This window comes from Rhizobium sp. UBA1881 (assembly GCF_002338015.1).
Taxonomy (GTDB): Bacteria; Pseudomonadota; Alphaproteobacteria; order Rhizobiales; family Rhizobiaceae; genus Rhizobium.
This window is the reverse complement of record NZ_DDHH01000044.1, coordinates 1-56,762: the sequence shown is the minus strand read 5'-3', so window position 1 is coordinate 56,762 and position 56,762 is coordinate 1. Positions and strand designations below refer to the sequence as shown.

The window sequence follows — 56,762 nt, the reverse complement described above, 5'->3', positions numbered from 1 at the left end:
TAGGTCCTGTTGACAAAGTACGGCAGCCATATCTTTGCAGCAGCCAGGGCAAGGAATGCGGAGAAGGATTTTCGGGTTTTGTCGTATCGGGTCGCAACGCGACGGAACTGCTTGAGGCGGTTGAACATCCGCTCGATACGGTTCCGGTCCTTGTAAGCCTGGAAGTCGCAGGCAGGGGGATTCTTTCGGTTGGCCTTTGGCGGAATGATCGGGCCTGATGCCGTGGATTAGGAGTTCTTCAACGCACGAAGTCACCGTCATAGCCTTTGTCGGCGAGAAACAGCCTCGGCTTGCCGACAGGTATCGCCAGCAGGTCCGGAACGGCGTTGTAGTCCGAAGCCTCTCCGCCCGTCAGGACGAAGCCAAGAGGGCGTCCTTGACCGTCTGCTCGGGCGTGGATTTTTGTCGTAAAGCCGCCGCGTGATCGACCAAAAGCCTCCTGATAAGTCCCCCTTTAGCGCCCGCAGCCTGCGAATGGCCGCGAACCGTGGTGCTATCGATCATGTGCTGCCAGTCATCCGTCAGCCCCAGTTCAACCAGGGTCTCAAGCATAGCGTCCCACACGCCCTGTTCGGCCCAACGGCGAAAGCGCACATAGACCGAATTCCACTTTCCGTTTCGTGGGATGGCCGAGACTTCCTGCCACGTTCGCTGGGCAAAAGCCCTTCGATGATCCGCCATTCCATATCCGTCAGGTCGCCACGAGCCAAAGCTGCCTCCTAAAAAGCAGTCTTGAATCACGCTTCCGCTGATTTGGGAATCCACTTTGTCAACATGGCCTAGTGTGGCTTGTAATTGCCTAACAATGTCGATCGCCGCCCCTTCAGAATTCCGAGCTTGTATCGCGATAGGTCAGATTCGAAAGGGGCCAACGGCAGGCCTAATGGGCAGATCGGTTGTGTTACCACTCCACGAGAGGAGTTTTCCGCTTCTAAGCCGCGAAATTCTTGGAGCTGCTGTCTTCAAGGATGAAGTTCTTCCGATCTTTTGACGGGCGCATTCTGCCCTTCAACGTCGATATCGCTCAATTCTGCTCGGAGCTGATGGCTGGCGACCGAACATCTGGAAGGGCGATTGGGAACGCTGATGGATACAATGCCGATACGGCAGCAGAAAACAATCTCGTCGTCGAGACGCGAGATTCAAGCCCATTTGAGGCAGCCTGAAGGTTATCAATCCTTGCTTTGCCTACGCCCTCATTGCGGGTTGCCGGTTCCAGTCTCGTCAGTAGATCGAGAGTTAAAACTGTGAAACGAAACGGCGGGAACGTTTTCCGCCCCGCCGCCACTTTGAACTATGTGACCCGTGTCAGAATTCTTCCCAGGTATCGTTTGCGGTAGCAGCTGCGGCGCCGCCACGACCACCAAAGGCTCGGACGATTTTACCCACCATACCGCGGGCGGGCGAGGACGAAAATGTCGAACTGTGCGACACAGTCATTGCGGATGCCGTGCTACGCAGCGCTGCAGCCTGATAGGTGTCGCCCATGGCGGTTTGGCCGAGCTGAAACTGGCTGATCAGTTCGCGCAGGCGGCTGGCTTCGGCGGCGAGTGTGGCGCCGGCGGCATTTGCCTCTTCGACCATGGCGGCGTTCTGCTGTGTCACTTGGTCCATCTGGTTGATCGCGGTGTTGACCTCGGAAAGGCCGACAGATTGTTCACGCGCCGATGTGGCGATGGAGTCCATGTGCTGGTTAATGGTGATGATATGGGATTCGATGGTGCGAAGTGCCTCACCTGTATCCTTAACAAGCTTAACCCCGGTGCCTACTTCGATTGAGGACTTGCCTATGAGATCTTTGATCTCCTTGGCAGCCTTGGCTGAACGTTGCGCCAATTCGCGGACTTCTTGCGCAACCACGGCGAAACCCTTACCGGCCTCGCCCGCGCGCGCCGCTTCGACACCGGCGTTCAACGCCAAAAGGTTGGTCTGGAAAGCGATGTCGTCGATGACGCCAATGATGTTCGAGATCTGGCCTGACGATTCCTCAATACGGCTCATCGCCGCCACGGCATTTGCAACGACAGCACCGGAATGGCGAGCGCTCTCGTTTGCCTGAATGGCCACACTGCGTGCCTCTTCGGCGCGCTTCGAGGAGTTTGTGACGTTGACAGTGATCTCATCCAGTGCTGCTGCAGTCTCCTCCAGTGAGGCGGCCTGCTGTTCTGTGCGCTTGGACAGATCGTCCGCACTGTTGCTGACCTCGCGCGAACCGCTATCGATCGAGCTAGTGGATTGGGAAACAGAGCCGAGCGTGCCGCGCAGTTGTTCGACGGCCGCGTTAAAGTCGGCGCGCAGGCTTTCGAAATCAGGTGCAAATGGGCGGCTTAGCTCGAACGTCAGATCTCCCGACGAAAGGTGCTTTAGGCCAGTGGCAAGACCGTTTGTCGCCTCGGCCATCGCTTCGGCGCGGACACGCTCTTCCTCGGCGTTCAGCCGCCGCTGTTCCTCCGTCATCTCGCGCTGCTCGGCAGCTTGGCGTTCCAGTTCCTGAGTTTTTAAGGCATTTTCCTTGAATACCTGCACGGCGCGCGCCATGGCGCCTGTTTCGTCGGCACGCTCCTCACCCTCGATCTTGGCAGAAAGGTCTCCCGCCGCAAGGCGCGACATCGTTCCTGCTAGGCCGCCAATAACGTTGCCAAGTGACTTTGCGAATAGGAAGAAGGCGACCATTGCGATCAGGGAAGTAAGTGCGGTGGCGCCGATCATCGTCAACAGCGCTTTGTGCGCCTCGGCAATAATCGCGGTAGCATCTGTCCCTATCTCAAACACTCCAATTTTGTCGCCCGAGAAAGAATTGAAGGGCACTGCCTTGATGAGCATGTTGCGTCCGTCGAGAACCGAAGCCTCAAACACCGGCTTTCCATCGAAAGCAGCTTGGATCGTCTCCGCAGGCAGAAGCGGCATGCCGTTTTCGGTTGAGGACTGGTTCACAAGCTTGCCATCGGAAAGCACGTTCACGGCGATCTCGGCGCCGAGCCGCTCTGCAAGAGGTGCGAAATAGGCGTTAGAGAGCTCAGTGCCGACATCGACGACGCCAACGACCTTGCCGTCCATGACTACTGGCGCGACTGCGTAGACACCAATTCCCGTGCGACCGGGCTCAATTCCGGCCGCTACCTTGCCCGTCGAGACGGCTGAAGCGACAGTCTTGCGGCGATTTAGGTAGTTGTCGCCAAATTTTTCCGGCGCGTGCGCTCGAGCAATCACGTTGCCTTGCGCATCGGCAATAGTGATGTTCTGCAACCCGCCGGTCTTAGCTACTGCCTCGATATTGGCAGAAAACTCTTTAAGGAGATGCTGGCGATCGTTGCTGAGGATGTATCCTGCAACATCGGGTTCACCGGCAAAAGCCAAAGCAAGCGCTGATGCGGAACGCTGAACAGCATCCATGTCGGTTTGGATGACGCTGAGGTCGCTTGCCGCTATGGTCCGGAGCGCTCTGTCATTCATTTCGGACTGGCGGTGCCAAGCCAACCCGCCAATCACCGCGCTCGCGAAAAGGACGGCAGCGAAACCATATCCCGTGATCCTGATCCAAAGTGGTTTTCTCACGGCGTCTGCAATCATCTGAATCCCCTTCGCGAAATGCGTCCCGTGCAGGGACAATCGGGGAAAAACCTCAATTTTTCATAAAATTATCTAACTTCCGGTGGCTGTTTGACAAGCCGACGTCAAGGAGCAGGGTCAGCGCGTGTTGCATGGGTATCACCGGACGAGGCAGCACGCCGGGTGGAAATCAGCTGGCATGCGTATCCACCGCCAGAGCATTGAAGAACTTCCGCGTGCGCACCATGCCGTATTCTTTGACGGCACGGGTGAGGGCGGTACGATTGCCTTGCCGGGCACGTTCCCTCACGCGGGCCAGTATCGGATCTCGGTCCTCGGCCAGATTGTCGAAATTGTTGACCAAGTCGACCAACAGGAATTCTTTGGTCATTGATCGTTTCGAAGCTCATAAGCTCTTAGCAATCGCTTAACAACTGCGGCGGCCTCCGTCTCCGCTTTGAGAATTCCTTCCGAGCTTCAAGTCACTCGCTGACATCGTAGGGTGCCTGGACGCGGCCGGGGGCGTTGATCCGCTTGCCGCGGTGGCTGCCTGATGTGCTTTCCACTGATCGACGAAACCGGCATGCCGTTGGCAATGGCGCGCGCGCGGCCGTTCAATGTCCGGATCCCGCAGTCGCGACTACTCATCACCCAAACTCGCGCGACCGAGAAAAACGAGTTGACGCTCAAAATAATTGTCGCTACTGTACCAAACAGTACAGAGTTTACCGAATAGTACAAATAAGAGTTTTGAAAAGGAAACCCAACATGTCACGTCCTCCGCTCCCCCCGTTCACATACGAAACTGCTGTCGAAAAGGTCCGGTTGGCCGAAGACGGCTGGAACAGCCGCGACGCTGCCAAGGTCGCGCTGGCCTACACCGCTGACACCCGCTGGCGAAACCGCGTCGAATTCGCCACCAACCGCGAGGAGGCCCAGGCTTTTCTGGAGCGCAAGTGGAACAAGGAGCACGAATATCGCCTCATCAAGGAACTCTGGGCATTCACCGGCAACCGCATTGCGGTGCGTTACGCCTACGAATATCGCGATGACAGTGGCCAGTGGTTCCGTGCTTATGGTAACGAGAACTGGGAATTCGCAGAGGACGGCCTGATGGCGCACCGCCACGCATGCATCAACGAAATGCCGATTGCTGAAAGTGATCGCCTGTACCATTGGCCGCTGGGCCGTCGTCCGGACGACCACCCCAGTCTCAGCGATCTGGGCCTCTGATCATGGCCCGCATGGTCGCTGAGAGATCCGACGCCATCGCCTCCCTGGCCGAAGTGTTTCGCGAGCATGGATACGAAGGTGCGAGCCTTGCCTTGATCGGCAAGGCCACGGGCCTAGGCAAGGGCAGCCTGTACCACTTCTTCCCGAACGGGAAGGAGGAGATGGTCCGGGCTGTGCTTGCCGAGATCGAGCAATGGTTTGAAGATTCCGTCTACGCTCCCCTGCGGGACGGAGACGATGCCGACGCCGCAATCGCGGCGATGCTCGAGGAAACTGCGAAATACTTCAGGTCGGGCAGGCGTGTCTGTCTTGTCGGTGCCTTGGCTGTCGCCAACACCCGAGACCTCTTCGCCCAAGCCATCCGGGGCTACTTCGTCGCCTGGGTAGACGCTCTGCAGGCAGCGCTTGTCCGGCAGGGCCGTGACGCCGAGCAGGCGCGCCTCCTCTCGGAAGACGCCGTTCTCGCCATCCAGGGCGCGATCGTGCTCTCCCGGGCATTCGACGATCCTGCCGTCTTCGAGCGTGCAATCGATCAGCTCCACGCTCGGTTGGCGTTCAATGGAAAGTCGCTCGACGACAGTGCCTCCGGTAACAGGTTGCTTTGATCCCTTGCTGCTTCCTAACCTGAAATACTGCATCCGCAGGCTCGCCGCCGGGGAGGGTACGGGGAGTTCTAGGGCAAGATCGGGATCCTACAGCGGCAAATCATAGCATTGACATTTAAATATACTTACCTGGCTTGAAAAGTTGGCGGACAGAGCCTGCCCTTCCCAAAGGAGAAGCGACGCTGACACCAGCAGCGTTCCGACGGTTAAGTACCAAAGGGTTTATAAATCGATCTGCATTGCTCTGCCTGCCTTATGTCATAGGCTACAGGGTGCTCTTTATAAGATCCTTTACGTCACCTCTCATATCGCGGACATGGTGGCGTAACGTTAAGCGTGCTTTTGAGTACGGGCATTAAGTCTCGGGGCATAGGCTCAGCGGGAACCGGAGATGCAGCCAGACCGCATGGGCGATTATCTGCGGCGGAAAAAGATGGTCCTTGTAGCTGACGTTCGGCGTGGTCATAGAGATCACCTAGTCTTCGACCGTTAAGCTACCAACAACGTGACAACGCCGGTGCGCGCCCTCATGGGCGGCGACAGAAGCCAAGCTCTGCATAATAACCCAGCCTTGCCTCACCGATATATAATTCCATATAGGAGAGTTCGGCGATACGGTTTTGTATATCAAAGTTGCGCAACTTCACAGTACTACGTATATATTATCCTGTATAATCGCCATCACACGATATAGGATAATGATCGTGGCATATAAAACCCAGCACTTAACGCAGCAGTTACGCGCTGCGAGAGAAGCACAAAGGCTAAGCCAGCGTGAGCTGAGCGCACGCTCGGGGCTGACCCAGAGCCATATTTCCCAGATTGAACGTGGGACAATGGAGCCAGGTCTTGGCAGCCTTGTAGATGTGGCGCGCGCACTTGACCTCGAAATCGTGCTGGCACCGAAAAAACTGATGCCAGCGATCCGCAACATCCTTGATAGCAACTCGGCGTCGATTGATGTCCTGACGTCCGGCCAGCGTAAGTTGGTGGCGCGTCTCGAACGCTGGACTTCGGAATTTAGTCAGGAGATCGGGACGAATTCATACACATTCGCCCTTAAGGACAGCTTGGTTCTGCTGCGGCATTTACCTCTGACACTAGATGAACTGGACATTCTCAAACGGACCGCAGAGCGGCTCGAACACTACCAGGCCGGAAAAATGCCGCGACAGGAAATGAGAGAGATCGCTCAGGAGATAAGACGGCTACGCAACGCCGCAGCGCATCGCGATCGTGATGGCGCTGTCCCGCGCTCGGCCTATGCCCTGGATGAGGAGGACGATGATGCCTAAAGTAACTGTACTTGATGTCAAGCTGTACGGACAACCGGTCGCAACCCTGACGAACCTACAGGACGGCCGCACCATTTTTGCGTTTAACGACGACTATGTTGAAAACGAAAAGAGGCCGACGCTCGGGCTGTCCTTCAAGGACCCGTTTGGCGCCCTAATCACCAAATTCCGGCCATACAGCATCGTCGTCCCGCCATTCTTTTCGAACCTCTTGCCCGAAGGACGGCTGCGCAAATACCTCGCCGAACGTGCCGGTGTAAAACAAACCCGGGAGTTCTTCCTGCTGTGGATGCTTGGCCGAGACCTGCCTGGCGCTGTGACCGTCCACCCCTCGGAAGGGGATGTCCTACCGCCGCACGACGAGCAATCGATTATTGAAGCGCGATCGAATGCGTTGCGCTTTTCGTTGGCCGGGGTGCAGCTGAAATTCTCCGCCTTCGAGAACGCCACCAAGGGCGGCGGCCTGACTATTCCAGCCGAGGGGACAGGTGGATCATGGATCGTGAAACTGCCCTCCCAGCAGTATAGTGGCATGCCGGAGAACGAATTCTCCATGATGACCATCGCCGGAATGATGGGCATGGACATACCGGAGATCCAGCTGGTCGAGCTGGATGCGGTGAACGGCCTGCCACAGGAGGTGGGAGAACTGCACGGGCAGGCGCTAGCCATCAGGCGTTTCGACCGTACGCCGGAGGGGCCGGTGCATATCGAGGATTTCGCGCAGGTGTTCGGCGTGAAGCCCGATGACAAGTACAGTAAGGGCAATTACCGGATGATCGCCCGCGTCCTCGGCATAGAGACGAGCACGGCCGACGTGGCGGAGTTCATCCGCCGGTTAGTCTTCAGCACACTGATCGGCAATGGCGACATGCATCTGAAGAACTGGTCGCTGATCTACCCCGATCGCCGCACTCCTGCGCTCTCGCCGGCTTACGACCTTCTGTCGACCATCCCCTATATCGAGGGAGAGGATACGGCCGCACTTAACTTTTCACGCACGAAAAGAATGGCGGAGCTGTCGACGGACGAGCTTGCACATCTGGCGGCCAAGTCGGCCCTGTCCGAAAAGTTGGTCCTCGACACCGCTCGCGAAACTATCGGGCGCTTCACGGATGTGTGGGAAGCGGAGAAGAAGAACTTGCCGATGGCCGCGAGTGTTCGCGAGACTATCGATGCACATCTGCCTACGATCGAGTTATATCGGGAACTGACTGAAGCGACCTAGAAAAGGTCATTATCGGAAGAGAATGCCCCATCACGGAGGCTGAAATCATAGATCTATACAAGTCGCATCTTCCGAATATTTTACTACTTGAACAATGTTAATCTCGGCCTATGCCGCGAAAAGGTATTTAACTCAGCCACTTAAGAATTCGAGAAAAGGAGCGCGACTTCGATCCCTTTCAAGAACCAAGATATGTCTTAAGCGAGTCAACGCGCTTTGTCGGGTTTCGGCCGATACAGTTGATCATCGATGTTACTCGCCGAACACGGCGGCGCCGTAGTCGGTGGCCCTATGTAAGATATGAATGATGATTACCTTTCCGGTTTCGACACGGTAGAAGATCAGGTAGTTTCCATGAGCGCGGCGACGAATATGATGGTGCTCGTAGCGCGGAACGAGGGCGAAGCTGTTCGGGCGATCAATGAGACCCTCACATTTGCTCCGCAGCTCCCGAATAAATGACAGGGCGCGCAACGGATTGTGCTCAGCAACATAATCAGCGATCTGCTCAAGATCGCTTTCCGCCTCGCTGGAGAACTCCAGGATCATGCTGATTTTTCAGCTTTGTCAGCCATCGCACGATATTTAGCCTCGAGACGGTCGAAGACATCGCTTGCGGGCTTCGCTCGGCCGGCGTCCGCATCGGAAATGCCGCGCATGATGGAAGCATCCAGCGCGGTGAGGCGTGTCTCGCGATCCTGGACCAGTCTCACACCTTCACGCAGGACTTCGCTTTTTGATCCATAGCGGCCCGTGTCGACGAGTTGCTGGATATAGTTTTCAAGCTGTTTTCCTAGATCGGCACTGATCATGTGGTCCTCCACCTAATCCATTGAAGACAAGATAGGTCTTTTATCAACTATTATCAAGAACGATAAGTTTGGTCTCCCGCCAGCGCCGGCCAACCCCGCGTCAGCAATCTGCCTGAGTACAGGCGTCCGATCCGCTACAGGTCGGAATCCCGTACCCTGGAGCTCATGGGCCTGGACAAATCATCGCCTATCCCTATCTCTGGGCTTGGCAGAACGACCGCGGAGAGACAGAGGGACGCAAGTCGCGCCCGACCTGCGTATTCACGGCTCATCGCCATAACCTTCGCCGCGCGCCAGACGACCGATTTCCGCCTCAAACAGGTCTGTATGTTCTGCGGGCATTTCCGCCGCACGATGTACTTTGCGAGTATCGCCGCCCATGCGCAGACGCTCGTAATGATCGTAGCTCATTAGAACAAAGCGCGGTTTCCTATGCTTTGTCAGGACGACCGGCTCCCGGCTGGCAGCATCTGTGACGTCACCGACCTGTTTATTGAGGTCACCCGTCGTGAAATGGCGCATGAAACGAACTCCGATTGAAGTTTCCAGAATATCCAGATTTTCTGCATTTGCAAGAAAAGGTCGTTCGTCGCGGGTTTGCCATCGCGACGCAGGCGACCGCATGACGGTCGTAGCGGGGCTTCTTCGTCCGTCGAGCACGAATGTCAGCAACTGCGTGATCAGAAGCGAAATAAGCAATCGGGAGAGCAACCGGCGTGCATGCGCTTAGCTTGCTAGTTAGCGTGCGTCGAACATCGTCGCCCACTTGGCAGCCCACGGACCATCAAGGTATCTCCACAGACAAGCCCTGTGATGTTGATGCCGTGCATCTGGAAACCCGCCGAGAGCTCACGATAAAGCTTGTCCGCCTGCGCCGGTGCTACATGAAGAGCTCGTCGAAAGCTCTTGGAACCTCGGTCGAATGTCTTGAAGCAGGTATGTCATCGATCAGCAGCCGCACGCTTTCCATCCGCGATTTCGGGATCAGCACGGGGACGAGATCAAGCGTATCGCAAAGTTCGGCAAACAGCGTCAGACGGTCCCTGCCCAAGCGATTGTTGGCAAGGTCACGTTCCAGTTCCGATATCCGGGCACGATTTCGACCAAGTCGCTCGGCCACCGTCGGTTGGCTTAGGTCACGCTTTTTCCGGGCTGCAAGCAGTTGTTCACCGAGTGACTGAAAAACAGTTGTGATCATGCGGAATTCCGCTTTTATTGTGAGAGCAATGCGGAAAGCCGCGCATATTTCCTTTATACAGGCAAGCGGAATTCCACAGCATTTTTTAAAAGTGTGCGGAAATCCGCTGGAATCCGGATCTGCTACGCTGCAAGCTCCTAATCCGACACAGTTTAGCGGCCGCCCGAGGTGTTCCAACGACAGTCGATCAGAAACCGGCAATCACCACCCAGTTGTGATAGTTCGAATTAAGATGAGGCGTCAGGCGAGAGCGGAACGCCGCCCATTGTCTATATCCACTCTCTGGCCAGTCTGCGTCAGATGTCACAGAGTTTCAGATGCTTCGGCCAAAGCGCCGGAATGGGTTTTAGGATCGATTCCGCTCAAGAACTTCGTCCAGTAGTATCAAAACGAACTTAGGCGGGAACCGAAATATGTGGCTGATGGCCATTCCCTGACAACCAGGCAATTCTCTCAAACTGTCCTATACCGCAACTGAGATTCAAGCTGGGATGGTAAGCGGGCTCACCCGACGAGATCCTTGATCGTTGCAATAGTCATGAACATCCGCATCGGCATAGAGGGAAAAGGCTGAAACCCGTATCCGATGTAGAGGTCCTTGCGCTGCTGTGTTTTTCGGGGGTCTCCGCAATCGAGTACATCCAGGACGACGACGGCCGTGCCGATCTGCTCGGCAATCCGGGCAATCCGTTGGAGGCAATCGGCAAGGAGAATGCCGCCGTATCCACCGCCTCTAAATCGTTCGTCGCGACCGATCATGGAGATGTAGGCGGCAGGGATCGCGCCGTGCCCCGGACGATTGCGGGCGAATTTTTCCGGTAGTTCGTCGTAATTGATCGAATGAGCGTTGATCGCGTAGAAGCCGATGATCGACTTCTCGTCCTTCGCAGTCAGCACCCAAACACGAAGGTTATCTCCCTTCGTGAGCTTGTTGGCCGTCTTCTTGATAAAGTTATCGACTTGGCTAACGCCACACAAAAAAGCCGCCCGATCGTGTTTGGAAGGATCGAGCGGCTCGATGAGGAGTTTCGGCTTTATGTCTTCTGCCATTATTTGGAAACGACACTCTCTCGATGACGCTTGAAAGCGTCCTTCAGGCTGTTCGTCGGCGCAGGCGGATTATCGAGAGCCTCGAAAAATGCCGTGTGATCGACAGCCTTAAGACCGGTCGCTTCGTGGGCCGCGATCGTTTCGATTGCAGACTTGTAGGCTGCATTGATCGTAAAGGCGGAATCGTCCATGCCAGAAAGTGTTGCCGCCCGGTGAATGGCATCCTTGATACGAGGCTTCGTACGGAAATTCATCCGCGCATTGCTCGGCTCGTCGATATCGACAGTGATGTCTTTGAAAGCAAGCATAGTCGCCTCCTGCCTTAGAAATTAGACCGCTTTGTACGCCTCATCGACGTACATGTCAACTTTCATCGCATGCGTACGCCCTTACGACGTACATCTGACATGCTGGTCGGGGCCGAAATCTTGATTTCTAAGGACCGCCAGGTGGCTGCCGCGGTGGAAACCACGAGGTGCGACGAGAAGACCTTATAAAACTAAGGGACGTCCCCGGGGCATTTGAAACACCAAGCTTTCCTAACAGGTGGGTCAATGGTTCGATTCCTTTCAAGAATCACAATGCTCAGCCATTCCCGTCCGGAAAGAACCAGCAGGCGTCGGATTGTCTACAAGAGCAGATCGGGGAAACGAAGTTCGGCGGGCAGTAGCGTGTCTCGAAGCAGTCGGGAGCCAAGACGGGATAGCCACGCCGAATAGCCCGTTAGACGTCTCTGACACCTTGTGCGATCAAAGCCTTTGGGATCATTGTATGGACGCCTTTCTTGACGTTGACGACCTGCGTGATGCGTACATCGGCAGCCATGCTGCAAAGGCTATAGGCTTGCACGGATGTCAGATGGGTTCTTTCAACAATCATCTGGATCGCCAGGCGGAGCGCCTCCTGCATCGCCTCCTGCAGGTCCGCATCGAACGCCATGGTGATCAGGTGATTTGCTGTCTCAGCGTAGGGCATCGCAAGCTGTGCGCCACTGATAACATCAATCTTGAGTGTCCCGCTCAATCCCGTTTCGACAGCGGTCAAGCAGACTTCGCCATCTCCCTGTGACGCGTGGCCATCGCCGGCCGAGAACAAAGCACCTTCGACGGAGACGGGCAGGTAGAGGATCGAGCCGGCCGTCAGTTCGCGGTTATCCATATTGCCACCGAAATAGCCCGGAATGATCGAGGTCAGGCGGCCATGTTCTAGCTTCGGCGCGGTTGCCATGATCCCGAAAAACGGTCGCGCCGGCATCACCATGCCCCAAGGCGTGGTAATGGTGCCGGCCTTGCGATCGATGGTCAGATGCAGGGTTTCGTCTCGCGTGAAATCATGCAGCAGCGCGCCCTTGCCCGTTCTGATGATGTTGAAACCCCAATCATCCCGAAGCCTGACGTCCAGGATCTCGACACGCAAGGCGTCACCAGGCTTGGCGCCACGGACATGGATTGGGCCGGTCAGTATGTGAGGGCCGGGCAAAGGCGCGAGCGCCGCGTGGATCGCCTGTAATTCGGGCCGGATCGAATGGGCCGGGTTACGCGAGGTCTCGGAAGGCGACCCGCTGACGCTATGGATCGTCACGGTGTCGCCAGGATCGATCTCGATCACTGGCCGGCGGCGTGCATCGAGGTGGCCCCAATGCACGGTGTCCGGTGTGGGGAAGACGTCGTGATGGGGCATGCTAGATCAAGCCAGTTCGAAGCGGATGGGTTGAGCACCTTCCCAAAGCGTCAGGTTGCCGAGTGTCTTCAGGTTCCCGAGGCCCGACGTGAGGGTGATGAAGTGATTGCCGGCAAGCTGGCCCATTTTTGAGGAGAAGTCCACGCCGCCATAGGCAAGCAGGATCTCCGTTTCGCTAATGCCACCGGGATAGAGGATGATGTGGCCGGGGGCCGGATGGCTTGTGTGGTTCTCATACCCGACGCCGAAGTCCTCGTCGCCGAGCGGTACCCACACGCCTTCGCCGCTCCAGCGGACATGGACGATCTTGCTTTCGTAGGGCAGGCGCTTGAGGAAGGCAGCGCAGGTCTTCGGCGCATCCTCCGCCTCCAGGCGGGCGTCGAAGGTGAAGGGGCCGGCGGTGATCTTGAGCTTGGTCATTGCTGTTCCTGTTAATGCGAATAGAGGAGAGCGGGCGGGCTTATCAGCCGCCAGCGGAAAAATTGTCACCGCGTCTGGCCCAGCCGGTAACGCGCGCTTCGATCACCGAGAAGATCACGTAGAGCGCGACACCGAGCGCTGCCAGAATGAACAGGCCAGAAAAGACCAGCGGCACATCGAAGCTGGAGCTGGCGATCATCATCACATTGCCGATCCCACGGTTGGAAGCGACGGTTTCGGAGATGACGGTGCCGACGAAGGCGAGCGTGGCCGCGACCTTCAGCGATGCGAAGAAATACGGCATGGTGCGCGGCAGGCCGATATTCCAGAGGATCTCGAGTTTCGTCGCCTTCAATGTCCGCATGACGTCTTGCAGTTCCGGCTCGGTCGAGGCGAGACCGGCGGCGACATTGACGACAATTGGGAAGACGCACATCACCATGGCGGTCAGTACGGCGGGAACGGTACCTGAGCCGAACCAGAGCACGAGGATCGGCACGATCGCGACCTTCGGGATGGACGAAAAGCCGACGAGCAGTGGATAGGCGACATCATAGGCAAGCCGCGACGAGCCGATCAGCATGCCGAGCGCCAGTCCAAAAATGATGCCGAGGCCGAGACCAAGCAGCGTCGTGTAGACCGTCTGGACTGTATGCGGCCAAATGGCCGGGAACTGCGTCCAGAGCGTTACGATGACTTGGCTCGGGCGCGGCAAGACAAGATCCGAAACGTTGAAGGCGAGGCATATGATCTCCCAGAGCACGAAGAAGCCGACAATGCAGGTGGTGGACAGGATCTGGCGTTTAGCGGCGGCTGTCATGACTGCACCTCGTTGACGGCGCGTGCGGCGACGATGCGTTCACGCAGCCTTTGCGTCAGGGACACGAATTCGGGCTGGAAGGAGACGTCGATGGTCCGTGGACGGGCAAAGGGAACGGTGCTGTCCTCGATGATGCGGCCAGGTCGTGCCTGCATCACGCAGATGCGGGTGGCGAGATAGGCGGCTTCCTTCAGGTCGTGGGTGACGAGTACGACGGTTGGGCGTCGTTCGATCCAGAGCGTCTGCATGATCTCCCACAGTTCCTCGCGGGTGAACTGGTCGAGCGCGCCAAACGGTTCGTCCAAAAGCAGAAGCGTCGGATCATGGATCAGCGCGCGGCAGAGCGAGGCGCGCTGCTGCATGCCGCCGGAGAGCTGCCAGGGAAACTTATCGCCGAAACCTGAAAGCCCCACCTTGGCGAGCAGCGCTTCGGCGCGATCGCGGTATTCGCCCTTCTTTTTTCTGGCATAGCCGTGCTTGAACGGCGGAACGATCTTCAGCGGCATCATCACATTGTCGCGGATGTTGAGCCAGGGCAGCAGGGTTGGGTTCTGGAAGGCCATGCCGATTCTGACCTCGTTCGCGCCGATCTCCCGACCGGTGACGAAAATATTGCCCTGCGATGGCGAAAGCGTGCCGGCAACGAGTTTCAAAATCGTCGACTTGCCGCAGCCGGACGGGCCGACGAGGGCGACGAACTCACCGTTTTCAATACTGAGCGACGTCTCGGCCAGCGCCACCGTCTTGTTCTTCTCGCCACCGAAAGTGACGTTCACTCTTTCCAGATCGATCACGGGATTGCCGGGGACCACCCCGGTTGCGAGAAGTTGGTTCATGGCGATTAGCCCTTCCTGGGCGCTGTCACGGCGGCCATGGTCTGGTCGGCGTTGCGAACGTCCGGTGCCGGCATTTGCTGGATCGCATGAACAGAGCGGCCCCACCCCTTGGCGCTGTCCTGCAGCGTACGGTTCTTCATCGCGAAGCGGCCGCGCACGATGGTGTGGATCGGAAGCGCTGTAGCCTTCATCCCGTGCCAGGGTGAGATTTTCGCCGTCGACTGGATCTGCGCGTCGTCGATCGTCCACTCGTGGTTCGTATCGACGATCGCGAGATCGGCGTCCGAACCCACCATCAGCGCACCCTTCGTCGGGTAAAGGCCCCAGCACTTGGCGGGTTTTTCGGCGCTCCAGCGCACATAGTCGGACAGGCTTGCTCCGCGACGATCAAGCTCCGTCAGCATGAGCGGCATCTGTGTTTCGACGCCAGGGAAGCCGCAATCGACGGTCCAGATGTCGTCGCGGGTCTTTTCCTCGATCGAATGGGGGGCGTGGTCGGTGGCGATCATGTCGATCGTGCCGTCGGCAAGCGCCTGCCAGATCGGATCCTGGTTTTCGGTCTCGCGCACCGGCGGGTTGACGCGGATGACGCCACGCTTCGCCTCGTAATCATCGGCGGACAGAAGGAGATATTGCGGGCAGGTCTCGCCAGTAATATCGACACCGCGTACCTTGGCTTCTGCCAGCGGCCGAAGCTCGGCGGCAGACGAAATGTGGAGGATGTGGATGCGCGCGCCCGTCCATTCTGCAAGGATGGCGGCGCGGGCAACGGCTTCGGTCGCCACAACGGCCGGGCGGGCGGCGAGGTGAGCCAGCGGATCGGCGCGGCCCATGGCGCGCAATCGTGCTTCGCGGCGCTCCATGATCGAATTCGTCTCGGCGTGCAGCGAAATGCGCTTGCCGGTCGGCGCAACGATTTCGAAGAGCTCGAGCATGGCGCCCGTCGTCGGTGACGGGATACGGCCGAACGTGTTGCCCATGTAGCATTTGAAGCCAATGACGCCTCCCTCGATCAGTTCGCCTATATTCGGCAAGCTGTCTTCGCCGAGCACGGCATAGAGGCCATAGTCGACATGGGCTTTGGCGCCGGCGATTGCGTGCTTTTCGGCAAGCGATGCGGCATCGGAGATCGCCGGCAACGTGTTCGGCATGTCGAAGACGGTCGTGACGCCGCCGAAGGCCGCCGCCGCCGTGCCGCTCGCAAAATCCTCCTTCTGCGGATAGCCGGGATCACGGAAGTGTACATGGACGTCGATCGCGCCGGGCAGGATATGGAGCCCGGTCGCATCCAGCCTGTCCTTGGCCTCGGGCATCGCATCCTTCTCGCCGATCGCGAGGATCTTGCCATCCCTGATGGCGATGCTCGCCAGATACTGGGTGTCGGAGGTGACGATCGTGCCGCCGTAGACGACAAGGTCCGCAATGATGTCGGTGGTCATCTCATATCTCCTTAAAGGGCAGCCCAGCCGCCATCGACGGGCAGGTCGACGCCTGTGATCTGGCGCGAGACGTCGCTGGCGAGGAACAGGCAGGCATTGGCGACGTCGTCGTCGACGGTGATGCGCTTCAGCGCGTAGGCTTCCGCGTGGCGGTTTGCTGCCTCTTCTTCCGTGATGCCGAGCTTCAGAGCCATGGTCTTGCAGACCTTGTCGCGGAAACGGGGTCCATCGACCATGCCGGGGGCGACGCAGTTGACGTTGATGTTGTGTTGGCCGACCTCAAGCGCGAAGCTTTTGGTGATCCCACGCAGACCCCATTTGGAGGCGGAATAGGCAAGGCGGCCGGCACGTCCCTTCATGCCGAAGGTGCCCCCGACATTGACGACCTTGCCGTAGCTGTTCTCGATCATCGACGGCAGAACCGCGCGGATCGTGTGGAAACAGCCGTTCATGTTGAGCGTGACGATATCGTCGAATTCTTCCGGTGTGGTCTCGACGCCGGTCTTGCCCATCGGCCCGGAGCCGCCGGCGACATTGACGAGGACATCGATACGGCCGAAGGCTTCGACAGTCTTCAGGGCGGCCGCGTCACATTGTCCGGCGTCCGTGAGGTCGCATCCGATCACGACAACGGAACAGCCTTTGGACCGGGCTTCCTCGGCGACAGGCTCGATCGCTGCCGTATCACGGCCGACGAGAGCGAGCTTGGCGCCTTCATTGGCAAAGGCGAGCGTGATGGCCGCGCCCATCCCCTTGGCGGGGCCTGTGATGAACACGACTTTATCCTTCAGCATCAGGTCCATGATGTTGTTTCCGTTATTTCAGCTGTGATGGGAGGGGCGGCGCGCTGGCGCCGCCGTCACTGGGTGGCTCAGTTCATGACCGTGAGACGGTCGTCCTTGGCGGGGAGGAAGCTGCGATCGAAAACTTCGGTGAGCGCCGGTGTGCGCGGCAATTCCTTTGCCTTGACGATGATGTCGATAGACTTGCTGAGACGGGCGTCATCGACGTCACCGAAGCCGATCTTGGCGATTTCGTCGTGGTTCATCTCGTTGGCGATGGTTGCGTCGAAGCGTTCGCGCTCGATGACCGGCTTGATCAGCGGTTCGCGCTTCTGAACGGCAGCGATCGCTGCATCCGGATCCTTGATGGCGTCCTTGATGCTCTTGTTGATGGCGCGCAGGAAGCCCTTCACCGCGTCGGGATTGTCCTTGACCAGCTTCTTCGAGGCAATGATGGCGTTCGAATAGAGATCCATTCCGTAGTCGCCGTAGCGGATGAAGCGCAGCTCCTTGTCGGGATCGACGCCGATGAGCTTGGAGCTGAAGCGGATCGTGTTGACGTAGCCGAAGACGCCTTCGACCTGGCCCTTCATCAGCATCTGCTCGCGAAGGTTCGGCTGCATGTTGGTGATGTTCACCTTGGTGCAGTCGATCTCGGTGATGGAGCACAGGGCCGGGAAGAGCTTGAGCGCGCCATCATTGGCCGCGCCACCCAGCGTGTGGCCGGGAAAATCCGCCGGCGACTTGATCGGGCTGTCCGCCTTGACGGCGACAGTGAAGGGCGGCTGGCTGTACATCATGAAGACGCCAACGGGCGCGTCTTCCGGCTTCTTGGCTGCCAGTTCGATCAAGGCGTTGATGTCGCCGAACGCCATATCGTAGGCGCCGTTGGCAACCAGCGGAACGCCTGCACCGGAGCCGTTGCCCTGGTCAAACGTCACGTCGAGGCCTTCCTCCTTGAAGTAGCCCTTGTCCTCGGCGAGGAAAAGCAGACCTTGTGGCCCCTCATACTTCCAGTTCAGGACCATGTTGATGCTGGTTTCGGCATGGGCCGCGGTGCCGGCGAATGCGGAAAATGCGATGGCGGCGACAAGCGCCAGCATACGGGCGCGCGTCTTCATCTGGTGATTAGCCATTGTTGTTCCCCTTGTCTGGTCGTTGGAGGCCGCCTTTGTCGCGGCTTGTTCTTTGATGTTGCAATGCGAGAGTACACGGTCCAGTGTGTATCTCAACCGCAATTTTTGTGCGTGAACGGTGCTAAAAAGGCCTCACTCGGAGCAAGCGATGCGTCACCTGAAATTGCTGCAACAAGTCTCTGAAATCGCCAAAGCGGGCTCGATCCGCCAGGCGGCGGAGCGGATGAATATCACGGCATCGGCAATGAACCGCAAGATCCAGGATCTGGAGTTGGAGATAGGAACGCCGATATTCGAACGGCGTGCGCGTGGCGTGAAATTGACCACGGCGGGCGAATTGTTTGTCCGCTATGCCAGAAGTCAGATCGCCGATGCGGAGCGGCTGAGTTCACAAGTCGAAGACCTGCGGGGCCTGAGGCGCGGACCGGTGAAGATCGCCTGCAGCCAGGCGCTTGCTCTCGATTTTCTGCCGTTCCAGATCGGAGAGTTCCGCAAGGACAACCCTCGGCTCGTTTTCGATCTCAAGGTGATGGACCATAACGCGGCGATCAACGCGCTCGTCGAATACGATGTCGATCTCGCCCTGGTCTACCGAGCTTACATGCGGCCGGGCATACGCATTTTGACGTCGCTGCCGCAGCGATTGGTCGCGATCATGCGGGAAGATCACCCGCTGGCGTCCAAGCAGGTGGTTCGGCTTTCCGACTGTGTCGGACAGCCGCTCGCATTGCCGGATCAGAGCCTCGGGGGGAGACAGGTTCTCGACGAGGTCATCGCCCGTCGCGACTTCCGGTTCGACATCATGGCGGAATCGAATTCGTTCGAGATGCTGAGAGGGCTGGTTCTTCGCGGAAACATGATCTCGTTCCAGATCGAGGCCGGGGCGCCTCGACAGGATTTCGGCATGGGGCTTGTCGGTCGGCCGATCGACGAGCGCGACATACCACACTCCGACCTCGTGCTATGCCAACTCAGGGGACGCGTCCTACCGATCGCCGCTTCCAGCTTCGCGGACCGGCTGGTCAAGGCGATGACGTAGGTCGAGCCGTTGCCGCATTCCTAATTCCGTCGCGGACGCTGCGCCCTAGCAGCAACCGCGATAATGCTCGCCGATCAGAGGTTCGAGAGCCGCGAACGCCTCCTGGATATGCTGCGTCGAACCAATCGCTGCGCGATATTGCTGGCGAAGCGCCGTTTCAACGGATTCGAGATCGATCCCAAGTACCTTGCCGTCGCGCACGATCGTGCTTCCGCCACGGATGACCTCTACGACATCCCTTTGTGTTGCTCGCGCGAAGAGATAGTGGCGGGGATCGACCTCCATCACGCGGTCCCGGTCCAGCCGGTCGAGATCGAGCAGCAAGAGGTCGGCGGGCATGCCGACCTCTATGCGTCCGCCGGCAGGAAGACCGACCATCTCGCGTCCGGTTGCACAGGCCGCAGTCAGCGCATCAGCGGGCGTGATTTCCTCGTCGAAAGCCACGCCAGCATTGAGCATGCGAAACAGGCGCAGTTCCCGCAGCGCGTCATCGTCCTCGTCGAACGCGCATCCATCAAGGCCGATGCCGTAGCGAAGCCCCGACGCTTTCATCCGTCCCGCGCGCGCGATGCCGGATTTCAGGTGTAAATTCGAGGAGGGGTTGACGGCGATCTTCACGCCATGGCTGGCCAGGACGAACAGTTCTTCCGGCCTTGCCCAAACACAATGCGCGACCGTCAGGCGAGGGGACAGCAGGCCGATCTCACGCAGACGTTCGATGATGCCACCAGGATAAGTGCGGTCGGCCCACCCGCGCTGTTCACGCGTTTCCAGAAGGTGGATGTGGACGCGACGACCGCTCTCTGCCGATGCGCGGGCGATCGCTTCCAACAGGCCATCGGAGCACCATTGCACGCCGGTAGGTCCGAACTGGACATCCACATGCAGCTCATTTTCCAGTTCCAAGGCAACGTCGGAAACGCGCTTGGTCTGTTCCTGGGGCGACATCGTCTCCGCTCGCCAGATATCGTCGATCTTGTATCGATCGGCGAGCTTTGCGGCGATGTCGGTATGGTCACCGTAGACGATCGGGTTCCGGTCCCGCATGGCGATCGCAAAGCCGATCGACACGCCGACATCCGACGCGGCGCGGGCATAGTCGTGCGCTTCTTTCGTCAACGGCTCATGGCCCATGGGACGGATCAGGTGCACCATGACGGCAACACAGCCGCCGCGCGCGGATCGCCCGAATGACGCGGCCGCTGCGAGGTAGGGATCAACGGCCGGCATGACGGCAAGCGAAGGCAGCCAGGTCTCCAGCGGCTTCATGCCGGCGCCGAACGACGTTGGCGACAGTGGTCTTGCGTGATTGTGCCCATCGACCAATGCGGGCATGGCCAGGATACGCGGCGTCGCTGCGTCGTCGGTTGCTGATCGGATGGCGATGATACGGCCCGATTCCACCCGGATTTCGACTGGTCCAACCGGCTCATAGCTCTCTCCGATGAGGGCCTTGGCCACAGTGATTTGACGGTCACTCATAAGCATTCTCATTCATGATGGGCGAACTCCGATGAAATCCGGAGCTCGCCTATTTGAGATCAGTTGATGGTTCTCTCAGCAAGAGGCGGCAGATATTCGGCTGTGAATACCTTGTCTGGCGTCACGTCGCCCTTAAGCTCGTAGGCAGCCGTGATGCTGGAGATCGATCTCGCCAGGCGCGAGACATCCACATCACCGACGCCAACCTTGCCGGTTTCTTCCGATACGATCAGGTTCTTTATCGCGAACTCGATCCGGCGCTTTTCCAGCTGTTCGTTTATCAGCGGCTCGACTGCTTTGACTGTCGCGGCGCCGAGCGCGGGGTCATGCATGATCTCGATCATGGCCCTGTTCACGGCCTTCACCAGTCCCCGAACGGCTTCCGGATGTTCGTTAATCAATTTGCGGGAGACCATCAGGCCGTTGGAATAGATGTCCACGCCGTGATCACCATAATTGTACCAAGTGAAATCCTTGTCGGGGTCCAGACCAAGACCGATCAGGTTCAGATAGCTCGTGACGTTGAAGACCAGGCTTGCATCCACGTTTCCACGGATCAGCATCTGCTCCTGGATGTTCGGTGCGACATTGACCATTTCCACGCTGTTTGGATCGATGCCGACATTCGAGGTCAACGCGGGGAAGAGGCGGCCCGCAGCCGAGCCGGCCGGACTTCCGACCTTGAGGCCAGCCAGTTTTTTCAGGTCGGTGACCGGGCCATCCTTCTTGACCAGAACTGAAAACGGCGGCTGATTGTAGATCTGATAGACCATGACAGGCGATACGTCGGGCTTCGTCAAGGCATTCTGGATGATAGCGTTGATGTCGCCGAAGCCGGCATCGTAGGCGCCAGACATAATGCGTGTGACCGTCACTGCCGAGCCTTCTCCCTGATCGATCTGGACATCAAGTCCCTCGTCAGCGAAGTAGCCTTTTTCCTTGGCAAGATAAAACCAGGCGTGGATACCCTGGATCTTCCAGTCGAGCGTCAATTTGATCGGAAGATCGGCCGCATGAACATGCGACGCGAACATCAGCGCGGGTATTATCAGTGACCGCATGAATTTTTTCATTTGTGTTCCCATTCTGAAGGCCGTGTCATGCGACATGACGCGGCATTGCGCGGTGGCGCGTACAATCCGGGCAACAACCGTTGCCGCCGCAGGCGCCGATGGCATCTGTGGTTCGCGAACCGTCAGGTTGTCAGAGTGTCTGCCGTTGCAGCGAGGCTGGATTGTGCACCTGGATGTCGAAAGACATCGTCACGTTAGAATCGGTCGTCGATGCCGGCTACTGCTCTTTTCGCGTGCGAGCGATGACAAAATGGCTTCACTGGTGGCGTGGTGGATAGCGCAGCCGGGGGCGCCGCAGCTACCGGCGCCCAGATAGTCACGCGTGAACGAGATCAGGCTTTCGAAATGCGTGGCGACTGTGGCACGGGTGACGTCGAGATCGCCACGTTCGATGGCCTCGATGATGACGAGGTGCTCGGTCGAGTCCGGCTTCAGTCGGTCTGTCAGCCTGTCGATCTCGAAGAGGCGGGTGGTGGCGCGCCAGTTCACGCAGCACCTCGGCCATCACGGCATTGCCGCAGTAGTCGATGATCATGTTGTGCAGATTGTCGTCGGAGAACCGGCGCGCGTCCGTATGATAGGCCGTCGCATCGACGAGGTCGTGGATTTCGCGTCTGACCTCGATCAACCGGCGGCGCGGAATGTTGCGGACGGCGAGGGCGGCGGCTTCCGGCTCGATCAGCAAGCGCAGCCGCAGGCTCTGCGGATATTCTCCGATGTCCACGCGGCGCACGACTTAGTTGTGGCCGTCGCCCTTTCGGATGAGTCCTTCACCCTCAAGCCGTTGCAGGGCCTCGCGCAGCGGCGTCCTCGATATTCCAAGGGTATCGGCGAGCTTTGCCTCGACGATAACATGGCCGCCTTCAGCCTGCGGTGGCGGATCATGTGGGATTCCAGGAAATTTCAGAGCGATAACGACTGCAACTTCAATCAAGAGCTCAAAAGCGATATAAATATATTCAGCCTTGTAGCCCGACGCGCGCTTATAGACGGTATCGCCAGCTCCGGAGTTATACTGTTTTACAAAAACAGTATAACCAACGAGGAACTGGGGAACAAGATAAGATGTCTGAGGACAAACCGGCCGCTGCGACTTACTCGTAACGTTTCTGCTGCTCCCCACGCAATAAGGCCAGCTATCTGGAAACTACAATATGATCATCGCTGGTCTGCGCAACCCACAGAGAGGGTGAAATGCAGGTTTTTCCGCGGCGGCTTTGACCGCGGCGTTTGCTTGGTCTGCAAACTCACCGAGTGCAGCCTTCGGTCCTTGATAGTCGATCCCCTGGATCACGCTGACCGTCGTGTTCTCGACCTCAATGCACGGTGCGATGAAAGCGCTGCGGCCTTCATCACTGCCTCGAACGACGACGAGCTTGGCCGCAATCGTTTGTTTGGTCGTTGCCGCCGCTTTGTTGGGGGCGATCAAGCCGCCCATTGTAGGCGGTCGGCTCTAAAGTGTGCGGCAGCCAGATTGGTAATAGCTATGCAGACATGATTGCGAACGAACACCGACAAAAGATCGGCCAAAAGATCGGCCAAATCGGATTGCAATTTCAAGAATCGATAATTATTTTAGAGTGATAGAAAAAATGGATATCGGCCAATATGACGGTAGAAGAAGCATCCTCCCGGATCGAACCCGCCCGGATTGAGCACCCAAGCGGTAAACTTCTCGACCTTTCAATTGATATTGTCGCCAGGGCTGAACGCCTCGGAGCCGCTCTCCATCCTGAGACGGCAGCGCAGTTGGCCCGTACCGTCAGGATCATGAATACCTATTACAGCAACCTGATCGAAGGACACAACACGCGTCCACGGGAAATTGAACAGGCACTCCATGGCATTCTTCCGGAAGACGATCGACGCGACTTGAAAATCGAAGCTGTCGCTCATTATCGTGTTCAGCAGGCGCTCGATGAGCAGGCCGCGGCTGGTACTTTGCCTGATCCTGCGTCTGAGGCGTTTATCCAAAATCTGCATCGCTCCTTTTATGAGGGTGCCACAGAGAAAATGCTGACGATATCCAGCAACAGCCACAGTTTCATCATGGCGCCCGGTGAGTGGCGTCAAGGGAAAGAGCAAGACGTTGTGATCGGGAGACACTTGCCACCTGCCAGCGACCGCGTGCCGGATTTCATGGCGTATTTTCATCAGCGCTTCGCTTTCACGCCCCGCCCCGGAGGGGAAATGATTGCAGTCGGAAAGAGCCGAAGCGCCCGTCTCTTTGCAATGGCAACCGCGCATCACAGGTTCAACTATATCCACCCATTTCCCGATGGGAACGGCAGGGTCAGTCGTTTGATGAGCCACGCCATGGCACAGTCGGCCGGCGTGGGTGCCCATGGTCTCTGGTCAGTTTCCCGCGGCCTGGCGAGAGGGCTGACTGGCGGACCAGAAGGGCGTGCCGAGTACAAGCAGCACATGGCTTGGGCAGACGAACCACGGCAAGGCGACCGTGATGGACGAGGAAACCTCTCACTGGAGGGGCTTGAGATCTTCACGGAATGGTTTTTAGGTGTTTGCGTCGACCAACTCGACTACATGGAGAGCTTGTTTGATTTGAAGACCTTGGGCACACGCCTCAAGCGCTATGTCGATCGGCAGGAAGCGCTACCATCCGAATGTGCACCATTGCTTCAAGAGGCACTCATTCGCGGTGAGTTCGATAGGGGTGAGGCCACGCGGATTAGCGGATTGCCTGAGCGATCCGCACGTCGTGCCCTGAAGGCACTTGTTGACGACGGCATGCTCGCGTCGAAGACCGAAAAAGGTCCCGTTTCGCTGCGCTTCCCGGTCAAGGCGCTCGACACCCTGTTCCCACGGCTTTATCCTGATGGCGCATGACAGGGACGGGAGCATCATTTTCTGGCGCCACGTAACGGTCGGTATCGGCGAATGCTCGCGATGGCGAATGTGATCCGCTTAATCGCTAGTGGAGGTTCTATTTGGTAAAGTTGTTATAAATTCTGCCTAGTGACGAAATCGCCGTTCACATCGCCGATGGTTTCTATGTCCGACCCGGACAAATTGGTAACAATCCGTACCTAAGACATAGGTGACAACCTCGTGCCGAACGGGTTGTCGATTGTTTGCAATGTCCTCTGTTCGAGATCGATATATCCGAGATCATAGCGCAGGAAGCTGACAAGCCAAATGCCATCGTCGACTTCCTTGAGGCCGAGTTTCTGGCCGGCCATGACAGTGGAGATGTTGATCTTCTTGCGATGGATGCAGAGACGCCCGCAATTGGTGACGACGGCATCGCGGTCATGGGAGGGGTAGCTGATCTCGGGCAGTCCATGGGCGATCAATATGAAGGCGACCTCCGCCGGCGAACTCCTGCCGCACCGGTTTTGCAGACCGGACGGCCTTTGTAGCGTCATCGAGCCAATCAAGCTCGAGGTCCGTCGCCGCTGTCTGTCCGCTTCTCATGGGCGACACGCCAACAGCCGCTCGAGAACCGGCTGAGCCGACGAGACCATCGAGCGGAGCTGATTCAAGACGTCGATGTCTGGCTCTCCGGTCCACTCGTCCATGAAAATCTTCTTAAATTCCACTGCGACCGCGCATCCCGTCTGAGGAAAGAATTCGTGGATGAACCGGGTTTGCTCACCCTTCCCTTGGAACGCTACGTTCTCGCGAACATCAACTGCCCGGCCGGCGATTTCGTAGCTGGAAAAATGCTCCATCAACCCATCAATGACGTCGGACCACCGTTCCCGATCCATGGATGATGTGCCGATGTTAATATCCGGCGCTTGTACCGGGTCGGTAGGGGGCGCATCGGGGCCGCGGCGGCGGTGATTATAGCTATGTACGTCCAGCACGACAAACTGGCGGTGTCTGCGCTCAATACTCTTCAGAAAGGCTCGCAGCGCTTTATAGTAATCGTCGTGAATCGCAAGCGACGCCTCCACGCATTCAGGCGGGACAGGGGTCGACCAGACTTTTAGGCCCCAAGCCTGCTCTGGCCGGACATAAACTGCGGCGTCACGGGGCCGGTTCAAATCAATCTCGAACCGTGATCGGTGGAATACGATCTGATTTAATATCAGACCCTTGGGCGAGTTTTCCTTCGGGCGGAAAGCGAGTGCCCGTGGCGTTGCCGCTTTGTCGGGGTTCTGCTCTAACTGAAACTCGTGCTAAATGCGAGGTGACAACGGTCGATCGATCGCGTGCGCACCGAAGGGACAGGGAATGGGTTGGAAAACACCAAAATTCGAATATGTGAATGGTTACAAGGTCGTCGAAACCGATGGGCCGACGTTCAAGGTTTATGATGGATCCGACCAGGTGGGTGAGGATTTCCCATACCCTGGCGAGGCTGCTGCTTATGCCAGATCTCTTCCCGCGCGTGATGTGCCGACAGCAAGGAATCCAGTTTCAGGGAGTTGACTCTCTCGGCATAGCTCTGCGGTATGTTGACATTCGTTTCCAAGCGTCGAAACAGCATCAATCATGGAGACGCTGCATGCCAAGCCGATCTGGATTGGACACGAGCGAAAGAACCCGAGACCAATGATGGGCTAGGGCGTACTAGACTTCGTCATCGATCAGGCCCCCTACGCCAAGGGAGATGGGCGCACTTGCAACGCCTCACGGCCAGTGCGCATTGGAACGCCGTTACCGGCACATCAGCCTCATTGCGGCATCTTGCAGAGGTGCTTGCTGATGGATTCAACGTGATACACCTCCGAAACGTCATTTATTATGTCCTGCCGCTTGACTTGCAGTTGATGTCTGTATTTTAATCAAGCCTGCGAATTAGGCAGGTTCTGATCCGCGTCTCACATGACTTCGATGTCGCTGGGCAGTTTCGCCCCATGACGCCCCGCTAACAAGCGGGGGCTACGTCATGGGGTTTTTGTATTGGGCTATCATGAACGACGCGCTGAAGATCGGCATTCTCTATTCAACCACCGGCCCTTATGGCGCGATGGGCGTGGACGCCCGTGATGGTGCGATGCTCGCTGTCGAGCATAATGCCAAAAGAACCGGACGCATTATCGAGCCCGTGCTGCACGATCCGGAGGCCAACCTGCAGGGTTATCTCGACGGCGCCCAGAAGATGCTGCGCGCCGATTGCCGTCATATCGTCGGCACGATCACGTCCGCCGCCCGCAAGGAAGTCATTCCGCTGGTCGAAAAGCATGACGGCCTCTTGTGGTACATGTGTCCCTATGAGGGGTTCGAGGCCAATGAGAGCGTGATCTATCTCGGCGGCTGCCCGAACCAGCACCTGATCCCTGCCTTCGAATATCTCATCCCCCGATTTGGCGCGCGGCCCTATCTTACAGGCGCCAATTATGTCTGGGGCTGGGAGATGAACCGTCTGGCACGTGAGCTGATCGCCAATGCCGGGGGCGAGATATTGGGCGAGCGTTATCTGCCGCTGGAGGAAACGGCGGTGGAGCGGATCATCGCCGAGATTAGAGAGCGGCGGCCGAGCTTCATCCTCAACAACCTGATCGGGCCGTCCAGCTATGCTTTCCTCGAAGCGATGAAGGCGCTGGGCAATAGCGACCCGTTTTTCCGGCCGGAAAGCTGCCCGGTCGTCAGCTGCGACCTAATGGAATGCGAGCTTGAGCTGATCGCCAAGCGGGCGGCAGCCGGCCAGCTCTGCGCGGCCTCCTATTTCGACACGCTGGACACGCCGGAAAACCGCGATTTCAAATCCCGCAGCGCATTGCGCTACGGACATGAGCGGCGCATTTCGAGCGTCTTTGCCAGCGCCTATGCCGCCGTTGATCTCTGCATCGGCGCGATAGTCGCGGCCGGAACGGACGAGCCTGGGGCGGTGCGCCACGAAGTGCATGGCCGCAAGTGGCCATCGCTGCTGGGAACGCTCGAGATCGACGCCCGGACCAACCACGCCGCCCTGCCGTTTCATCTCGGCCGCATCAACGACGACAACGGCTTCGATGTCATTGCTTCGCGCCCGGCGCTCGCCGCCGATCCCTATCTCACCGCGCGTGGCACCGCCATGCCCGCCAAGCTGAGGGTCGTGTCATGAGCAGGACACCGAATTTCACCGGTTGGCGGGCTGTGATCCTGCATCGCGAGGACAGTAATACGGAAAGGCTGGAGCGCCAGATCGGGCTGCTCGGTATCCTCTCGACCCGCCGCTGGGAGCCGATGACGAGCTGGGCCGACACCGATCTCGTGCTCGTCGATGCCGATCAGGGCTGGGACGATCTTCTGCCGCCGACCGATGGCGCGTCCGGCAAGCCGCTCGTTGCGCTGCTCGGATCCGAAGCGCCCGGCCGCATCGCCTGGGCGATGGGAAGGGGTGCGAGCGCCATCATTGCAAAACCGGTTTCGGCCTCCGCCATCTTTCCGGCGCTTGTCATGGCGGTGTCGATCCATCGTGAACGCCTGGCCGTTGCCGAAGAGCTGCGCCATCTGGAGGAGCGGGTACGCATGCGGCCTCTCGTCCATGCGGCGGTCGAGAAGCTGCGCGCCGCCCGCGGGCTAGACGAAAACCAGGCCTATGCGACATTGCGTGGCTTTGCCATGCAGCGCCGCCTGACGATGGAGCAGGTAGCGGCTATCGTGCTTGGCGGGGCAGAAGCCCTGCCGGAGGTCGGCTGATGGGCATATTTCGTTCGCTCCTGCGCCAGCCGACGGCTGCCTTCGGGCTGATCATTGTCGTGGCCGTTGTGGTGCTGGCCGTTGCCGCTCCGATGATCGCACCGTTCAATCCCGACGAGCAGATGTTCGATGGTCTGACGCTGGAAGGCGCGCCCATGCCGCCAGGCGGGCAGTTCCTGCTTGGCACCGACACGCTCGGCCGCGACCTCTTCTCGCGCATGCTGTTCGGCGCGCGCACCTCGCTGATCATCGGTCTCGTCGCCAATGGCATCGCGGTCGCCATCGGCCTGTTCGTCGGCATCGTCGCGGGCTATCTGCGGGGGCTGGCGAGCAATATCCTGATGCGCTTCACCGACCTGATGATGGCCTTTCCGGCACTGCTGCTTGCCATCGTGCTGGCGGCGCTGCTGAAGCCCAGCCTCTGGATCGTCGCGATGGTGATCGCGCTGGTCAACTGGGTGCAGGTGGCGCGCATCGTCTATACCGAGACGCGCGGTTTGGTGGAGCGCGACTTCATCATGGCGCAACGCTCTCTCGGCGCCGGCCATGGCCGCATCCTGTTCATCCATATCCTGCCGCATCTGGTGCCGACGGCGATCGTCTGGGGCACGCTGGGCATTGCCACGACCGTGCTGCTCGAAGCGACGCTGTCGTTTCTCGGTATCGGCGTACAGCCGCCGGAACCGTCCTGGGGCAACATCATCTTCGAAAGCCAGAGCTATTTCCAGGCCGCGCCCTGGCTGGTGTTCTTCCCCGGCATCGTCATCCTGATGACGGCGCTCGCATTCAACTTGGTCGGCGATGCGCTGCGCGACATTCTCGATCCTACGCAGCGGGGGAGGGGATGATGGCCTTCATGCTGCTTCGCCGCCTGACCCAAGCAATGCTCATTCTCATCGGCGTTGCCGCCATCACCTTTGTCCTGCTCTACGCGCTGCCGGCGGATCCGGCGCGGATGATCGCCGGCCGCAGCGCAACGGCCCAGACGGTTGCCTCCATCCGCCACGAACTCGGCCTCGACCAGCCGCTGCTGGTTCAGTTCTGGACCTATCTCTGGGGGCTCGCGCAGGGCGATCTCGGTCGCTCCTACGCGCAGAAAACCGAGGTCTGGACGCTAATCGTCGCGCGTCTGCCGGCGACGCTAACGCTGATGGCGGCCGGCATCCTCGTCGAAGTCGTTCTCGGCATCACCTTCGGCACGATCGCGGCGGTGAAGCGCGGTGGTCTCGTCGACCGGTTAGTGATGATGGCCTCCTTCGTTGGTGTATCCGCACCGCAATTCGTCGTGGCATTGCTGCTTCTCTATATTTTTGCCGTTACCCTCGGCTGGTTTCCGATGAGCGGCTACGGAAGCTTTGCCCATGTCGTGCTTCCCGCCGCCACGCTCGGCGTGCTGGGGGCCGGTTGGTACGCGCGCATGGTGCGCTCGGCGATGATCGACGTGTTGAACCAGGATTATGTGCGCACCGCCCGCGCCAAGGGCTTGTCGTTGCGTCGTATCATCTTCCGCCATGCCCTGCCCAACGCCATCCTGCCGATCGTCGCGATGATCGGCATCGATATCGGCCAGTTCATGGGCGGCGTCGTGGTGGTCGAGGCAGTCTATGGCTGGCCGGGCATCGGCCAGCTCGCCTGGCAGGCAATCCAGCAGGTCGACATCCCGATCATCATGGGCGTGACGCTCACATCCGCGCTTGCCATCGTCGCCGGGAACCTTCTTGCCGATATCATCGCGCCCTTCATCGACCCACGCATCAGAACATCCTGACCAGAGCCAAAAGGGGAACTTACAATGCTCAAGAGCTGGTTACTTGGAACGACCACCGCCGCGACGATCATGCTTGCACCCTTTGCCGCGATGGCAGAGGGCAAGGATATCGTCGTCACCTATAAGGACGATATCGTCACGCTCGATCCTGCCATCGGCTACGACTGGGTCAACTGGTCTATGATCAAAAGCCTCTATTCTCGACTGATGGACTATGAGCCCGGCACCGCCAAGCTCGTCCCTTCGCTCGCCGAAAGCTTCGAGGTCGCGCCCGACGGGCTCACCTATACGTTCAAGCTGCGCAAGGGCGTGAAATTCTCGAACGGCCGCGATGTGGTCGCCTCCGACGTTAAATACTCGATTGAGCGGGCCGTCGATCCGAAGACCCAAGGGCCGGGCGCCGGCTTCTTCGGCGCGATCAACGGCTTCGAGGACCTGACCGGTGGCAAGGCGACCGGCCTTTCCGGCATCGAGATCCCGGATGATGGCACGGTCATGTTCAAGCTGTCCCGCCCCGATGCGACCTTCCTGCACGTGCTGGCGATCAATTTCGCCTCGGTCGTGCCGAAGGAAGCTGTCGAAGCGGCAGCCGGTGATTTCGGCAAGCATCCGGTTGGCTCCGGCACCTTCACATTGAAGGATTGGGTGATCGGCCAGAAACTCGTGTTCGAAAAGAACCCAGGCTACTATGTCAAGGACACGCCAAAGATAGACAGCTTTACCGTCGAGGTTGGCCAGGAACCGCTCGTGGCGCTGTTGCGCCTGCAGAAGGGCGAGGTCGACATCGCCGGCGACGGCATTCCACCGGCAAAGTTCCTGGAAATCAAGAACTCGGCCGATGGCGCACAGATGATCGTCGACGGCGAGCAGCTTCATACCGGCTATGTAACGCTCAACACCAAGGTGAAGCCTTTCGACGACCTGAAGGTTCGCCAGGCGGTCAACCACGCTATCAACAAGGAGCGCATCGTGCGCATCCTCAACGGTCGCGCCACGCCCGCCAAGGAAGTGCTTCCGCCGCTGATGCCGGGCTATGACAAGGATTATGCCGGCTACGCTTATGACGTCGCTAAGGCTAAGTCGCTTCTGGCGGAGGCCGGTATGGCCGATGGCTTCTCGACCGTGCTCTACGCCACCAATACCGACCCGCAACCACGCATCGCGCAGGCAATCCAGCAGGATCTCGCGGCAATTGGCGTCAAGGCTGAAATCCGCGCGCTGGCACAGGGCAACGTGATTGCCGCCGGCGGCACCGAGGGCGAGGCGCCGATGATCTGGTCGGGCGGCATGGCCTGGATTGCCGACTTCCCGGATCCGTCCAACTTCTACGGCCCGATCCTCGGTTGCGCAGGCGCCGTACAAGGCGGCTGGAACTGGTCGTGGTATTGTAATGCCGATCTCGACAAGCGCGCGACGGCAGCCGACTCCATGTCGGATCCGGCGAAGGCGGGAGAACGCGAGGAAGCCTGGAAGAAGATCTTCACCGATGCGATGAACGACGCTCCATGGATCCCTGTCACCAACGAGCGCCGCGTCGTTGCCAAGTCGCTACGCATGGGCGGTGAAGACAACATCTATATCGATCCGACCCGCGTCATCAACTACGACGCGATCTTCGTGAAATAGCACCAAGGAACTCGCCTTCCCGGCACTCCGTCGGGAAGGCCCACATCTTGCGGAGAATTCCCATGTGCAGCATCTGCAACCACACCATTCACAGCGCTCAGCATAATTTCGGCTGGAACCGCGACTTTCCTCCGGCGCTGACCGCAAAGCCGGGTGAGACGATCCTCTTCGAATGCATGGACTCGTCCGGCGGCCAGATCGGCGCCGACGCAACGCTTGCGACACTTGCCAATCTTGACTTCGGCAAGATCAATCCGGTATCCGGCCCCGTCTATGTCGAAGGCGCCAAGCCCGGCGATGCGCTAAAGGTGACGATCCGCAAGTTCCACCCGTCGGGCGTCGGCTGGACGGCGAATATTCCGGGCTTCGGCCTGCTGGCCGATCAGTTCAAGGATCCGGCGCTGCATGTCTGGAAGTATGACACGGTCTCCATGGCGCCATCCGCCTTCGGTCCTGGCGGCAAGGTTCCGCTAAAACCGTTCACCGGCACGATCGGCGTCGCACCGGCCGAGCCTGGCTTGCATTCCGTCGTGCCGCCCCGCCAGGTCGGCGGCAACATGGACATCCGCGATGTATCCGCCGGCGTGACGCTTTATCTGCCAATCGAGGTGGAAGGAGCGCTGTTCTCGGTCGGCGATACGCATGCGGCCCAGGGCGATGGCGAGGTTTGCGGCACGGCGATCGAAAGCCAGATGAATGTCGAACTGACGCTCGATCTGGTCAAAGGCGCCAATCTGAAGACACCGCGCTTTACCGTCACCGAGCCGGTCACGCGACATCTAGACGGCATGGGCTATGAGGTCACGACCGGTATCGGTCCGGACCTGATGACCGGCGCCCGCGACGCCGTGATGCGGATGATCGATCTTCTGACCGCCGAACATGGCTACAGCCCGGTCGACGCTTACATGCTCTGCTCCGTATGCGGCGATTTACGCATCAGCGAGATCGTCGACATGCCGAACTGGGTGGTCTCCTTCTACTTCCCCCGGATCGTTCTTTCGTGACGGAGGCAAATAGCAGCGAAAGCCCGGTCCTGCGGGTTGAGAACCTTTGCGTTGACGCGCGAACGCCAGAAGGTCTGAAGCGCGTCCTCGATGATATCAGCTTCGACCTCGAGCCCGGCGAAACGCTCTGCCTTGCCGGTGAGAGCGGCTCCGGCAAGTCGGTGACTTCGCTCTCGATTATGGGGCTTCTGCCGAAAGCTTCGCTGCGTGTCGCGTCCGGCAGTATTATCCTCGGCGATCAGGACCTGACACGGCTTTCCAACAGCCAGATGCGGCATGTTCGCGGCGGCGAGATCGCCATGATCTTCCAGGAGCCGATGACCTCGCTCAATCCTGTGATGAGCATCGGCGCCCAACTGTCCGAGGCGATCCGCGAGCATCAGCAGGTAGCCAATGCAGAGACGATCGCCCGGCAGATGCTGGAGGCAGTCCAGATCGCCGATCCGGCGAGGCGGCTGAAGCAATATCCGCACGAATTATCTGGCGGCATGCGCCAGCGCGTGATGATTGCCATGGCGCTGTCATGCCGTCCGAAAGTGCTGATCGCCGACGAACCAACCACGGCGCTCGACGTCACCGTGCAGGCGCAGATCCTAACGCTGATGCGTGAACTTAAGGGCGAGTTCGGCACGTCGATCGTGATGATCACCCATGACATGGGCGTGGTCGCAGAGATGGCCGATCGCGTCGCGATCATGCAGCATGGCCGTATTGTCGAGCAGCGCGCTTCGCTGGATCTGTTCGCCAATCCGTCTGAACCCTACACTCGTAAGCTCCTGGCGGCCGTGCCGCGGCTCGGCGCTCTCGCCGGAACCGATGGCCCGCCACGGGTCTCGACGGATGCGCCGCAGACGAAAGAACAAGCGACGGCGCCGATCCTCAACGTGCAGGATCTGAGCGTCAGCTATGGCAAAGGCTCCGGCATGCTGTTTCGCCGGCAGGCACCATCGGCGACGGTCCGCAATATTTCCTTTCAGATCATGCCGGGAGAGACGATGGGGCTTGTCGGCGAAAGTGGATCGGGCAAGTCGACGACCGGCAAGGCGGTGCTCGGCCTGATACCGTTTTCCGGAACAGTGCAGCTCGACGGCTACGACATATCGCGGCTATCGCATCACGAGATGCGACCCGTGCGCCGCTCGGCGCAGATGATCTTCCAGGACCCCTATGCCTCGCTCGACCCACGCATGTCGGTCGGCAGGGCGATCGCCGAACCAATGACCATTCATGGCATCGGCACGGCTGCAGAGCGGCGCGAGCGGGTCGCGGACCTGTTGCGCCGCGTCGGGCTGACGCCAGATGCGGCGACGCGTTACCCGCACGAATTTTCCGGCGGCCAGCGCCAACGTATCTGCATCGCCCGTGCGCTGGCGCTCGAACCGAAGCTGATCGTTGCCGATGAAAGCGTGGCGGCTCTCGATGTCTCGGTGCGGGCCCAGGTTCTGGATCTGATGCTGGAACTGCAAGAGACGATGGGGCTCGCTTACCTGTTCATCTCGCATGACATGGCAGTTATCGAGCGCATGTCGCACAAGGTTGCGGTCATGCGCGGTGGCGAGATCGTGGAAGCCGACACGCGTCGGAAGATATTCGAAAATCCCCGCGACGACTATACGAAGGCCCTCATGCAAGCCGTGCCGGTTCCTGATCCGACGGTCTACCGGAGGTCGGCTGGCAGCCGGGGATAGGCCTTCGTAAACAATGCCATGCTAGCGGCCAGGAAGACTGCATGAGCCGACGGCGCGCGCCGCTTGTCAGGCTGCCGTTGTGGTCGTGCCGTAGGTGATACCCTTCTCCTTCAGCCAGCGGCGATAGGCGATTGAACTTGCGTCAGCGCGGGTCGGGATTTCGGCCCGGGCTTCCATCTGAAGCAGCGAAGGGCGTTGGTTTTCCAAGATGATGCGGTCCTGCAGGAAGATCAGCTGCTGGAAATGCACGAGCTCGGTCGTCGTGGAAACGTCGTCGATCAGGAACATCACCGGATGGGCGATGCAGCGATCGGGGGCGAGCGGTTGGACGAACAGGCAAATCACGTCCCAGCGATTGGCGGAGTTCGGGCAGGTCTTGTAAAGCAGCGTGGTGAACGGTGTCATGACACGGTAGATATAGTCGGTCATGATGCCGTTGGTTGCCGAAAGCGCAGCTTGCGGCTGAAAGAACTGGCAGTTGGTCGCCCAAACCTCGTCGACGTCGCGGCGGATTTCGGCATTGTAGTGCATGACCTCCGTATGCGGCTCCGCACCCAGAATATTCGTGTGCACGAAAGGGAAATGCGCCATGTCGAGGAAATTTTCGATGATACGTAGCCCCGACGCACGCACCGTGACCGCACCGCAATTGACCACGCGGCGGTCGTCTTCGTCGGCTTCCGGCAGTGCAAACAGGCCCCCCTTGGGTTCACCAAGCGTTGCCCAGACAAGGCCAAAGCGGCGGATGATCGGCAGCGGTTGATCGTTGTCATCGGCCATGACGACAAGAGTGCCGTCAACGGCGCGGTCGATCGTCAATCCTGTGCCCAGCAGGCGCGTGTTCATGCGGCCGAAGGCGATCTCTTTTTCTGTACCAAGCGGATACCACTGATCGAGGGCCGCCTTGTCGGAACATCTCATGACATGCTCTCTTTCTTTGCGATGGATATCATCTTTCGCAGTTCATTAGTCTATCGGCAATGACTTGCCGGCCGAACCTTGCCGGCCGAACAGCGACGCATCGAGGATTATCGGACGTCACGGTAGTAGGGTATGCCGATCGCCGACGGAGCGGCCATGATCCGACGCATGCGTTGCCAGGCAAGGACGGGCACGATGATGAAGGCCATGGTGCCGAGATAGGGCAGCATCGATAGGAAGGCCGGCGCGACCGGCCAGCCGCGGGCTTGCCCGACGAAGCCGAGTGCGGTGATGAAGCCGAAAAGCAGGCCTGAAAGCACGGCCGGGATCGGCCGGTATCCGGCGAAGATGACGAGCGCAACGGCGATCCAGCCGCGCCCCGCGACGACACCATCGGACCACGACGGCACGAAGGTGAGCGTCAGGTAGGCACCGGCGCCCGCTGCCAGCGCGGAGCCGGCAGTCACATAGGCGAAGCGGATGAGATTGACCGGGATGCCCGCGGCATCGGCAGCAGCCGGGTTTTCGCCCACGGCACGCAGATTGAGACCATGGCGGGTGCGGAACATGAGATAGCTTAGGCCGACCGGCAGGATTATAAAGATCAGATAAAGCAGGATACTCTGCGAGAAAAAGGCCGGGCCGATGACCGGGATCTTGCTCAGGATCGGCAACTCAATCGGCGCGAACGTTGCGCGAGCCGGCATCCCGGAGTAGGCGCGGCCGATGGTGGACGCGATGCCGCTGCCCATCAACGTCAGCGCCAGACCGCAAAGCACCTGATTGGCGCGCAAGATGACGGTCGCGAACGCAAACAGCGCGCCGAACAAGGCGCCGACCGCAAGAGCAGCGAGGAAGCCGATCATGGGCGACGGTATCGCCGCAACCGTTGCGATCGCGGTCAGTGCGCCCATCGCCATCAGGCCTTCAACGCCTAGGTTAACGACGCCGACACGTTCGGCAAGAACCTCGCCAAGCGCTGCAAGCGCCAGCACACCCCCTGCCAGGAAGGCCGTGGTGAAGAGGCCTGTCAAAAGATCCATGTCGCTCTCCTCAAGCCTTGTCACGCGCGATGCGGTAATGGGCGAGCTCGTCGCCAATTGCCGTCAGAAACAGAATTAGGCCGGTGATCGCCAGAACCGTCGATGTGGTCAGGCCCTGTGTTTGCAGGATGATGCCGGAGTTCAGGATAAAGGCCATGAGGGCCGCCGAGAAGATAACGCCGACAGCGGAGCTTCTGGCGAGAACAGCCACCATGATACCAAGGTAACCGTAGTTGTTGGAGATGCCGCCCTGCAGGCGGTGCACTGTGCCGGCAATCTCCAGCATGCCGGCAAGACCGGCAATTGCGCCAGATAGCAGCATAACGGTGATCAGGTGGCGACGCACAGGCATGCCAGCGTATTTGGCAGCCGAGGGATTGGAACCGACAAGCCTCACCTCATAGCCCCAGCGGGAGAAGGCAAGCAGGCCGGCGACAAGCAAAGCCACAAGAATTGCGATCGGCAGACCCCAATGGATCGAACCCCAGAACTCCGGAATTTCGGCGGAAAGGCGCGGCGTTGCCGAATTCGCCATCTTGTCGCGCCAGGCGTTGGTGGAGACGAAATAGACGAGCAGAATCGCCACGAAGTTCAACAGCAACGTGGTGATCAGCTCGTTGACGTTGGCATAGGCGCGCGCAAGCGTCGGCACGAGGATCCAGGCCGCGCCGCCAACCAGGCCGGCGATGAACATCAGCACAAGAATGAGTGCCGGCGGTCCCGGCACGAAGAGGCCAACGGCGGCGGCCGCGAAGGCACCGGCATAGAACTGCCCTTCCGCGCCAATGTTCCATGCACCGATCTGCTGGGCGACTGCGACCGACAGGCCGGTCAGGATCAGCGGAATAACGAGAACACCCAGGTCCTCCATGCCGAAGCTAGAGCCAAAACTGGCGTCGACGACCTCGGACGCAAGTTCGATCGGATTGGCGCCGGTCATCGCCAGAATGATGCCTGCAAAGACGAGCGCCAGAACGATGGCGGTGGCGCGGGCAGCCAGCGCGATGCCGGGCGAGGCGGATGGCAGGCGCTGCAGGCGAAGGGAACCTGCCATGCTATGCGACCTCACGGGCCTGGGTACGCCCACCCATTAGCAGGCCGATTTCGTCGATGTCGGTCTTGTCGTTGTCGACGATCCCCATGATCTTCCCTTCATAAAGCACGGCAATGCGGTCGGAGAGGTTGAGCAGTTCTTCGAGTTCCTCGGAGATCAGAATGATGCCGGCGCCTGCATCGCGCAGCTCGACGATGTAGCGCAGCATCGTGTTGATGGCGCCGACATCGAGGCCACGGCTCGGATAAGCAGCGATCAGGACCTTGTCGGCAATGCGCATCTCGCGCCGAGCGACAAGGCGCTGCTGGTTGCCACCAGACAGATTGCGGATCGGCATTGCAAAGTCCGGAATGGAAACCTCGGCGGCCGAGGCGATCTCCTTGGCAAGTGCGGTTGCAGCACCCGGTTTGTAGCTTCCGCCCGACGAGACCGGCGGCTTCTTGTATTCGCGCATCACGGCATTGACGGTGATGCTCAGCGCCGGTGCGAGGCCGCTGTGCAGGCGGTCTTCCGGAATATGACCGATGCCGCTTTCGGCAAAGGCTGCGGCGTTGCTCTTGTCCACCGGTCTGCCGGCAATCAGGATGCGGCCGGCACTCACCGGGCGAATGCCGGTCAGGACTTGGCTGAGCTCGCGCTGACCGTTGCCGGCGACACCCGCAACGCCAACGATCTCGCCGGCCCGGACGTCGAGCGAGATGCCGTGCAGTGCTTCATTGCCGCCGTCACCGATCGCCGAGACATTTTCGAGTGATAGCACAGGCTGTGCCGATATCGGGGCCGCGCCTTCCGGGCGCTGTCGCATGTCGGCCAGCACGATGTCACGGCCAACCATGAGCTTGGCAAGCATGCGCGGATTGCAATCGGCCGTGTTTTCGGTGGCGATCTTGCGGCCGCCGCGCAGAATGCTGATGCGGTCAGAAATCTCCAACACTTCATCCAGCTTGTGGCTGATGAAGATGACGGCATTGCCGGCGGCCACGAATTCGCGCAGCGCCTTGAACAGTTCGCGCGCCTCGGGAGGCGTCAAAACGGCTGTCGGCTCGTCAAGGATAAGGACGCGTGCCTGTCTGGCAAGTACACGCAGGATCTCGACGCGCTGCTGTTCGCCGGTCGAAAGATCGCTTACGCGGGCGCCTGGAAGGGTCTTTAGATTGAATTTCTCGGCCAAGACGGCGGTGCGCTCTTCCAGTACCTGCGCGGAGGCGCGACGCGGCGTTTGCGACCAGCCGAGATGGATGTTCTCGGCAACCGTGAAGGCCTGGACCAGCTTAAAATGCTGGTGCACCATGCCGATGCCTGAGGCGATTGCCTGCAGCGGCGTCGCGAATTCCTTGGCGTAACCTTCGATGATGATCTCGCCGGCGTCCGGCTGGTAGATGCCGGTCAGGATGTTCATCAGCGTCGACTTGCCGGCACCATTTTCGCCAAGCAGCGCATGGATTTCACCCGGCATCACCTCCAGATCGACGTTCTCGTTGGCAATGACGCCTGGAAAGTATTTCGCGATGCCCTTCAGCTGGACGAGCGGCGGAGCTCCTGCAGGCGGCGTGTAATGGGTCGCATTTTCGATCATGGAATGGCACCGGAGCTTGAAGGCGGGGAGCCCGGCCGGCTATAGTGGCCGGGCTCTTGGCTTGGTAGGCCGGATCAGGAGGTAAGGCCGGTAACACCCTCGACCGACCAATCCCAGTTGTAGAGTTCGAGCTCGGTCATCGTCTGTCCGGCGGCAACGCGCACTTTGCCGGTGGAATCCTTTAATTCGCCGGTGAAAGGCGACCAGCCGCCCATGATCTTCTCGCGGACGGCATCGGCCGCTGCGGCAACATCTGCCGGAACCTTCTCGCCCCACTTGTCACGATCAACGCCGGCGCCCATCGCAAACAGCTGCTCGCTCGGCGCCCAGGTGCCGGCAAGACGCTTGCCGACCTGATCGACATAGAACTTGGTGAAATCGATCAAGATCGACGAAACGTAGGAGTTCGGGCCGTAGCGACGGATGTCGGTATTCCACATGGCCGCCCAGACGCCGCGCCTTTCTGCAACCTGCAGGTAGCCCGCTTCGTCCATGATGCCGAAGAGGAAGTCGCAGCCATTGTCGATCAGCGCCGTACCGGCCTGCGTTGCCGCCTGCGGATCGAACCAGGAATTGATGACGATCGTCTGCACCGTTGCATTCGGGTTGACGGTGCGTGCGCCCATCAGGAAGGCGTTGGTCGAGGCGTAGACCGAGGCAACTGGGAAGGAAGCGACGTAGCCGAGTTTGCCGGTCTTCGATAGATGGCCCGCGGCAACACCGAGCACATAGGTCGGATACCAATGGGCCAGGTAGTACCAGCCGAGATTGTCCATCGTGACGTGGCCGTTGCATTCCATGAAAGCGACATCGGTCGCGCGCTTGACCACCTCATGTAGGAAGTCGCCGTTCGACGAGGTGTCGAAGATCATGTTCGCGCCTTCGGAGACGAACTGGCGATAGGTGCGCGTCGCGTCAGCCGAGTAGGGGATGTTTTCGACTTCGAGGATCTTCTTGAGCTTCGGATAGGCTTCCTTTACGGCCAGCAGGCCCTGGTGGTGTGCCCACGTCCAGCCCTCGTCGGAGATCGGCCCGACATGCCCGAAGCCGATGACGGCGTCTTCTTCCTTGATCGCAGGCAACGGCGAGGCGGCTAGAGCCTGGCGGGCGAGGCCAGCCGGGAGCAACAATGCCGCTGCACCAACGGCACTCATGTTCAGAAATCCGCGGCGGGAAAGCGTACGCAAGTCAATCATGGGATCCCCTTCTGGTTTTTACGCGGTTGGCCGCGTTTTTGATATGTGACCGTTCGGTCCTGCTGTTCTCGACGCAACAATTATGCCAGTTGCCACACGGCAGCTGGTACGTCCGCAAGGTGTCCTCTCAGCTGCTCTCGGCTGCGGTGGCTGCCTGGATGTCGACGTCGCTTATTGTCCTCTGCGCGCGGCAATTACGGGCCGGAAACAACGGGACCAAGCGAGACTGGCAAATCGTCAATGTTCCGAATAGTGCGAATTTTCTGATGACCCCGATGCGCAAAAGGCAACAAGGCGCAACGGAAAGTGGCTTGAATTTCGTTCCAGACAATGCCTAAAATGCCCAAAAGTAAAGCATGATTATTTTTTATGCATTACGCTCCAATTTTGAGCGCAGGTTGAGGCAGAGTGCAGACGATAGGCGAGCAATGTCCGGTATAATTCAAGGCGCACATTTTACCTTCCGGGGACAGATGGTGTGTGAGAGCTTCACCGAGTTCGCGCTTCACCGCGCCCAACGACTGGATCTGGAGATCAGCATCGGCGCTTGCGACACGGCGTCGGCCACGCTTTCGGTCAAGGGACAGGAAGATCTGCTCGACGCGTTCGAAATGGCCTGCAGCCTCGGCCCTTATGATTGCATCATCCTCGATATCGAGCGCGCAACCGCGTGAACAGGAGCGGACTATGAAACTGAGTGAGGGATGGGTGCCGGTCGGGCTGTCGTCGTCGATCGAAGCCGGGACATCGGCGGGCACGACTATCGAGGGCAGCGAAATCGTCGTCTGGCGCGACAACAGCGGCAATGCACATGCCTGGGAGGACCGTTGTCCGCATCGCGGCATGCGCCTCAGCTTCGGGTTCGTACGCGGCGATCACATCGCCTGCCTCTATCACGGCTGGCAGTACGATACGGCAGGACAGTGCCGCTACATCCCGGCGCACCCCACGCTCGACGTTCCGCAGACGATCAAGGTTCCGATCTACCGGGTCGAAGAGAAGTACGGCATCATCTGGACGACGACGTTAGAGGATGCGGCAATCCCGGATGCCGACCCGACGGAGATCACGCCGGTGCGCAGCCTTTATGTCGACCGGCCGATCGATGAGGTCTTCGCTGCGTTCAATGCCGCCGGAATGACAGGCCTCGGCACCAATGCCGGCAAAGTCGTCCATGGCGACGACGTCCTGTTTGTCGCATTTCAGGCAACGACCGGGGCCAAGACAGCCGTTCACATCGTCCTTTGCGGCTCTATCGCGGTTTATGGCGGTGCGAAGCAGAAGCATTATGCGCAATGGGCTGGGGGACTGAGGTTCGAGATCGAGGCCGCGCAACGCGTGGCGGAGGTCGCCTGATGTCTGATATCACGCTCTACAATTACGAACTCGACGAACAGAGCTATCGTGCGCGCCTTGCGCTTTCGATGCTGGGCCTCGAGTGGACGACAATTGCAGTCGACATGTTCCCGGGCGCGGAGCAGAGAAAGCCGGCGATGCTGGCGCTGAACCCGCTAGGTACGCTCCCCGTCGTGCGCGACGGCGACCTCGTGCTGCATGGCACCGCGTCAATCCTGCTTTACCTTGCCAAGGCTTATGATCCCGCCGGCAAATGGCTGCCTGAAAAACCTGCGTCCTTTGGGGCGGTGGCGCAATGGCTCGGCTTCAGCGAGACGGCCATTGCACCTGCCGTCGAAGCCAGACTGCAGTCGCTCTTCGACACGCCGGGCGATGCAGCCGCTTTGCGGAGCGCCGCGCGCAAGGCGTTTCGCATCATGGACGACCACATGACCGCACGTCACTTCGACGGCAAGGAGTGGTTCGTCGGTGATGGCCCGACACTCGCGGATCTGGCGCTCTTTCCCTCCTTCGCACTCAGTCGCGACTATGGCGTCGAACACGACGAATATCCGGCGCTTCGCCGTTGGCTTCGCCGTTTCCGTGCCCTGAAGGGCTTCCACACGATGCCGGGCATTCCCGACTACCACTGAGTTTCAGATCGGAGTTTTCATGAGCCCTTTGACCCGCTTCTCCGTGAAGCCGCTTTCAACACTGACGCGCACCCTGGCGGACGTCGCCTCCAGGAGGTCCGATCCGGACCTTGTAATCCAGGGGGCGCGCGTCCTGTCGACCTACTCCGAGCGCATCCTCGGCGACAAGGAAATCTGGGTCTCGAATGGCCGCATCGCGGCGGTGAAGCCCTCGGGCACCTATCACGGCGGGTTGGCCAAGCTTTATGACGCGCGGGGTGGCATTATCGCGCCGGGGCTGGTCGATCCGCATATCCATATCGAATCCAGCATGGTGACTGCCTGCGCTTACGCGGAAGCAGCACTTCTCAACGGCACAACCACGATCTTCTGCGACAGCCACGAGATCGGCAACGTCATGGATGTCGCCGGCGTTGAGGCGATGCTGGAAGACGCGCGCCATGCGCCCTTGTCGATTTTCCTCACGGTCCCGAGCACTGTGCCGGCGACGTCCCCGCAGCTTGAGACCGCTGGCGGCGATCTGACGCCCGACAAGATCGCTGCCCTCTTTGACAGATGGCCGGAAGCCGTCGCGCTCGGCGAGAAGATGGATTTCGTGCAGGTCGCTATGGGCGACGAGCGCAGCCATGCGATCCTGGCCGCGGCACTGCAGCGCGGCCGGCCGGTCTCCGGCCACGTCTACGGTCGCGAATTCGTGTCGGCCTATGCAGCAGCCGGTGTGACGGACACACACGAGGCGATCGATCGCGACATTGCAGACGACCTGCTGGAGGCCGGCATCTGGCTGTTTCTGCGCGGTGGCCCGCCGACGACGCCGTGGCACAGCTTGCCGCATGCCATCAAGACGATCACCGAGCTTGGCGCTTCGCACAAGCGGATCGCGGTCTGCACCGACGACCGGGATGCCGACGATCTGCTGCTCTTTGGCCTCGACTGGGTGACGCGCGAAGCCGTCAAGGCGGGCATGACGCCGGAACAGGCTTGGGCGATGGGCTCACTGCATGGCGCAACGCGCTTCGGCATGGAAAACGACATCGGCGGCCTTGGCGGTGGTCGGCGCGCCGATCTTGTCCTGCTCACCGACGACCTGAAGCCTGTAAACACATGGTACGGCGGCGAACTGGTCGTCGAAGACCGCAAGGTGACACCCGTTCTTGAGGAGGCGCTGTCCAAGCCCTATCGCTATCCCGATGCTGCTTATCACACGGTCAAACTGCCGAAAAATCTCAAGCTGACCCCCGACCTGCCGACCGAACTGGTCATCGCCCACACCATCAAGACCGAACTGCCCGGTATCACGCTTGGCCATTTTAAGGTGACGCTGGAACCTGCCAATGACTGGCAAACCCATTTCGATCGTCACGGCCTCTGCTTCGTCACCGTCGTCGAGCGCCACGGCAAATCCCAAGGCAACGTCGCTCACGGTCTGCTGCACAGTTTCGGACTCAAGAGGGGCGCGGTCGCCTCGTCCGTCGGACACGACAGCCATAACATCATCGTGGCGGGCACCAACGAGACAGACATGCAGGTCGCCCTACAGGCGATCGAGGAAAAACAGGGCGGCGTCTGCGTCGTCATGGACGGCAAGGTCACCGCCATGGTGCCTTTGCCGATTGCAGGACTGCTCTCAGACAAGCGCGTGCACGAAGTCGCAGAAGAGGTCAAAGCGCTCAAGATCGAATGGGAAAAGGCGGAGTGCACCATCGCCTATATGGGCTTCAACTTAATCCCCCTGTCGGTCATCCCCGAGATTCGCATTACCGACAAGGGCCTCGTACTGGTGCCCGAAATGGCAATACAGCCACTCTTCGAGACGATATAATGGATCCATACCGATTGGGCCTTGTTGCCACCCGCATCCACTATTTTCAGCTGGTTGCAAGGCTTGGTTCGATCCGTCAGGCATCCCAGGCTCTTAACGTCGCTCCGTCCTCCGTCAGCCGCATTCTGCGGCAGTTGGAGGACGAACTTGGAACATCCCTGTTCGAGCGCGTGCGCCGACGCCTCAAGTTGACGAGTGCCGGCGAGCTCATGCTCTACCGCGCCCGTCTCAGCCTCTCCGAGCTGAATCGCGCCTGCAGCGAGATCACCGATCTGCATGGCCTGCATCGCGGAACCGTCTCTGTCGCCGTGATCGAAAGCGTCTCGCGCGGACTGATACCGGAAGCGCTCCAGGAATTCTGGCAGCGCCACCCTGGTGTGACCGTAGATGTCCGCGTCATGGGCTCCCAACAGGCCGTCAACGCGGTGGCCGAGGGTGAGTGCGACCTTGCCGTCATGTTCGACATCAAGGTGCCACGCAACGTTCGACGGATTGCAGCGGTCTCATTGCCGCTCGGTGTTCTCGCTTTGCCGGAAAGTCGGTTTGCCGAGAAGACGGAGCTGCGGCTGTTCGATCTTGCCGGCGAACGCGTCATCCTGTCGGATTCCAGCCTGACGCTTGGCGCCTGGCTCGAAGAAGCCTTCAGCCGCTCGCTGGTCGACATCACGCAACGCAGCCACACGAACTCGATCGGGCTGATGGTGGATCTGGCGAAGCGCAATCTCGGCACGGTGTTGCAGACACGTGTCGGCATCGAGCAGGAGATCTTGGACGGATCGCTGACATTCATACCGCTGCGCGATCCCAAGCTCAGCCCACGAAAACTGATGCTGTTGTCGCGCTCGGAAAAAGAGATGTCCGACGCGGCCTCCGCTCTCGGCAAGCTGCTGTCGCAGGCGATCGAGCGCTTGGGCGAGCGAGGGATATAAGTTGTTGCGTTGAACGCACCACTTGGATCAGAAATTACAGACTATTCGGAACATCTTCAGTTTGCGACCTTCCCCATGAAAAGAGGACGCACCATGAAAAAATCCGCAGTTGATGCCGTCATCCGAAGCCTGAAGAAGGCCGGCGTGAGCATCGTTTGTTACCTTCCCGATTCCCTTTTCAAGGAATTGTATCCAGCGCTCGACGCCGATCCTGATATTCGCACCATCCGGGTCACCAACGAGGGCGAGGGCGCGGCGATCTGTGGCGGTGTGTTCCTGTCTGGAAAGAGGGCCGCGCTGATCATGGAGAACTCCGGCCTGCGGGCGTCGGTCGAGCCGCTTGCCCGCATGGGCCTTGGCGCCGGCATCCCTGTCGTCATGCTGATGAGCTATCGCGGCGAGATGGGTGAAAACAACTGGTGGGCCATTCCTCACGGCATCACCATGGAGCCGGTGCTCAACGCGCTACGCATTCCGTATCAGGTGGTGCGCGAGGAAGAACGCATCGAGCGGGCGATCGCCGACGCGTATGAATGGTCCTACGCCGCCTACTACCATTCGGCCGTGGCTCTGGGCGGGGAGATCGTTCGATGAAGCGCTTCGATTGTATGACGATCCTCTCGGCCCGGCTCAAGGACGAACTGGTCATCCTCTCGCTCGGCGCCAGCGTCGACGAATGGTACAACGCCGCGCCGCATATGCGCGAGGCAAGTTTGTTCCAGCAGCAGCTCGGCTGTGTCACGCCGCAGGCCTTTGGCCTGGCAGCCGGTCTGCCGCATCGCCGCATCGTCTCCCTCGATACCGATGGCGGCATGATGTTCAATCTCGGCATCCTGGCCACGCTCGGCAACGAGCAGCCGAAGAACCTCTTCGTCGTCGTCTGGGACAACGAGTGCTACCAGTCCATCGGCGGACCACCAACCCACACGGCGTCCGGTCGCGTCGATATTGCCGCCATCGCGCGCGGGGCAGGGGTCGAACAAGCCCATACCGCCCGCTCGTTGGAGGAATTCGAGACGCATTGCCAAGCGGGTTTGAAGGCGGAGGTTCCCTATGTCGTCGTTGCCAAGGTGTCCGGCAGCGTTCAGCCGGACATCAAGCGCAAGCACAGCGACGGCCGCGAAGACAAATACATCTTCGTGCGCCATGTCGAGGCGACCGAAGGCATAGTCATCATGGGTCCCAGCGAACACAACTGAGGCACAGCGAAGATAAGGATTGCCGCGTCCAATGCCCGCACCGACCATACCGACAAAGCCCATTGCCGCAGCCTACGACTATATCGTCATCGGCGCCGGCTCGGGTGGTTGCGCGGTTGCGCGGCGGCTGATCGATGGCAGTGATGCAACTGTTTTGCTGATCGAAGCAGGCGGCCCCGGCATCGGCATTGCCGAGATCAACAATCCCGCCTCTTGGGTGCCGCTCGGGCGCAGCAGCTATGACTGGGGATACGACTACGCACCGAACCCGCGCGTCAATAGCCGGACCATAGGCATTCCGCGCGGCAAGGTGCTTGGTGGTTCGAGCAGCATCAATGCAATGATGTGGTATCGTGGAGACCCGCGCGACTACGACGGATGGGAAGCGGCCGGAGCACAAGGCTGGTCGTTTAAGGACGTCCTGCCCTATTTCAAGCGTGCCGAAGACTGGGAAGGCGGAGCAACCGAACTGCGCGGCGCCGACGGCCCTCTTCGCATCGAGCGCAGCAAGGCGCCTCATCCCGTCGCCGAAGCCATGCTCGGTGGCTCCGCGGAACTCGGCATCCCCGTCATCGACGACCCCAATGGTCCGTCCAACGAAGGAGCGGCGCTCTCCAACCTCAACATGTCGGCGGGCGAACGCTGGAGTTCGGCGAGAGGCTACCTCTGGCCGATCTTCGAAAATGAACGTCTGACGATCCTGACCGATGCGCTGGCGATCTGTCTCGGCGTCGAAAATGGCTGCGTGTCGGTCAAATACCTCCACGCGGGAGAGGTGCGGGAGGTGAGGGCCACTACGCATGTCATCCTGGCGCTTGGCGCGATCGATACACCGCGGCTCCTGATGATGTCCGGCATCGGCGACCCCAAGGAGCTGAAACGGCTTGGCGTCGATGTCCGTCTTGCTCTCCCTGGCGTGGGCCAAAACCTCCAGGATCACCCGCTGGTCCAGGCCTGCGTGTTCCACGCGAAGCAGCCGCTGGGCCCGGTGCGCGACAATGGCGGTGGCGCGGTCATCAACTGGAAATCGTCTGCAGCTTTGGCCCAGCCGGACCTGCATGCCTTTCCGGTGCAAGGCAATAGCGCCGAACCGCGCATTCGCGAACTCTACGACCTCTCCGGCGATGTGTTCTCGATCGGCTGCGGCCTGATGCACTCGAAAAGCGTCGGCTACATGCGGTTGCTGTCTGCGGCACCCGGCGGCGCGGTCGAGATCCAGCCAAACTATCTCGCAGAACCCGGCGACCTCGATGCGCTGGTAACCGCTGTCGAAACCATGACGGAGCTCGCCGCAACAAGGGCCTATGCCGATTGGTTCGGCGGCTACGCGGCACCCTCGCGGCGGCTCTCCAGGGCGGAAATCGTCGACTACATCAGGAACGCCTGCTCGAGCTTTTTCCATGTCAGCGGCACCTGCGCGATGGGCAGCAGTGAGGCCGCCGTCGTCGACAGCAGGCTGCGGGTGCGCGGCATCGATGGGCTGAGCATCGCCGATGCCTCCGTCATCCCGATCATTCCCACCTGCCACACCCATGCCCCGGTGACGATGATCGGCGAACGCGCCGCCGACTTCGTTCTCGAGGAGGCCTGAAGCTTGCGTGCACTGCGTGAACCCCAAACGAACTGGATGACGGCATGACCACGGATAAGCAAATTGTCGCCGGCGACTACCTTTTGACGATGGACGCTGAAAACCGCGTTGTGTCGGATGGCGCAGTTTTAATCGATGGCAGCGTCATCGAAGCAGTTGCCCCCCTTAGCGAGCTTGTCGCGGCTAATCCCGACGTCCCCGTCCGGAAAATCGCAAATTCCGCAATCATGCCAGGACTGGTCAACGCCCATGCGCATTCCGGCTTTCTGAGGGGTACGGCGGAACACCTGCCGGTGTGGGACTGGCTGACGCTGCACATCAACCCGATGCATCGGGCACTTCAGCCGCATGAAGCCGAGGCCGCGTCCTGGCTCTGCTATGCCGAATCCGTCCTCGCCGGCACGACGACCATTGTCGACATGTGGCGGTTCATGGAGGGCAGCGCCAAGGCGGCGAGCGCAATCGGTAACCGCCTCGTGGCGGTGCCCTATGTTGGCGAACATCCGGAATATAACTATTTCGATACGCTCGACACGAACGAGGCGATGATCGAGACGTGGCACCGCAAGGCCGATGGCCGCGTGAATGTCTGGGTGGGACTTGAGCACCTGTTCTATGCCGACGACGCGGGCCAGCAGCGCGCAATCCAGCTCGCCAAGACCCATGACACTGGTTTCCATACCCACTGCAGCGAAGCAGAAATCGAGCTCGCCGAATTTGACAAGCGCTATGGCAAGCGGCCGATGTATGCGTTGGCGGATCTCGGCTTCTTCGAGGCGCCGCGCACGATGATTGCTCATGGTGTCTGGCTGGATTCCGCCGAGGTTGAGTTCATCTCGAAGTATAACGTCTCGATTGCCCACAATCCCGTCAGCAACATGAAACTCGCCAGTGGAATTGCCCGCGTGGGAGAGATGCTTGCCGTGGGCGTTCCTGTTGGCATCGGCACAGATGGCGAGAAGGAAAACAACAACTTCGATATGTTTGAGGAGATGAAGGTTGCTTCCCTGCTCGGCAAGTTGAAAGACCTTGATGCCGCCGCCATGGATAGCTGGGATGTGCTTCGCATGGCCACTACAACCGGCGCCAAGGCGATCGGCCTCGACCACGAGATAGGCTCGCTTGAGCCGGGCAAGCGCGCCGACCTGATCGCCGTGCGCACGGACACACCGCGCATGACGCCGCTTTTCGGCGAAGGACCGTATTTCAACCTGCAGCACAACCTGGTCCATGCGGTGCGTGGCGGCGATGTCAGCCTCACCATGGTCGATGGCAAGGTCCTCGTCGAAGACGGTCAGCTAAAGACCGGCGATCTCAAGGAGATCATCGCCGAGATCCACCGCATTGCACCGCCGCATTTTGCCCGCCGCGCAGCCTGGCCGGCCGAAAACCGCGAGGGCACCGCGCAATGGACGAAGGCGAGCTGAGGGGATTGATGTGGCCAAGACGACCGACCGTGCAGCACTGAACGAATGGTACGCCGTCGAAACATCGAGGGAGCTGACTACCGAGCCGATCCGCACGCGCTTGCTGGGCCAAGACATTGAACTCTTCCGCCGAGAAACGTGCGAGGTGGTTGTTCGCGAGATCGAAGGCGGCTGGCCTTCCGGTCCAGCACTTCCGGTCCGCGAGAAATACGGTTGCGTATGGACGACGCTCGGGCAACCCAACAAGGAGGTCTTCGACATTACCGAAGCCTTCGAAAGCGACCGCCGCTTTGTCCCGTGCGGCTGGGTGAAGATGCGCGCGTCCGGGCTGAGGGTGGTCGAGAACTTCCTCGACATGGCGCACTTCCCCTTTGTGCACGCGGATATTTTGGGGGCCGAGCCGCATACAGAGGTGCCGGGTTATCTCAGCGAAATCCGCCGCGATGTCGATGAGGTCTGGGCAACCAACTGTACCTTCTTCCAGCCACGCATTGCCGCGACCGAAAGCGAGGGCGGTTTCGTGCAGCTTACGTATCGCGTGCCCACCCCCTTCGTCGTCATGCTCTATCGGGTATGTCCGACTGCACCCGACCGGCTCGATGCAATCGCGCTCTTCATCCACCCGATCGAAGAAGACCTCTGTCGCGCACAGCCGGTGATGTATCTCGTCGACAGCAGTTCGACACAGACGGCTCTGCTCAATTTCGAGCAGGTCATCTTCCTTCAGGATCGCATCATCGTCGAAAATCAGCGGCCCCTGCTTCTCCCGCTTGAGCCACGACAGGAAATTCCGACACGCGCGGACAGCTCCTCCGTCGCCTACAGGCGATGGCTGAAGGAAAAGGGCGTGCTCTTCGGCACGACGGCGGGAGCGCCGTGAGCATGATAGCGGGACAACTCTCAGTGCTTCGTCCGACATCCTTGCGGCAATCGCTGCAGATGGTGATCGAACACGAGGGTGCCCGTTTCGTCGCCGGAGGAACCGCCCTGCAGCTGGAATGGGCAAAGGGATTACCCAAGCCGCCGACGATGATCAGTCTCGGCGACATACCAGGCCTCACGGGCATCTCGCTTTCCGGCGACATGATCCGCATCGGGGCCCTGACACCCTTGTCGACAGTTTGCTCGGATGCCACGATCAATGCCCGCTTGCCGTTGCTAGCGGCGGCTGCACGAACGTTTGCCGCACCCGGCGTCCGCAATCTCGCCACGGTCGGCGGCAATATAACCGGAAGAGCAGGGTGCCTCCTACCGTCATTGCTTGCACTCGATGCCACCCTCGACGTCTCAAGGATCGGCGGCAGAGCGCATGAGAACCTGTTACACTGGCTGTCGCTGCCGATACGACAGGACGAGGTTGTCGAAGCCATTTGCCTGTCGTCGATGGCACCCGACTGTCGCTGGACCCAGCGCAAGACAGGACTGCGGGCCGCGTTCACGCCGAGCATGATCGGCGTTGCCGGCCTGATTGAGCTTGACGGAGACCACGTGCGCACGGGGCGCTTTGCCGTCGGCGGCGGTATCGTGCCACCGGCACGTTTGCGTCGGGCCGAGATGCTGCTTGAAGGTGCATCCTGGAGCAACATCGATTGGGAGGAGCTCAAAGCCCACCTGTTCGAAGAGGTTTGCGCGCCCGATGACGCATTTCGATCTGCACGCTATCGGCGCATGGTTGCTGCCAACGCCTTGACTCAAGGTCTTCGCCCAACCGCGAAAGCGCGGGCACCGGTCAACCTCGTGACCAAAGACAAACACATCGCGGGCGAGATCCTTCTTAGCCGGGCCGAACAGCCACATCGCTGGCACCGGCGCCCCGACGTTGAATCAAAAACGTCCGGGCAACTGCCATACCTGACGGACAAACGCTCCCCGGATATGCTCGTCGGGCGCATCCTACGTGCAGGCCTCCCACACGCCCGCATCGTCTCCATCGACACGAGCGCCGCCGAGGCGCTTGATGGCATCATCGCCGTGGTCACCCATCGCGACATCCAGGGCGAAAACGCCTTCGGTATTGTCGTGCAAGATCAGCCGGCATTGTGTTTCGACAAGGTCCGTCACGCAGGCGATATCGTTGCCGCCGTCGCGGCCCTTGATGCCCAAACGGCCGAGGCGGCTCTGGCTTTGATCAAGGTTGAATACGAGCTGCTTCCCACCGTCAGCAATCCGCAAGCAGCTTTAGCTGAGGATGCGCCAGAGGTGCATGCCGCCGGCAACCTGCAGACCATACTGCATTTTTCCCGTGGGGACATCGCAGTTGGCTTCGAGCAAGCCACCCATATTGTTGAGCGCACCTATGTGACGTCGCGCCAGATGCACGGCTTCTTGGAAACCGAAGGGGGCTATGCACAGGTGGAGCCCGATGGGATGCTTTCCGTCTTCGTCGGCGGTCAGCATGGCGCCCGCGACCGACTGCAGTTGTCTCGTATCCTGGCAATGCCGGAAGACCGAATCCGCGTGGTCACGAGCCCGACGGGTGGCGCCTTCGGCGGCAAGGACGAGCTGACGGTCCAACCGGCGCTGGCACTTCTGGCGGTGAAGTCGGGCCGTCCAGTGCGCATCCAGCTTTCGCGCGCCGAATCCGTCGTCGGCGGCGTAAGGCGCCATCCAATGACGATCCGGATGCGGACCGGATGCGACGCCGATGGTCGGCTCCTTGCACAGGATGTGGACGTGCTTGCCGACGCCGGTGCCTACGCCTCGCTTGGACCAGGTGTGCTCGAAACGGCACTCGAACATTCGGCTGGTCCCTATGTCGTGGAAAATGTCACGACACGCGGCCGGCTGGTTTACACCAACAACGGTCTATGCGGTGCCTTTCGCGGTTTCGGCGCCAATCAGATGACTTATGCGATCGAATGCCAGATCGATACTCTGGCCGAGCTCTGTGGTCTCACGCCGCTGGAAATCCGCCGGCGAAATCTTCGGCAGCCAGGAACGCCCGGCTATTTCGGCCAAGTGGTTGCACCTTCCGAGCGTCTGACCGAGATGCTTGAGGCCGCGGCCGCAAGCCCGCTCTGGAGCGCAGCGACCGAAGATGACGATCCCGACGAAATCTTAGGCGTTGGGATGGCGCTGAACTATCAGGGCAATGGCCTCGGCTCGGTCGTACCAGACCCGGCGGGCGGGCGCTTGAGATTAACCGAGATCGGCATGATCGAAGCAGCCTATGGCCTTGACGAGATGGGGCAGGGGTTGCTGACCTCGATCAAGGCTGCGGTCGCCGCCGAGCTTGGCTGCCACCGCGATGATGTGGAACCGTTGATTGGCGACACCAAGCTCGCCCCCGATTCAGGCTCTACCACGGCATCGCGCGGCGGCTATGTCGTCTGGCAGGTTGCGAGGGCGGCCGCTGAGCGCTTCGTTCCCGACCTGCTGGCCGCCGCATCCGGCCTCCTTGGACGCCCCGCCGAAAGCCTGAGACTGGGAGCTGGCGGTTTCAGCGATGTCAGCAGCAAAGGCGGCGACTTGCTGTTGAGCTACCGGGATCTCTCGCGCGCGCTCGCACCGAATGATTTGCCCGAAGCCACGGTGGCGTTCGACTTCCCGAAGACCGCCTATACCGCCGGAAACGCGCGATACATCTTCTCCTTCGGGGCCTGTCTCGCCCGCGTCGCTGTCAACCGCATCACCGGCGCCGTTCGCGTGCTTGATATCCACCAGCATACTGCAGCCGGTCCGATCATCGATGTCGCGGCCTATCTTGGCCAGATGGAAGGGGGAGCGGTTCAGGGCTTGGGCTTCACCCTGACAGAGAATGCGATCATCAACGACGGTCGCTACCTCACGACAAATCTCGACACCTATATGCTGCCTGGAATACGTGACACGGCGGTAAGCATGTCGGTTTTTGCTCTTGAGGAGCTAGACGAAGGGGATAAACTCGGGCCGCGCGGCGCTGGCGAATTGGGCATTGGGGCGATTAGCCCAGCGATCGCCAATGCGGTTGCCAACGCCATCGACTTTCGGCCGTTGACGATACCGTTCTCGCCCGAGGCAGTCCTCGAGGCCATGAGGGACCGCAAATGAGCTTGGTACTCACCACGCCGGTTTCGTTCCGCCTTAACGGACGTGACCAGGTTATCGACGTTGTGCCCGATATGCGGCTTTCGGATATCCTGCGTGAGGAGATCGGCCTGGCAGCCAGCAAGATTGGCTGCGGGATAGGACGCTGCGGCGCCTGCACGCTCTTAATGAACGGGCAAGCTGTCAACGGCTGCATCGTCATGGCCTGGCAGTTGCAAGGCGCTGAGATTATCAGCCCCGAAGGGCTGCACGACCTCGAGACCGCCACCATCGTCATGGCCGCGCTGGCCGAGGAAAATGCATTTCAATGCGGCTATTGCGCACCCGGTTTCGTGATGGCGCTGACCGCACTCTTCATCGCAAACCCGCAGGCGGCAGAGGCGGAGATATTGACGGCGCTGGAAGGCAACATCTGTCGCTGCACCGGCTATCATTCCATCATACGCGGCGCGCTTAATGCCGCAGACAGACTTTGTGCCGCCCGGTCGGTCGAAGGTATCGGAGATCATCAATCATGACCTTGTCCATTCCCGCCCTCGAACCGTCCACCCACGGTGCTCGAGCGTTCCTCTCCAAACCTCGCAAGACGCTTTTGATCGACGGCTCATGGGTCGATGCCACGTCCGGCCGGACCTTCCCGACATACGACCCTGCCAACGGCCGCCTGCTGGCGGAATTGGCAGCCGCAAACGAGACCGATGTCGATGCCGCCGTTGCCGCCGCCCGGCGCGCTTTAGACGGCGATCCCTGGCGCGGTCTCACCCCATCGGCCCGCGGCAAATTGCTGTGGCGGATCGCCGACCTCATCGATGCGCATGTGGACGAACTTGCCGAACTGGAAACGCTTGATCAGGGCAAGTCTCTGAAAACGGGCCGCTTAGGCGAAATCCCGGCGTCGGCCGAGCAGTTCCGCTATTTTGCCGGATTTGCGACCAAGATTCTAGGCGAGACCATCCCGACATCAATAGGTTACCAACCTGCCGGCAGAAAGATATTCGCCTATACGACGCGTGAGCCCATCGGTGTGGTCGCGGCGATCACGCCATGGAATTCGCCGATGCTGATGGCGGCAATGAAGCTTGCCCCGGCACTGGCGGCCGGTTGCACAGTTGTTCTGAAGCCCGCCGAGGAGACGTCGCTGACGGCCCTCCGGCTCGGTGAATTGATGATCGAAGCCGGATTGCCGGCCGGCGTTGTCAACATCGTGACCGGCCTTGGTGAAACGGCGGGGGCCGCGCTCACAGGTCATCCTGACGTCGACAAGGTGGCCTTCACCGGCTCCACCGAGGTCGGCAAGCTGATCGTCGGCGCGGCGCGGGGCAATCTCAAGAAGCTGACACTCGAGCTTGGCGGGAAGTCGCCGGCGATCGTCATGCCCGATGCGGATATGGACCTTGCCATACCCGGCATCGCGCGAGGTATCTTTGCCAATGCCGGTCAGGTTTGCGTCGCCGGCTCTAGGGTTTATGCAGATCGCTCCGTCTATGAACGCCTGGTGGAAGGTCTTGCGCGTGAGGCCGACAAGCTGAGGCTTGGGCACGGCCTCGATCCCCAGACCGATCTGGGCCCGCTGGTCAACCGCAAGCAGGCCGATCGTGTTGCAGGTTTCATCAGCGAAGCGGCGACCGACGGCGTGGAGATTGTCGCCGGAGGCGCGCAGGCGGGCGAGGAGCAGACCTTCTATCGCCCGACCGTCGTAACAGGCGTGCGCCAGGACATGCGCATGATGCAGGAGGAAATCTTCGGGCCGGTGGTCGCGGTCACGCCGTTCGACGATGTCGATGAGGCGATCAGATACGCCAACAATTCGCCCTATGGGCTTGCCGCCAGCGTCTGGACAGCGGACCTCAGCGCCGCGCATCGGCTTTCCGCCCGCGTCCGTTCCGGTACGGTCTGGATCAACTGCCATTCTTACTTCTCGCCGGAACTTCCCAAGGGCGGACACAAGCAATCGGGCTGGGGCTACGAGAATGGTGCTCCAGGCCTCGAAAATTACCTGGAGCTCAAAACTGTCTGCGCGGTAATTTAGCGCCTATCAGCATTGGAGCGCGGGGAAGATCATCAAATTCGCGCTGACGCATCGGTCACGTTTTGGGAGCTGACTGTATAATCGCTGGAAGGTTGGGTAGTGACCCGGTTTCGCAACTGGCTGTCGCGCGCGATCGAGCACCCCAACCGTTCGACCGGGTCGTCTGCCCGATCCGCTGGACAGACGTGGAGGACAAGCGCCCGGCCGTCCTCGCGACGCTCGCCGCCAAGATCATCATGGCGGCGCTGAGTTGGTCGGCAAGGCGGGCACAGGCGCCACTTGTGTTTTCAGTGAGCTGTCGTCAAATGTGCTAGCGTCGGTTCGATTCGCATCACGTTCGTCCTCGGTCAATCCGGTCTCATAAGCCGTTCGTAGATTTCAAATCTTCAAAAGGTACGCGCTGCATGAGAGTTTAGTTCGCCGTCGTTGCTATTCGTTCGACATCGACCGACGTCTCACCTCCCACTGGCGGAACTGTTCGCTGATCATTTTGCGACGCTCTTCTCCGCAATGGGTCGGAGCCACTTGGTGACCCATTATCAGGCGAACTTTCACGCGCACGCGTTTGGGCACTGGCTTCGACTTCGGTGAGCGTGAGCTAACAAATGGCGCCTTCAAATGCCAATCAACGTTATCAGGCGTGAACCCCAAGTACGGGCGTTCACACCCAGGAACCGCCGCCCAGACTGGCGGGGCATCTCATGAAGGAAGTACTGCGCAGCGTCACACGCGGAACTGTTTTGTCACAATCAAGTATCGCCTCGCGCTTTAGGTCAACGGCCGCAACCTGGCAATTGACAGGAACCGTGCGACCCGCCTTTCGTGATCGACCTCGCGCTTTCGGATGTCGGCGTCGCAATTTCGCGGCACTGCTTTTCAAGGTCATTAGTTGGTGGCTATAAGCTTGCCACGAGGGGGACCGCACTGAATACCTCAGCGCGGTCTCAGCCATTCCATCAAAATGCGCGCTGAAGCCGGAAGAAACCCGTTGTCACGTCGCTGCCCTGATCTTGGTAGAGGTAGTTCACTGTTGCCTTTGCATATAGATTCTCGACGAGTTCATAGTCGAGCGTGACGCCAACCTTCCACGCATCGTTGTTGTCGTTGAAATCACCACCGATGATGCCGTAGTGGCCGTAGTACTGGAACCCTGGAGTGATCTTTACTTTGTCGGTCGGGGCAATGGCGTATTGAACTGCAGCGATCCATTCGGCCGTCTGATAATACGAATTCGGAGCGCTGGAATAAATCCCGGCGAAGCCGAGCGTTCCTGGGCCGATGGCTACGTTACCCATCGCGCGGATTGCGCCTTCTTCATTATCGGTGTCGTAGCCACCCGTGATCTGGTAGCTCAGTGCACCGACCTTGCCGCCAACACCGAACGCAATGCCGACGTTGTTGGGAGCCTCGCCCGCGCTGTAATACCCATCTTCGAGTTCGTCGACGCTGACCCCGGTGTAGAAGTTGCTGGACTCGTACTGGTAGCGGATTGAATTATGGAGAGTGACCTTGCTCTTGATATCGTCAGTATCGCCAGACAGGTCATCGTCCCACCAACTATAGAACAAGCCGGCGCGCAGACCCGCGATGTCGATGTAGGC

The 56,762-nt window shown here is 59.8% G+C and carries 54 protein-coding genes and 3 pseudogenes; 27 read left to right on the top strand and 30 right to left on the bottom strand.

Features of this window, described 5'->3' with window-relative positions:
• From B3605_RS25870 to B3605_RS04355, 3 genes and pseudogenes are all read right to left on the bottom strand, one after another.
• A pseudogene (locus B3605_RS25870) lies at positions 1–710 on the bottom strand (IS5 family transposase); the annotation flags it as partial.
• A 598-nt stretch (positions 711–1,308) separates the two neighbouring features.
• Positions 1,309–3,570 carry a methyl-accepting chemotaxis protein gene (locus B3605_RS04360; protein WP_183796439.1) on the bottom strand — a complete coding sequence of 754 codons (2,262 nt, stop codon included), beginning with the start codon at positions 3,568–3,570 and terminating at the stop codon, positions 1,309–1,311.
• A gap of 169 nt (positions 3,571–3,739) precedes the next feature.
• Positions 3,740–3,940 (bottom strand): hypothetical protein, encoded by a 201-nt coding sequence (locus B3605_RS04355; protein WP_296432529.1) that lies wholly within the window; start codon positions 3,938–3,940, stop codon positions 3,740–3,742.
• Between the two features lie 377 nt (positions 3,941–4,317).
• Here B3605_RS04355 and B3605_RS04350 point away from each other — a divergent pair, with 377 nt between their 5' ends.
• Both B3605_RS04350 and B3605_RS04345 read left to right on the top strand, forming a co-directional pair.
• Positions 4,318–4,782 (top strand): DUF1348 family protein, encoded by a 465-nt coding sequence (locus B3605_RS04350; RefSeq protein WP_112944232.1) that lies wholly within the window; start codon positions 4,318–4,320, stop codon positions 4,780–4,782.
• A gap of 2 nt (positions 4,783–4,784) precedes the next feature.
• Complete coding sequence (locus B3605_RS04345; RefSeq protein ID WP_183796437.1) at positions 4,785–5,387, top strand: TetR/AcrR family transcriptional regulator; 603 nt, start codon at positions 4,785–4,787, stop codon at positions 5,385–5,387.
• A 370-nt stretch (positions 5,388–5,757) separates the two neighbouring features.
• Here the strand turns inward: B3605_RS04345 and B3605_RS04340 are convergent.
• Positions 5,758–5,853: pseudogene (locus tag B3605_RS04340) on the bottom strand (IS6 family transposase); the annotation flags it as partial.
• 238 nt (positions 5,854–6,091) lie between these two features.
• On the opposite strand from B3605_RS04340, the gene B3605_RS04335 reads away from it, so the two are divergent.
• Both B3605_RS04335 and B3605_RS04330 read left to right on the top strand, forming a co-directional pair.
• Complete coding sequence (locus B3605_RS04335) at positions 6,092–6,682, top strand: helix-turn-helix domain-containing protein (RefSeq protein ID WP_113009668.1); 591 nt, start codon at positions 6,092–6,094, stop codon at positions 6,680–6,682.
• Positions 6,675–7,910, top strand: a complete 1,236-nt coding sequence (locus B3605_RS04330; RefSeq protein WP_296432517.1) for a type II toxin-antitoxin system HipA family toxin — start codon at positions 6,675–6,677, stop codon at positions 7,908–7,910. The genes B3605_RS04335 and B3605_RS04330 overlap by 8 nt, the downstream gene beginning before the upstream one ends.
• A 252-nt stretch (positions 7,911–8,162) precedes the next feature.
• On the opposite strand, the gene B3605_RS04325 is transcribed toward B3605_RS04330, so the two are convergent.
• The 13 genes from B3605_RS04325 to B3605_RS04265 form a co-directional block, all read right to left on the bottom strand.
• On the bottom strand, positions 8,163–8,459 hold the full coding sequence (locus B3605_RS04325) for a type II toxin-antitoxin system RelE/ParE family toxin (protein WP_112944230.1): 297 nt from the start codon (positions 8,457–8,459) through the stop codon (positions 8,163–8,165).
• Complete coding sequence (locus tag B3605_RS04320) at positions 8,456–8,722, bottom strand: type II toxin-antitoxin system ParD family antitoxin (RefSeq protein WP_112944229.1); 267 nt, start codon at positions 8,720–8,722, stop codon at positions 8,456–8,458. Before B3605_RS04320 ends, B3605_RS04325 begins: the two co-directional genes overlap by 4 nt.
• A 261-nt stretch (positions 8,723–8,983) precedes the next feature.
• Positions 8,984–9,244, bottom strand: coding sequence for a type II toxin-antitoxin system prevent-host-death family antitoxin (locus tag B3605_RS04315; RefSeq protein ID WP_112944228.1), 261 nt, complete (start codon positions 9,242–9,244; stop codon positions 8,984–8,986).
• 358 nt (positions 9,245–9,602) lie between these two features.
• Positions 9,603–9,920 (bottom strand): helix-turn-helix domain-containing protein, encoded by a 318-nt coding sequence (locus tag B3605_RS04310; protein ID WP_113009641.1) that lies wholly within the window; start codon positions 9,918–9,920, stop codon positions 9,603–9,605.
• Between the two features lie 504 nt (positions 9,921–10,424).
• Entirely contained in the window at positions 10,425–10,970 is a 546-nt protein-coding gene (locus tag B3605_RS04305) for a GNAT family N-acetyltransferase (protein WP_113009640.1), read from the bottom strand.
• Entirely contained in the window at positions 10,970–11,278 is a 309-nt protein-coding gene (locus B3605_RS04300; RefSeq protein WP_112944745.1) for a DUF1778 domain-containing protein, read from the bottom strand. The genes B3605_RS04305 and B3605_RS04300 overlap by 1 nt, the downstream gene beginning before the upstream one ends.
• A 415-nt stretch (positions 11,279–11,693) precedes the next feature.
• Positions 11,694–12,650: an acetamidase/formamidase family protein gene (locus tag B3605_RS04295; RefSeq protein ID WP_112944746.1), complete on the bottom strand. Its 957-nt coding sequence runs from the start codon at positions 12,648–12,650 to the stop codon at positions 11,694–11,696.
• Between the two features lie 6 nt (positions 12,651–12,656).
• Positions 12,657–13,070, bottom strand: coding sequence for a DUF3830 family protein (locus B3605_RS04290; protein WP_112944747.1), 414 nt, complete (start codon positions 13,068–13,070; stop codon positions 12,657–12,659).
• Positions 13,071–13,113: 43 nt separating this feature from the next.
• The gene (locus B3605_RS04285) at positions 13,114–13,890 is read right to left on the bottom strand and encodes an ABC transporter permease (RefSeq protein ID WP_112944748.1); all 777 of its coding nucleotides are present in this window, start codon (positions 13,888–13,890) and stop codon (positions 13,114–13,116) included.
• Positions 13,887–14,726, bottom strand: a complete 840-nt coding sequence (locus B3605_RS04280; RefSeq protein WP_112944749.1) for an ABC transporter ATP-binding protein — start codon at positions 14,724–14,726, stop codon at positions 13,887–13,889. The genes B3605_RS04285 and B3605_RS04280 overlap by 4 nt, the downstream gene beginning before the upstream one ends.
• A 5-nt stretch (positions 14,727–14,731) precedes the next feature.
• Complete coding sequence (locus tag B3605_RS04275; protein WP_112974188.1) at positions 14,732–16,165, bottom strand: dihydroorotase; 1,434 nt, start codon at positions 16,163–16,165, stop codon at positions 14,732–14,734.
• An 11-nt stretch (positions 16,166–16,176) separates the two neighbouring features.
• Positions 16,177–16,968 carry an SDR family NAD(P)-dependent oxidoreductase gene (locus B3605_RS04270; protein WP_112944751.1) on the bottom strand — a complete coding sequence of 264 codons (792 nt, stop codon included), beginning with the start codon at positions 16,966–16,968 and terminating at the stop codon, positions 16,177–16,179.
• 68 nt (positions 16,969–17,036) lie between these two features.
• Positions 17,037–18,083, bottom strand: a complete 1,047-nt coding sequence (locus tag B3605_RS04265) for an ABC transporter substrate-binding protein (RefSeq protein WP_296432491.1) — start codon at positions 18,081–18,083, stop codon at positions 17,037–17,039.
• A 148-nt stretch (positions 18,084–18,231) separates the two neighbouring features.
• On the opposite strand from B3605_RS04265, the gene B3605_RS04260 reads away from it, so the two are divergent.
• On the top strand, positions 18,232–19,122 hold the full coding sequence (locus tag B3605_RS04260; protein WP_112974187.1) for a LysR family transcriptional regulator: 891 nt from the start codon (positions 18,232–18,234) through the stop codon (positions 19,120–19,122).
• A gap of 45 nt (positions 19,123–19,167) precedes the next feature.
• Here B3605_RS04260 and B3605_RS04255 read toward each other — a convergent pair whose 3' ends face one another.
• The 5 genes from B3605_RS04255 to B3605_RS04235 all read right to left on the bottom strand — a co-directional run bounded on the left by B3605_RS04255 (position 19,168) and on the right by B3605_RS04235 (position 23,115).
• Positions 19,168–20,604, bottom strand: coding sequence for an amidohydrolase family protein (locus B3605_RS04255; protein ID WP_162725481.1), 1,437 nt, complete (start codon positions 20,602–20,604; stop codon positions 19,168–19,170).
• A gap of 59 nt (positions 20,605–20,663) precedes the next feature.
• Positions 20,664–21,665, bottom strand: coding sequence for an ABC transporter substrate-binding protein (locus B3605_RS04250; protein ID WP_296432488.1), 1,002 nt, complete (start codon positions 21,663–21,665; stop codon positions 20,664–20,666).
• 328 nt (positions 21,666–21,993) lie between these two features.
• The gene (locus B3605_RS25740; protein WP_409457206.1) at positions 21,994–22,401 is read right to left on the bottom strand and encodes an FCD domain-containing protein; all 408 of its coding nucleotides are present in this window, start codon (positions 22,399–22,401) and stop codon (positions 21,994–21,996) included.
• A 12-nt stretch (positions 22,402–22,413) separates the two neighbouring features.
• Positions 22,414–22,800 (bottom strand): GntR family transcriptional regulator, encoded by a 387-nt coding sequence (locus B3605_RS25790; protein ID WP_296432482.1) that lies wholly within the window; start codon positions 22,798–22,800, stop codon positions 22,414–22,416.
• Between the two features lie 24 nt (positions 22,801–22,824).
• Complete coding sequence (locus tag B3605_RS04235; RefSeq protein ID WP_112974184.1) at positions 22,825–23,115, bottom strand: DUF6180 family protein; 291 nt, start codon at positions 23,113–23,115, stop codon at positions 22,825–22,827.
• A 170-nt stretch (positions 23,116–23,285) separates the two neighbouring features.
• On the opposite strand from B3605_RS04235, the gene B3605_RS04230 reads away from it, so the two are divergent.
• Positions 23,286–24,524 carry a Fic family protein gene (locus tag B3605_RS04230; protein ID WP_112974183.1) on the top strand — a complete coding sequence of 413 codons (1,239 nt, stop codon included), beginning with the start codon at positions 23,286–23,288 and terminating at the stop codon, positions 24,522–24,524.
• Positions 24,525–24,724: 200 nt separating this feature from the next.
• Here the strand turns inward: B3605_RS04230 and B3605_RS04225 are convergent.
• Positions 24,725–24,982 (bottom strand): annotated as a pseudogene (locus B3605_RS04225) (hypothetical protein); the annotation flags it as partial.
• Between the two features lie 126 nt (positions 24,983–25,108).
• Complete coding sequence (locus B3605_RS04220) at positions 25,109–25,720, bottom strand: N-formylglutamate amidohydrolase (protein ID WP_409457207.1); 612 nt, start codon at positions 25,718–25,720, stop codon at positions 25,109–25,111.
• A gap of 157 nt (positions 25,721–25,877) precedes the next feature.
• Here B3605_RS04220 and B3605_RS04215 point away from each other — a divergent pair, with 157 nt between their 5' ends.
• From B3605_RS04215 to B3605_RS04180, 8 genes are all read left to right on the top strand, one after another.
• Positions 25,878–26,075, top strand: coding sequence for a hypothetical protein (locus B3605_RS04215; protein WP_112944758.1), 198 nt, complete (start codon positions 25,878–25,880; stop codon positions 26,073–26,075).
• Positions 26,076–26,559: 484 nt separating this feature from the next.
• Entirely contained in the window at positions 26,560–27,693 is a 1,134-nt protein-coding gene (locus B3605_RS04210) for a transporter substrate-binding protein (protein WP_112944759.1), read from the top strand.
• Positions 27,690–28,271: an ANTAR domain-containing response regulator gene (locus B3605_RS04205; RefSeq protein WP_112944760.1), complete on the top strand. Its 582-nt coding sequence runs from the start codon at positions 27,690–27,692 to the stop codon at positions 28,269–28,271. Before B3605_RS04210 ends, B3605_RS04205 begins: the two co-directional genes overlap by 4 nt.
• Positions 28,271–29,119, top strand: a complete 849-nt coding sequence (locus B3605_RS04200) for an ABC transporter permease (RefSeq protein ID WP_112944761.1) — start codon at positions 28,271–28,273, stop codon at positions 29,117–29,119. The genes B3605_RS04205 and B3605_RS04200 overlap by 1 nt, the downstream gene beginning before the upstream one ends.
• Positions 29,119–30,039, top strand: a complete 921-nt coding sequence (locus tag B3605_RS04195) for an ABC transporter permease (protein ID WP_113009639.1) — start codon at positions 29,119–29,121, stop codon at positions 30,037–30,039. The genes B3605_RS04200 and B3605_RS04195 overlap by 1 nt, the downstream gene beginning before the upstream one ends.
• Positions 30,040–30,063: 24 nt before the next feature.
• Complete coding sequence (locus B3605_RS04190; protein ID WP_112974180.1) at positions 30,064–31,665, top strand: ABC transporter substrate-binding protein; 1,602 nt, start codon at positions 30,064–30,066, stop codon at positions 31,663–31,665.
• A gap of 62 nt (positions 31,666–31,727) precedes the next feature.
• The gene (locus B3605_RS04185; RefSeq protein ID WP_112974179.1) at positions 31,728–32,672 is read left to right on the top strand and encodes an acetamidase/formamidase family protein; all 945 of its coding nucleotides are present in this window, start codon (positions 31,728–31,730) and stop codon (positions 32,670–32,672) included.
• Entirely contained in the window at positions 32,669–34,360 is a 1,692-nt protein-coding gene (locus B3605_RS04180) for an ABC transporter ATP-binding protein (RefSeq protein ID WP_112974178.1), read from the top strand. The genes B3605_RS04185 and B3605_RS04180 overlap by 4 nt, the downstream gene beginning before the upstream one ends.
• 66 nt (positions 34,361–34,426) lie before the next feature.
• Here the strand turns inward: B3605_RS04180 and B3605_RS04175 are convergent, their stop codons facing one another.
• From B3605_RS04175 to B3605_RS04155, 5 genes are all read right to left on the bottom strand, one after another.
• On the bottom strand, positions 34,427–35,281 hold the full coding sequence (locus B3605_RS04175) for an aromatic ring-hydroxylating oxygenase subunit alpha (protein ID WP_296432455.1): 855 nt from the start codon (positions 35,279–35,281) through the stop codon (positions 34,427–34,429).
• A 107-nt stretch (positions 35,282–35,388) separates the two neighbouring features.
• A complete protein-coding gene (locus B3605_RS04170; RefSeq protein ID WP_113009637.1) occupies positions 35,389–36,324 on the bottom strand; it encodes an ABC transporter permease in 936 nt (311 codons plus the stop codon).
• A gap of 10 nt (positions 36,325–36,334) precedes the next feature.
• Complete coding sequence (locus B3605_RS04165) at positions 36,335–37,378, bottom strand: ABC transporter permease (RefSeq protein WP_113009636.1); 1,044 nt, start codon at positions 37,376–37,378, stop codon at positions 36,335–36,337.
• Between the two features lies 1 nt (position 37,379).
• Positions 37,380–38,954: an ABC transporter ATP-binding protein gene (locus B3605_RS04160; protein WP_112974174.1), complete on the bottom strand. Its 1,575-nt coding sequence runs from the start codon at positions 38,952–38,954 to the stop codon at positions 37,380–37,382.
• A gap of 74 nt (positions 38,955–39,028) precedes the next feature.
• Positions 39,029–40,150 (bottom strand): BMP family ABC transporter substrate-binding protein, encoded by a 1,122-nt coding sequence (locus B3605_RS04155; protein WP_112944770.1) that lies wholly within the window; start codon positions 40,148–40,150, stop codon positions 39,029–39,031.
• 428 nt (positions 40,151–40,578) lie between these two features.
• Here B3605_RS04155 and B3605_RS04150 point away from each other — a divergent pair, with 428 nt between their 5' ends.
• From B3605_RS04150 to B3605_RS04090, 13 genes are read left to right on the top strand one after another with little or no spacing between them, the layout of a single operon-like run.
• Positions 40,579–40,824 (top strand): hypothetical protein, encoded by a 246-nt coding sequence (locus B3605_RS04150; RefSeq protein WP_296432445.1) that lies wholly within the window; start codon positions 40,579–40,581, stop codon positions 40,822–40,824.
• A gap of 13 nt (positions 40,825–40,837) precedes the next feature.
• Positions 40,838–41,506, top strand: coding sequence for a Rieske (2Fe-2S) protein (locus tag B3605_RS04145; protein WP_112974173.1), 669 nt, complete (start codon positions 40,838–40,840; stop codon positions 41,504–41,506).
• Positions 41,506–42,138, top strand: coding sequence for a glutathione S-transferase family protein (locus B3605_RS04140; protein ID WP_112944773.1), 633 nt, complete (start codon positions 41,506–41,508; stop codon positions 42,136–42,138). Before B3605_RS04145 ends, B3605_RS04140 begins: the two co-directional genes overlap by 1 nt.
• Positions 42,139–42,157: 19 nt before the next feature.
• Positions 42,158–43,960, top strand: a complete 1,803-nt coding sequence (locus tag B3605_RS04135) for an adenine deaminase (RefSeq protein WP_112944774.1) — start codon at positions 42,158–42,160, stop codon at positions 43,958–43,960.
• On the top strand, positions 43,960–44,889 hold the full coding sequence (locus B3605_RS04130; RefSeq protein WP_296432439.1) for a LysR family transcriptional regulator: 930 nt from the start codon (positions 43,960–43,962) through the stop codon (positions 44,887–44,889). Before B3605_RS04135 ends, B3605_RS04130 begins: the two co-directional genes overlap by 1 nt.
• A 9-nt stretch (positions 44,890–44,898) precedes the next feature.
• A complete protein-coding gene (locus B3605_RS04125) occupies positions 44,899–45,483 on the top strand; it encodes a thiamine pyrophosphate-binding protein (protein WP_296432437.1) in 585 nt (194 codons plus the stop codon).
• A complete protein-coding gene (locus tag B3605_RS04120) occupies positions 45,480–46,088 on the top strand; it encodes a thiamine pyrophosphate-dependent enzyme (protein ID WP_112944777.1) in 609 nt (202 codons plus the stop codon). The genes B3605_RS04125 and B3605_RS04120 overlap by 4 nt, the downstream gene beginning before the upstream one ends.
• Positions 46,089–46,119: 31 nt before the next feature.
• Positions 46,120–47,679 (top strand): GMC family oxidoreductase, encoded by a 1,560-nt coding sequence (locus B3605_RS04115; RefSeq protein WP_296432435.1) that lies wholly within the window; start codon positions 46,120–46,122, stop codon positions 47,677–47,679.
• A 44-nt stretch (positions 47,680–47,723) separates the two neighbouring features.
• Complete coding sequence (locus B3605_RS04110; RefSeq protein ID WP_296432434.1) at positions 47,724–49,106, top strand: amidohydrolase family protein; 1,383 nt, start codon at positions 47,724–47,726, stop codon at positions 49,104–49,106.
• 10 nt (positions 49,107–49,116) lie between these two features.
• Entirely contained in the window at positions 49,117–49,986 is an 870-nt protein-coding gene (locus B3605_RS04105) for an aromatic ring-hydroxylating dioxygenase subunit alpha (RefSeq protein WP_112944780.1), read from the top strand.
• On the top strand, positions 49,935–53,135 hold the full coding sequence (locus tag B3605_RS04100) for a molybdopterin cofactor-binding domain-containing protein (RefSeq protein WP_409457205.1): 3,201 nt from the start codon (positions 49,935–49,937) through the stop codon (positions 53,133–53,135). Before B3605_RS04105 ends, B3605_RS04100 begins: the two co-directional genes overlap by 52 nt.
• Positions 53,132–53,650, top strand: coding sequence for a (2Fe-2S)-binding protein (locus B3605_RS04095; RefSeq protein ID WP_112944782.1), 519 nt, complete (start codon positions 53,132–53,134; stop codon positions 53,648–53,650). The genes B3605_RS04100 and B3605_RS04095 overlap by 4 nt, the downstream gene beginning before the upstream one ends.
• Entirely contained in the window at positions 53,647–55,161 is a 1,515-nt protein-coding gene (locus B3605_RS04090; RefSeq protein ID WP_113009632.1) for an aldehyde dehydrogenase family protein, read from the top strand. Before B3605_RS04095 ends, B3605_RS04090 begins: the two co-directional genes overlap by 4 nt.
• A 956-nt stretch (positions 55,162–56,117) precedes the next feature.
• Here the strand turns inward: B3605_RS04090 and B3605_RS04085 are convergent.
• On the bottom strand, positions 56,118–56,762 hold a 645-nt coding region (locus tag B3605_RS04085), incomplete at its 5' end, for a porin (RefSeq protein ID WP_296432427.1).

What these genes read in the sequence shown, in the direction of transcription:
- B3605_RS04280 (WP_112944749.1), bottom strand. Translation starts at nt 14,726, where the DNA reads ATGAACCAACTTCTCGCAACCGGGGTGGTCCCCGGCAATCCCGTGATC.
- B3605_RS04100 (WP_409457205.1), top strand. Translation starts at nt 49,935, where the DNA reads ATGGCTGAAGGAAAAGGGCGTGCTCTTCGGCACGACGGCGGGAGCGCC.
- B3605_RS04210 (WP_112944759.1), top strand. Translation starts at nt 26,560, where the DNA reads ATGAACGACGCGCTGAAGATCGGCATTCTCTATTCAACCACCGGCCCT.
- B3605_RS04235 (WP_112974184.1), bottom strand. Translation starts at nt 23,115, where the DNA reads ATGGGCGGCTTGATCGCCCCCAACAAAGCGGCGGCAACGACCAAACAA.
- B3605_RS04260 (WP_112974187.1), top strand. Translation starts at nt 18,232, where the DNA reads ATGCGTCACCTGAAATTGCTGCAACAAGTCTCTGAAATCGCCAAAGCG.
- B3605_RS04350 (WP_112944232.1), top strand. Translation starts at nt 4,318, where the DNA reads ATGTCACGTCCTCCGCTCCCCCCGTTCACATACGAAACTGCTGTCGAA.
- B3605_RS04295 (WP_112944746.1), bottom strand. Translation starts at nt 12,650, where the DNA reads ATGCCCCATCACGACGTCTTCCCCACACCGGACACCGTGCATTGGGGC.
- B3605_RS04250 (WP_296432488.1), bottom strand. Translation starts at nt 21,665, where the DNA reads ATGCGGTCACTGATAATACCCGCGCTGATGTTCGCGTCGCATGTTCAT.
- B3605_RS04345 (WP_183796437.1), top strand. Translation starts at nt 4,785, where the DNA reads ATGGCCCGCATGGTCGCTGAGAGATCCGACGCCATCGCCTCCCTGGCC.
- B3605_RS04310 (WP_113009641.1), bottom strand. Translation starts at nt 9,920, where the DNA reads ATGATCACAACTGTTTTTCAGTCACTCGGTGAACAACTGCTTGCAGCC.
- B3605_RS04130 (WP_296432439.1), top strand. Translation starts at nt 43,960, where the DNA reads ATGGATCCATACCGATTGGGCCTTGTTGCCACCCGCATCCACTATTTT.
- B3605_RS04200 (WP_112944761.1), top strand. Translation starts at nt 28,271, where the DNA reads ATGGGCATATTTCGTTCGCTCCTGCGCCAGCCGACGGCTGCCTTCGGG.
- B3605_RS04330 (WP_296432517.1), top strand. Translation starts at nt 6,675, where the DNA reads ATGCCTAAAGTAACTGTACTTGATGTCAAGCTGTACGGACAACCGGTC.
- B3605_RS04090 (WP_113009632.1), top strand. Translation starts at nt 53,647, where the DNA reads ATGACCTTGTCCATTCCCGCCCTCGAACCGTCCACCCACGGTGCTCGA.
- B3605_RS04120 (WP_112944777.1), top strand. Translation starts at nt 45,480, where the DNA reads ATGAAGCGCTTCGATTGTATGACGATCCTCTCGGCCCGGCTCAAGGAC.
- B3605_RS04285 (WP_112944748.1), bottom strand. Translation starts at nt 13,890, where the DNA reads ATGACAGCCGCCGCTAAACGCCAGATCCTGTCCACCACCTGCATTGTC.
- B3605_RS04160 (WP_112974174.1), bottom strand. Translation starts at nt 38,954, where the DNA reads ATGATCGAAAATGCGACCCATTACACGCCGCCTGCAGGAGCTCCGCCG.
- B3605_RS04255 (WP_162725481.1), bottom strand. Translation starts at nt 20,604, where the DNA reads ATGAGTGACCGTCAAATCACTGTGGCCAAGGCCCTCATCGGAGAGAGC.
- B3605_RS04230 (WP_112974183.1), top strand. Translation starts at nt 23,286, where the DNA reads ATGACGGTAGAAGAAGCATCCTCCCGGATCGAACCCGCCCGGATTGAG.
- B3605_RS04145 (WP_112974173.1), top strand. Translation starts at nt 40,838, where the DNA reads ATGAAACTGAGTGAGGGATGGGTGCCGGTCGGGCTGTCGTCGTCGATC.
- B3605_RS04115 (WP_296432435.1), top strand. Translation starts at nt 46,120, where the DNA reads ATGCCCGCACCGACCATACCGACAAAGCCCATTGCCGCAGCCTACGAC.
- B3605_RS04195 (WP_113009639.1), top strand. Translation starts at nt 29,119, where the DNA reads ATGGCCTTCATGCTGCTTCGCCGCCTGACCCAAGCAATGCTCATTCTC.
- B3605_RS04205 (WP_112944760.1), top strand. Translation starts at nt 27,690, where the DNA reads ATGAGCAGGACACCGAATTTCACCGGTTGGCGGGCTGTGATCCTGCAT.
- B3605_RS04175 (WP_296432455.1), bottom strand. Translation starts at nt 35,281, where the DNA reads ATGAGATGTTCCGACAAGGCGGCCCTCGATCAGTGGTATCCGCTTGGT.
- B3605_RS04290 (WP_112944747.1), bottom strand. Translation starts at nt 13,070, where the DNA reads ATGACCAAGCTCAAGATCACCGCCGGCCCCTTCACCTTCGACGCCCGC.
- B3605_RS04165 (WP_113009636.1), bottom strand. Translation starts at nt 37,378, where the DNA reads ATGGCAGGTTCCCTTCGCCTGCAGCGCCTGCCATCCGCCTCGCCCGGC.
- B3605_RS04110 (WP_296432434.1), top strand. Translation starts at nt 47,724, where the DNA reads ATGACCACGGATAAGCAAATTGTCGCCGGCGACTACCTTTTGACGATG.
- B3605_RS04185 (WP_112974179.1), top strand. Translation starts at nt 31,728, where the DNA reads ATGTGCAGCATCTGCAACCACACCATTCACAGCGCTCAGCATAATTTC.
- B3605_RS04140 (WP_112944773.1), top strand. Translation starts at nt 41,506, where the DNA reads ATGTCTGATATCACGCTCTACAATTACGAACTCGACGAACAGAGCTAT.
- B3605_RS04300 (WP_112944745.1), bottom strand. Translation starts at nt 11,278, where the DNA reads ATGCTTGCTTTCAAAGACATCACTGTCGATATCGACGAGCCGAGCAAT.
- B3605_RS04305 (WP_113009640.1), bottom strand. Translation starts at nt 10,970, where the DNA reads ATGGCAGAAGACATAAAGCCGAAACTCCTCATCGAGCCGCTCGATCCT.
- B3605_RS04135 (WP_112944774.1), top strand. Translation starts at nt 42,158, where the DNA reads ATGAGCCCTTTGACCCGCTTCTCCGTGAAGCCGCTTTCAACACTGACG.
- B3605_RS04355 (WP_296432529.1), bottom strand. Translation starts at nt 3,940, where the DNA reads ATGACCAAAGAATTCCTGTTGGTCGACTTGGTCAACAATTTCGACAAT.
- B3605_RS04095 (WP_112944782.1), top strand. Translation starts at nt 53,132, where the DNA reads ATGAGCTTGGTACTCACCACGCCGGTTTCGTTCCGCCTTAACGGACGT.
- B3605_RS04315 (WP_112944228.1), bottom strand. Translation starts at nt 9,244, where the DNA reads ATGCGCCATTTCACGACGGGTGACCTCAATAAACAGGTCGGTGACGTC.
- B3605_RS04215 (WP_112944758.1), top strand. Translation starts at nt 25,878, where the DNA reads ATGGGTTGGAAAACACCAAAATTCGAATATGTGAATGGTTACAAGGTC.
- B3605_RS04265 (WP_296432491.1), bottom strand. Translation starts at nt 18,083, where the DNA reads ATGGCTAATCACCAGATGAAGACGCGCGCCCGTATGCTGGCGCTTGTC.
- B3605_RS04325 (WP_112944230.1), bottom strand. Translation starts at nt 8,459, where the DNA reads ATGATCCTGGAGTTCTCCAGCGAGGCGGAAAGCGATCTTGAGCAGATC.
- B3605_RS04150 (WP_296432445.1), top strand. Translation starts at nt 40,579, where the DNA reads ATGTCCGGTATAATTCAAGGCGCACATTTTACCTTCCGGGGACAGATG.
- B3605_RS04320 (WP_112944229.1), bottom strand. Translation starts at nt 8,722, where the DNA reads ATGATCAGTGCCGATCTAGGAAAACAGCTTGAAAACTATATCCAGCAA.
- B3605_RS04270 (WP_112944751.1), bottom strand. Translation starts at nt 16,968, where the DNA reads ATGGACCTGATGCTGAAGGATAAAGTCGTGTTCATCACAGGCCCCGCC.
- B3605_RS04155 (WP_112944770.1), bottom strand. Translation starts at nt 40,150, where the DNA reads ATGATTGACTTGCGTACGCTTTCCCGCCGCGGATTTCTGAACATGAGT.
- B3605_RS04360 (WP_183796439.1), bottom strand. Translation starts at nt 3,570, where the DNA reads ATGATTGCAGACGCCGTGAGAAAACCACTTTGGATCAGGATCACGGGA.
- B3605_RS04170 (WP_113009637.1), bottom strand. Translation starts at nt 36,324, where the DNA reads ATGGATCTTTTGACAGGCCTCTTCACCACGGCCTTCCTGGCAGGGGGT.
- B3605_RS04275 (WP_112974188.1), bottom strand. Translation starts at nt 16,165, where the DNA reads ATGACCACCGACATCATTGCGGACCTTGTCGTCTACGGCGGCACGATC.
- B3605_RS04190 (WP_112974180.1), top strand. Translation starts at nt 30,064, where the DNA reads ATGCTCAAGAGCTGGTTACTTGGAACGACCACCGCCGCGACGATCATG.